A 57,671-nucleotide genomic window follows, 5' to 3' on the forward strand; every position below is an offset into this window, starting at 1 on the left:
CGCTGACGGACAACGGCCGCGCGCAGCGCGTCCATGTCGACGCCCGGGCCGTCGTCGATCACGCTGACGAGCAGCGAGCCGGCGCTGTGGCGCGCTTCGAGCGTCACGCTTGCCTCGGCCGGCTTGCCGCGCGCACGCCGCGCGTCGGGCGACTCGACGCCGTGGTCGAGCGCGTTGCGCAGCAGGTGGCCGAGCGGCGCGTCGAGCAGATCGAGAATGTCGCGGTCGACCTGCGTGCCTTCGCCGACGATCGAGAAGCGCACCTGCTTGCCGAGCGAGCGCGCGAGATCCCGGACGATGCGCGGATACGCGCGCGTTGCGTCGCCGAACGGCCGCATCCGGCACTGCAGCGCCTCGTCGTACAGTTGCTCGGCGATGTGCGTGCTGCGTCGCTCGAAGCGGTCGAATTCGTCCATCCGCTCGGCCAGCGAACGCTGCAGGTCGTTGAGCATGTGCCGCACTTCGTTCACCGACGCGAGCACGCCCGCGCCAAGCTCGTCCGCAAACTGTTCGTACACCAGATCGAGCGAACGGGCCGCGTCGCGCTGCGCGCGCTTCACGCGCAGCATCGATTCGGAGAACGGCTTGAGCCAGCGCGATTCGACGAGAGATTCGCCGGACAGGCTCAATAGCCGGTTCAGCGTATCGGCCCGCACGCGGCGCATCGCGCCCGCGCCGGCCGCACGGTCGGCCTGGACCGAATCCGGCACGGCCGCCGATACGGCCAGCGGCGGCACCTCGGCCCCCGCTCCCACCGGCTCGTTCGCGGCGCCGTCGTGCTCGCGAAGCGGTACGACGGACGGCGGCGCCGGCGGCGGTGCGAACGTCGGCGCCGGCATCGCCTGCACGCCGTCCGCGCCAATGAGCGCCAGCGCGAACGCATCGATCTCGGACGACGACACGGGCGGCGCGTGCGGATCCGCGACACGCACCAGCAGGTCGACGCCGGCGAGCAGCACGTCGACGTGCGCCGCCGTCAGCGCGATCGTGCCGGCTTGCGCGGCGACGAAGCATTCCTCCATGCGCCCCGCGATGTCGACGCCGAGCGGCACGCCGACGATGCGCGCCGCACCCTTCAGCGAATGCGCTGCGCGCATGCATGCTTCCAGCGCGACGGAATCGGGCTCGCCCGATTCGAGCGCGAGCAGGCGCTCGGACAGCGCCTGGGTCTGAGTGCGCGTCTCCTCGCGATACAGTTCGAGCAGCGACAGGTGGCTCAGATCGTCATCGCCGCTCATCGCATGCTCCGGGTCACGGCGTCGAACAGACGATCGTCGTCGAGCAGGCCCACCGACTTGCCGCGCCACGACAGCACGCCGCGCGACAGGCCGGCGCTCGCGCGTCCGACCGTCGCCGGCACGGGTACCCATTCGGATGCGCCGAAGTGCAGCACGCCCTCGACTTCGTCGACCGGAAACACTACCGGCTCGCCCTGGTGCGCGACGACCAGCAGACGCGTGAAGCGGCCGTCCTCGTCGCCAGTGACGTTCTTGCCGCCCTTGCCCGCATCGAGGCCGAGCAGCGCGCCGATCGAGATCGCGATGCGCAGCGTGCCGCGAATGTTGACCACGCCGCGCACGGCAGAGTGCCGTCGATGCGGCAGCGAATGGATCGGGCGCGTGCCGGCGATCTCGCGCAGCACGCCGATCGGCAACGCGAGCCATTCGTCGGCGACGCGAAATGCGAGCGCCGCCTGGCGCGTGTCGTCGTCGCCATGCGCGCGGGTTGCGTCGAACGCGCTCATCCGGCGTGTGGCCTCGGCCATCTCGGTCGCACCGAGCGGACGCTCGAGCAGTTTCGCCGCGTGATACGCGTAGACCGGACAGTTCAGGCAGCGCAGACAGTCGGCCAGCCGCTCGCACGAACGGTCGCCGCGCGTGCCGATCCGGTTCCAGCAATCGTCGACGCCGATCGTCGTGCCGTCAGTGACAACGGCGTCGCTGTTCATTCTTTCCTCGGTCATCCCGATCTCGGCTCCAAAACCGTATTCTCATATTCTCTTATCCGGCCGAGCGCCGCGCGCGCTCGAGCAGCCATTGCGCGCCGGCGCCATCGCCGCCGACGTCGAGCAAGGTCGCAAGATGCGTCAACGCTTCATGGTGCGTGGGCCGCAAGTACAGCGCCTTCCGGTAGAAGTCGCCGGCTTCCGCGGCACGCCCGCGTGCATCCGCGATCAACCCGTTCAGGTAGAACGCATCGGCGTGCGGCCCCACCCGCGCCGAAAACTGCGCGAGCACGCGCTCGGCCTCGTCGAACGCTCCTGCGTTCGCGAGCGCCTGTGCCTCCTCGAGCGTCGGCGCAACGTTATCGGCAGCCGGCGCCGCCGTGTCGGCCAGCAGATCGCCGCGCATGCCGGTCCGTATTTCAGTCCGTATTTCAGCCCCGACATCGGCACGCGGCTCGCCCGCTATCGGGCGCTCGGCCGCCGCGAACCCCGCGACCGGTTGCGGCGCGGCACCGACCCACGTCGGCGGCACGACGGCCAGCATCGGACGCGTGGCGGCCGCCGGCGCCACCGAGAAGCACTCCGCGCGCCGGTATGGCGCAACCGCGGGCATCGGTGCCGCATGCCGGGCCGCGTATCCGTCCGCCATGTCACCGCCGCGCGCGCGATGAAACGCAAATGCCAGCGGCACGCGCGCCGAGCGCATCCCGTGCCGCATCGCGACACCCGTCTCGGCCGGGCCGACGAACAAGGTGCCGTCGTCGGCAAGACAGCTTTCGAGCGAACCGATCACGCGATCCTGCACGTCGCGGTCGAAATAGATCAACACGTTGCGGCAGAACACGAAATCGTAGCGGATACCCGTGTCGGCGCCCGGTTCGACCAGGTTGGCCTGGCGAAACTGCACGCATGCGCGCACACGCTCGTCGAGCAGCCAGCCGTCCGCAGCCTGCGTGAAGTACCGGGCGCGAAACTCGGTCGCCGTACCGCGAAACGCATTGCGTCCGTAGCAGCCGAGCCGCGCCTGTTCGATCGCGCGGGCGCTCAGGTCGATCGCGTCGATCGTGAAGCTGGCCGGATCGAGGCCCGCGTCGAGCAGTGCCATCGCCGCCGAATACGGCTCTTCGCCGCTCGAGCAAGGCGCGCTCAGCACGCGGATCACGCGCCCGGGCGTCGCGGCAAGCCGCTCGGCCGCGAGCCGCGCGAGCGTCGCGAATGCCTCGCGGTCGCGGAAGAACCACGTCTCCGGCACGACGAACAGTTCGATCAGCGCGCGCCGCTCGTCGGCCGATGCGTTGAGCTGCTGCCAGTACGCGTCGAGCGCGTCTGCGGTCACAGGCGGCCGCGCCGTCGACGGCAGCCGCTCGCTGTCGCCCTGCAGCGCATGCACGCGCTCGGTCAGCGCGCGGATCAGGAAATCGTTGCCGAGCGAATCGGGGTCGATGCCGGTCTCGCGCAACAGCCAGCCGCGAAATCGCGAATCGGACGCTTTCATGCGGACTCCCCTTCATGGCCCGGCTGGCCGTCGAACAGATACAGGCGTGCAACTTCGTCGATCAGGTCGGCCACCGACACCTGCTGCACGATGCCGTCGGGCGTGTTCGCGACCCGCCCAAGCCAGCGCGTGCGCGCAGTCGATACGCCGCTCGCATGGAACGTCGTGCGGTCGATCCGCAGGGTCTGCGTCGCGTGCTCGACGATCAGGCCGATCGCGCGTCCGCGCCCGGTCGGCGCGGTGCGATAGCGAACCATCACGAGCCGAGTCGAACGCAGCGCGTGCGCGCGCCGCCCGAGCGCCAGCATCGGCACGTCGATCACGGGCACTGGCTGGCCGCTGCGCATCAGCAGCCCGGCGATCCATTCCGGCGCGCCCGGCACGGCCTTGGTGGCCGCGAGCGGCAGCACCTCTTCGATCTCGGCCGCGTCCAGCGCGTAGCGATCGCCGTCGAGCTCGAACATCAGGAACAGCGCGTGCATGCCGCCGTGCGGCTCGGCGCGCGTCACGCGTCGACCTTGAAGCGCGACACGCTGGTGCGCAACTGGTTCGCGACGAGCGTCAGGTCGTCGATCGCCTGCGACGACTGGCGCAGCGATTCGGCCGTCTGCTGCGCGGCTTCGGACAGTTGCGACAGCGCCTGCGTGATCTGCTCGGCGCCGTTCGCCTGCGTCTGCATCCCTTCGTTGACCATCTGGAAGCGCGGCGCGAGCGTCTGCACTTCGGCAATGATCTGCGACAGCTGCCCGCCGACCTGCTGCACGTCGAGCATCCCGCGGCGCACTTCCTCGGAGAACTTGTCCATCCCCATCACGCCCGCCGACACCGCGGACTGGATCTCCTTCACCGTCTGCTCGATGTCGTAGGTCGCCACGGCCGTCTGGTCGGCGAGGCGGCGGATCTCGGTCGCGACAACCGCGAAGCCGCGGCCGTATTCGCCGGCCTTTTCGGCCTCGATCGCCGCGTTCAGCGACAGCAGGTTGGTCTGGTCGGCCACCTTGGTGATGGTTGCGACGACCTGGTTGATGTTCAGCGCCTTTTCGTTGAGGATCGCGAGCTTCGCGTTCACCGAGCCGGCCGCGTCCATCACGCTGCGCATCGTCTCGCCCATCCGCGTGAGCCCGCTCTGGCTCACGCCCGCGAGCGTCGCCGACTGTTCGGCCACGCCGGCCACCTCGTTCATCGTGCGCAGCAGGTCGCGCGACGTCGCGAAGATCTCGCGGGACGTCGCGCCGATCTCGGTGGTCGTCGCCGCGGTTTCATTCGCGGTTGCCTGCTGCTCGCGCGACGTCGCCGCGATTTCGGCGACCGACGTCGTCACCTGCAGCGACGACTGCTGCGCGCGAGCGACGAGTTCGGTCAGTTCGTCGGCCATCCGGTTGAATCCCGTCTCGAGCGTGCCGAATTCGTCGTGCCGGCGCAGGTCCAGACGACGCGTCAGGTTGCCGGTGCGCATCACGTCGTGCACTTCGACAAGCCGCGCCATCGGTACGGTCACCGCGCGAAACAGCCCGTAGCCGAGCCCGAGCGCGGACAGCAACACGATGCCCAGCGCAAGCGCGAGCACGACCTCGGTGTCCTGCACCGACTGGCGGATCACCTTCGCGGAGTTGTCGGCGAACTTGCGGTTTTCCTGCACGAGCGTGTTCGCGTCGCGCACGGTCTCGGCCCAGACGGGCAACGCCTTCGCGTATGCCGCGGCGGCTTCCTCGTGCGACGTGCGGCTCTTCTGGATCGCATCGTTCAGCAGCGGCACGTAGCGGTCGTACGCACCGCGGAACGTCGCGAAACGCTGCCGGTCATCGTCGCGAAACGTCGCGTTCTGGTAGTCGACCGACAGCGATTCGACGTCCTTCAGCGAATCGGCGATCTTCGCGAGATCGTGCTGAACGGCGTCGGGATCGGTATCGACGAACGTCGCCTGCTGCAGCAGCGAGAACGAATCGCTGACCGACGCGCGCAGCGACGCCGCGAGATAGACGCCGGGCAGCGAATCCCGTTCGATGCTGACGGCTTCGCTGTCGATCGCGCGCAGGCGCTCGTAGGACACGCCGGCGGTCACCAGCATCAGCACGAACAGCACGCCGAAGCTGAGCAGGATGCGGTTGCCGAGCGTCAGCCGGGCGGCGCCGAAGGTCGGATGCAGGCTTTCATTGGTCGCACGGGGTGTGACGGTGGCCATGTTCGTTATGGGCTTTCTAAAATCAGCGTTGAAAAAAATTCGCGCCGCCTGCGCGCCGAACGGCGTGCCACGAGCGCATCTGGGCCAGCGGACGATGCGGCGCCGGCAGGCCGCGCCGCGATATTACCGCTCCGCCTGCGCCGGCAGTCGAAGCCCGACCATGAAGCCGCGCGGCGAATTGCGCATCAGGATCTGGCCGCGATGCCGAGCCGCCGTCGCGCGGACGAACGCCAGGCCGAGGCCGAAGCCGCTGCGCGCCGCGCCGTGCGCGGATTCGAGCCGCACGAACGACTCGGTCGCGGCCGTGCGCTGCTCGGGCGCAATGCCGGCGCCGGCGTCCTCGACGCCGATCAGCCACGCACCGCCATCGTCGCTCAGCGTGCAGTGCACGTCGGTGCCGGCCGGGCCGTACTTCAGTCCGTTGTCGATCAGGTTAGCGACCGCACGCGTGAGCATCATGCGGTCGCCCATCGTCACGCACGCGGTATCCGGCACATGGGCGACGACGCGGCTGCCGAATCCGGCCGCCTTTTCCCACAACTGGTCGACGGCGTCGAGCACGATTTCGTTGAGACTCACGACCTCGTGCGCGCGTCGCTCCGACTGCGCGCGGGTCAGGTGAATGAAGCCGTCCGCGAGCGCGAGCGCCCGGCGTGCGTGGCCGGCAATGCGCTCCATGATCGCCGGCATGTTGCCGTGTTCGGCCCGGTAGACCTCGAGCAGCGCGAGGATCGACGTCTGCGGCGAACGCATGTCGTGCGACAGGAAATCCAGCGCCTCGTCGCGCTGTCGCGACATCAGGTACGAATTCGAGTGATAGCGGATCCGCGCGGTCAGCTCCATCGCGTCCGGCAGCTTCACGAGATAGTCGTTCGCACCGGCGATGAACGCCTCGCGCTTGACGATCGGCTCCTCTTTCGCCGACAGCACGATGATCGGCACGCGCGCGGTATCGGCGTCCGCGCGCCACGCGCGAACGAGATCGAGGCCGTCGATTTCCGGCATCACGAGGTCCTGCAGGATCACCGTCGGCTTCACCTCGCGCGCGATTGCCATCGCCCTGTGTGCATCGGTGCACACATGCAGGTCGATATCGTGCTCGCTGCGCAACGCGCGCCGGATTACCTCGCCGACGAACGGCTGATCGTCGACGAGCAGCACCGACAGCCCCGATTCAAGACAATCCGGCGCATTTTCACCGCTCGATTCTTTCATAAATACCGTTTCAAACGCCAAATCTCCAATTGATTCTTTCATAGGAGTTGTTTATCTGACTTGGGCGCCATCTTAATTTGGCGGCTGAGAAATTCACCCGTTGTTGCCGATCTGGCCTGTCGGCATTGCCTCACGGGGATTCGAACGCCGATTTTTCCCCGTCGACGGTCGCATTACCCCCGCGTGCTTTCTCTCAATAAAGATAACCGGCTGATTCTAAATGAAATTAGAACACAGCATCTATCTCCTTCCGGTTTAGTTTTGCCAAATATAGTGAAAGAGCGGGATACAGATAAATCAGATCATTTCCGGATTCGAAAGACGAGAACGTTTGCGCGGGCGGTGCTGCGAGGTTTGCATGCGCAGCAAGGCCGGCACGCCGGCCATATCGGGGCCGGATCCAGATATGCCGAACCGGGGAAATGATGGGGAAATGGCGCCGCGACGGTGGACATGGACGCTAGATGCGGGCGCCAGGTGGCAGCGGCCACGGCGATGGCGGCGATGCGCCAACGCCCCGTCGCCGTGCAGTCGATCGTCAGCCGCGCGCGTGCTGCGCGGATACTTCCTGCAGATCGAGATCGCGCTCGAGCGCGTGCAGCATCTCGTCGTGGATATGGCCCGAACGGTGCAGGCGCAACAGTTCCGTGCGGCCCGCCGCGATCGCGGCCAGCACCACGTCGTAGTGGGCGGCACGGGCGCTGTCCGGAAATGCGGGCTCGTCCTTCAGGCGCTCCGTCAGTTCCGCGCGATAGGTGTACTGCTCCAGCAGGCGCGGGTGAATCACGTTGCCGCTGTCGTCGCGCACGAGCGGCTGGATCGCCGCGAGCTGCGCGGCCTCGATCTGCGCCCATGCCTGCGGCTCGGTCAGGTGATGCGCGGCGCGCTCGTGGCGTTGCGGCAGGCGCAGCAGCCGGATCAGCGGACCTATGGTCGTGCCCTGCAGCAGCACGGTAACGAGGATCACCGCGAACGACGCGACCAGGATCACGTCGCGCCCGGGCAGCGCCTGCGGCAGCGACAGCGCGATCGCGAGCGTCACGACGCCGCGCATGCCGGCCCAGCTCATGATCGTCGCAGCCTTCCAGTCGGGCGCGGCGCCGCGCCGCGCGATCCCGTGCACCGGCCACTTCAGCGCCTCGACCGCGTAAATCCACACGAAGCGCGACACGATCACCGCCGCCAGCACCGCGAGCACGGGCGGCACCATCGTGGCAAGCACCTGCTCGAAACCGCCGAGCCGATACATCGCACCGCGCAGCGACAGCCCGATCAGCACGAACACCATCGCTTCGAGCAGGAACACGATGACCTGCCAGAATGCGGTGCCGCGCGTGCGCACTGCGGCCGAGAACACTTCGTGCTGGTGCCAGCCGACGATCATGCCGGTCGTCACCGTCGCGATCACGCCCGACACCTCCACCATCTCGCCCGCGATGTACGCGATCCAGCCGGCGATCACCGCGACGGTGATCACCAGATAGTCGTCGTCGAGCAGCTTCAGAAACCACACGACGATCTTGCCGACCAGAAAGCCGACCAAGACGCCGCCAAGCCCGAGCTCCGCAAAGCGTACGACCGCGTGCTCGAGACTGAACGCGCCCGTCAGCGCGGCAGCGACCGCGAAGCGGAACAGCACGAGACCGGCCGCGTCGTTCAACAGGCTCTCACCTTCGAGCAGCACCATCAGCCGGCGCGGCAGCGCGACACGTTCGAGCACCGCCTTCGCGGCCACGGCGTCGGGCGGCGACACGATCGCGCCGAGCGCGAAGCACGCGGCCCACGGCAGCGATGGCACGACCCAGTGCACGGCGAAGCCGACCGCGAACGTCGTGAACACCACCGCGCCGATCGCGAGCATCAGGATGCCGCCGACGTTACGCTTGAACTCCTCCCACACCGAGAAATACGCGCCGTCCATCAGCAGCGGCGGCAGAAACACCAGCAGCACGAGATCGGGATCGAGATTGATCGGCGGCAGGCCGGGAATGAACGCGATGCCGATGCCGCCGATCAGCAGCGCGGCCGCGGGCGGCAGCCGCAGCCGCTTGGCGATGCATTCGAGCGCGACGATCGCGAGGAATGACAACAGAACCAGCTTGAATGCCGAGACGGGGGACATGAATCGATCTCGTGAAGAATGAATGCGCACGCCTTCGGGTGTCGTACCCCGACGGCCATTTCGCGCGATTACATCACGATGCGATGCGTGCAGTCGAGCGCGTTCGGCACGCGGTGTCGCCGCGACGGTGCGCAGCAGACGACCGTCGTACCCGGATTCGCATGCCGAAATGAAAAACGGCATGCGGGCCGGCGCGATCGCCCGCGCGCGCCGCCCGTGAACGCGCTAGCGGCGTCGCACGACCATCAGCCGCGGCTCGGTCATGTCCTCGATTGCGTAGCGGATCCCTTCGCGGCCGAGCCCCGAATCCTTCACGCCGCCGTACGGCATGTTGTCGACGCGGAACGACGGCACGTCGTTGATCACCACGCCGCCCACCTCCAGTTCGTCCCACGCGCGCTGCGCATGCGCGAGTGAATCGGTAAACACGCCGGCCTGCAGCCCGAAATCGCTGTCGTTCACGCGTGCGAGCGCATCGTCGAAGCGGTCGAACTTCTCGAGGATCGCGACCGGGCCGAACGCCTCCTTCCGGTACAAGTCCTGCTCGCGGCCGACGTTTTCCAGCAGCGTCGCCTCGAACATCGCGCCGTCGACCTTGCCGCCCGCGACGATCTTCGCGCCTGCCGCGACGGCCGCGTCCATCCAGCCCGACAGCCGGCGCGATTCGGATTCCGAGATCATCGGGCCGACGAACGTCGACGAATCCTTCGGGTCCCCCATCTTCAACGAGCGCGTCTTCGCGATCAGCTTGTCGCGCAGCGCGTCGTACAGGTCCGCATGCACGAGGATCCGCTGCACGCCGATGCAGCTCTGGCCGGACTGGTAATACGCGCCGAACGCGAGACGATCGACCACGTAGTCGAGCTGATCGCGCTGATCCGAGTCGACGATCGCCGCCGCGTTGCCGCCGAGTTCCAGCACGACTTTCTTCTTGCCGGCCTTCTCCTTCAGCGCCCAGCCGACGGCCGGCGAGCCGGTAAACGACAGCAGCTTGAAGCGCTCGTCGGTCGTGAACAGATCGGCGCCGTCGCGATGCGCGGGCAGCACCGAGAACGCGCCCTTCGGCAGGTCGGTTTCCGCGAGCACTTCGCCGATGATCAGCGCCCCGATCGGCGTGCGGCTTGCGGGCTTCAGCACGAACGGGCAGCCGGCGGCCAGCGCCGGCGCGACCTTGTGCGCGGCAAGGTTCAGCGGGAAGTTGAACGGCGAGATGAACGAGCACGGGCCGATCGGCACGCGCCGCGTATAGCCGGTGTAGCCTTGCGCGCGCGCCGAGATCTCGAGGTTGATCACTTCGCCGTCGATGCGCACCGACTCCTCGGACGCGACACGAAACGTGTCGATCAGCCGCGTGACTTCGCCCTTCGAATCGTTGATCGGCTTGCCGGCCTCGATGCACAGCGCTTCGGCCAGCTCATCGAAACGCTCGCGAAAACGCGCGACGCAATGGTCGAGCACCGCCTGCCGCCTGTAGGCCGGCAACTCGCGCATCGGCTTCTCGGCGGCCACCGCCGCGCCGATGGCCGCATCGATCGCCTTCGCGTCGGCCAGCGCGACGCGCGTCGCGACCTTGCCGCTGAACTTGTCGGTCACGTCGAGATCGGTGTTCGCGTAGACCGCCTCGTTGGCCAGATAGTACGGATAGGTATCCTTCAGCATGGAACGCTCCTTCCGGTGAACTGCGGATTCAGAGTTGCGCCGACAGACGCTTGATTTCGCGGTTGAGCACGCGCTCGTTGTCCGAATAGTCGATCGGCACGTCGATCACGTGCACGCCCGGCGTCGCGAAGCAATCGCGCAGCAGCGGCTCGAGATCGTCCGCCGATTCGACGCGATGCCCGTGCGCGCCGTAGCTCTGCGCATACGACACGAAATCGGGGTTCTTCAGCGTCATCGCGAAATCGGGGAAATTCATGTTTTCCTGCTTCCATCGGATCATCCCGAACGCATCGTCGCGCAGGATCATCACGACGATGTCGAGCTTCAGCCGCACGGCCGTTTCGAGTTCCTGCGAATTCATCATGAAGCCGCCGTCGCCGCACACTGCGATCACCTTGCGCTGCGGGTGCACGATCTTCGTCGCGATCGCCGACGGCAGGCCCGCGCCCATCGATGCCAGCGCGTTGTCGAGCAGCAGCGAGTTCGGTTCGTGCGCCCGCCAGTAACGCGCGAACCAGATCTTGTACATCCCGTTGTCGAGACAGACGATCCCGTCGACCGGCAGCGCGTTGTACAGATCGTTGACGATCCGCACCGGATACATCGGGAAGCGCGGGTCGTGCTGCCCCTTTTGCAGGTGCGCGTCGAAATGTTCCTTTATCATCGCGAAGCGTTCGAAATCCCAGTGCGACTGCGGCGTCACCGCCTCCTTCATCTGCCACACCGCGTTCGCGATGTCGCCGATCACCTCGATCTGCGGGAAGTAGACCGGATCGACCTGCGCGCCGAGGAAGTTCACGTGGATCACGGTCTTGTCGTCCGCGCGCATGAAGAACGGCGGCTTCTCGATCACGTCGTGACCGACGTTGATGATGCAGTCCGCATGCTCGATCGCGCGGTGCACGAAGTCGCCGTCGGACAGCGTCGCATTGCCGAGCCACAGCGGGTGCGTTTCGTCGATCACGCCCTTGCCCATCTGCGTCGTGAAGAACGGGATGCCCGTCTTGTCGACGAATTCGAGCAGCATCTTGCAGGTCGTCTTGCGGTTGCCGCCCGCACCGATCATCAACAGCGGATGACGTGCGGCCTGGATCGCGCCGATCGCGTGCGCGACCGCCTTCTCCTCCGCCACCGGCCGCCGGCTGTAGCTGCGCGGGATCGGCTTGCCGTCGCCCTCCTCGTGCGCGATGTCTTCCGGCAACTCGAGGTGCACCGCGCCCGGGCGCTCCTCCTCCGCGCGGCGGAATGCCTCGCGCACCGCCGACGGGATGTTGCCGATCGACACGATCTGACGCGTGAACTTCGTGAGCGGCTGCATCATGTCGACGACGTCGACGATCTGGAAGTGGCCCTGCTTGCTCGACTTGATCGGCTTCTGCCCGGTGATCATCAGCATCGGCATGCCGCCAAGTTGCGCATACGCGGCGGCCGTCACGAAGTTGGTCGCGCCCGGCCCGAGCGTGGCGAGACATACGCCGGTGCGGCCCGTCAGGCGGCCGTAGGTGGCGGCCATGAACCCGGCCGCCTGCTCGTGCCGGGTCAGCACGAGCTTGATCTTCGATCGCCGGAGCGATTCGAGCAGATCGAGGTTTTCCTCGCCGGGAATGCCGAATACATACTCGACGCCTTCGGCTTCCAGCGCCTTCACGAACAAATCCGATGCTTTCATGGGGGACCTCGGTTGATGCCGCCTGCCCGGCTTACGGACGCGCGGCGTTCAGAACGCGCGCCGGCCTACGGCACGCGGACGCCTTACCTACTGGACACAGACCACGGCACGACACGCCGCGCGAAGCAGGGTTGGCAACGCGCGACGGCACCTCCGGGAGACGGAGGGCAAACGGATCCACCCGCGCGACAAACACGCACGGGCGGCAAAGACGTTTTTGATTGTAGACGGATTCGGGACATTCCGACCTCGACCAGGTGGCCGGGTCCGACGGCCGGAAAAGGTCGGCCTGATGGCCATTCCTGCGTCAAACGACGCGCGCGGCCCTACTGTAGCGGCAAGCCCACACCCTCGACTGTGAACTATGGTTGACACGCTGCAAGCCATGCCCTACAGTGCCCCTACATTCAGCATCCGGACCACCGACGTCTTCGATGCGTGGTTCGCCGGCCTGTCCGACCGCGTCGCCCGGCGCCGCATCCAGGCGCGCATCGACCGCCTGTCGATGGGCAATCCAGGCGACTGGAAATCCGCCGGCTCGCCCATCGTCGAAATGCGTATCGACCACGGGCCCGGCTATCGCGTCTACTACGTGCGACGCGCAACGATATGGGTGATCCTGCTCTGCGGCGGCGGCAAGTCGACGCAACAGGCGGATATCCGCGCCGCGCACGCGATGCTCGCGCGGCTCGACCTGGAGTGATCGATGGACAAGATCAAGACCCGGCCGTGGGATTCGGCCGAACACCTGAAAACCGACGACGACATGGCCGAGTACTTCGACGCGTGTCTGCGGGAAGCCGGCGACGACCCGGCCTTCATCGCGCATGCGCTCGGCGTGATCGCCCGTGCTCGCGGCATGTCGCAGGTCGCACGCGATGCGGGCCTGTCGCGCGAAGGGCTGTACAAGGCGCTGTCGCACGACGGTAATCCGAGCTTCGGCACGATCCTGAAGGTCATCAAGGCGCTCGGCCTGCAACTGCACGGCACCAAGGCGCACGCGTGATCCGGCCGCATGCGGCGCCGCACCGCCGGCGCCATGCCCGCGGCCGCATCAATGCAGCCATCCGGCCGCCCAGCGCGGCACCAGCGACACCAGATACAGCCCGAGCCCGATCAGCCCGCCGACCAGCGTGCCGTTGATGCGGATGTACTGCAAATCCTTGCCGATGTTCAGTTCGATCTGCCGCGACATCTCGCGATCATCCCAGTTGCGCACCGTGTCGCGGATGTGACGCATCAGGAAATCGGCGAAATCCGGTGCCATCTCGTGCACGGCTTTCTCGATGTGCTCGTTCAGCGATGCGCGCAGAGCCGGACTTTCCGCGAGCCGCGCACCGAGCCAGCCGCCGAGCGTCGTGGCGCGCCGGTGCAGCGCCGAATCGGGGCGCGCGAGATCGGCCTTCAGCCATGCCCGCAACTGGTCCCACAGATCGCGCACATACTCGTTGAACGCGTCGCCGTCGCGAATGTAGCGCTTGATCTCGTCGCCTTTCGCGATGAATGCGGGATCGTGCTTCAGCCGCTCCGTCAGCCGCACGACAGTGCGGTCGAAGCGCTGCCGCAGTTCGTGCTCCGGATCGTCGGCCACGCCTTCGAGCACACGGCTCACCGCGCTCGCCAGCACGCGTGCGCCGTTCTCGCCGAACCACTGCGTCGGCACGATCTTCTCGATCTTCGGATATTGCGTCTTCAGCCATTCGACGATGAAGCCCGCGATCACCTCGCGGTTCTCCTCCTTGTCGAGCACGTCGACCACCTGTTCGATCGCATCGTCGAGCAGCGCCTGGTGGCGGCCGTCTTTCGTCAGCGTATCGAGGATTGCGCCGGCCGATTGCGACAGATCGATCCGGTCGATCACCGCGCGAAACGCATCGTGGACGAACGACTGGATCCGCGCGTCGTCGGTCATGTCGAGCGCGAAGCTCGTCAGCTTCGTCACGTAGCTGCCGAGCGCGTCGGTGTTCGCCGGCTCGCCGAGCCAGGCACCCAGCTTCCGGGCGGGATCGTGCTGGCGGATCTGCGCGGCGAGCGCATCGGGGCCGAGGAATTTCTCTCGTACGAACACTGCGAGATTGTCGGCGATCTTGTCCTTGTTCTTCGGGATGATTTCGGTGTGGCGCGACACGAACGGGATCGGCACGCGACGGAACAGCGCGACCACGGCGAACCAGTCGGCGAGCGCGCCGACCATCGCGGCCTCGGCCACCGCCTTGAAACCGTCCACCCACGGGCCGCGCGGCAGCAAGATCGTCGTGACGAACACCGCGACGGCGGCGAGCAGCAGCCACAGCGCGCGGCGCTTGCTTCGTTTCAGTTCGAGGGCTTTGTCTGGCGTCATGGGTGACCGGTAAGGCGAACGATGCCGCCAATATGCACCGAGTCGGCGGCGGCCGCCAAATACCCGGCCCGTCCGACGGGATGGCCGCCCGCGCCGCCAACCGACCGGTCGAGCCATTCCGGTTCGACGTTTCCGCACGCAGCCGGTCCGCCTTCACGCTCGCTCCCGTCCCGCCGCAAGCCCGTCCCGACACCTCGAATCGCCCGCTCGGCCGCGCCGGCCGGACTGTCTCTCAATATCGTGTTTACCCGGATAGCACGACGTCGTCGCGTCCGCTCAGACTGTATTCACATTTCGAGACAGCGTCTCTCATATAGAGACATAAATTATGCTCAAGACACTCAGCAGCGCACTGCAACTGATGCAGCACTTCACCGCCCGGCAGGCCGCATGGGGCGTCCGCGAACTCGCGAAGGAAAGCGGCGTGCATCACGCCATCGTCCACCGCGTGCTCGCGACGTTCGCGGCCGAGGGCTATCTCGTGCAGGACGAAGCGGGGCGCTACGCGCTCGGCCTGCGCTGGTTCGAGATGGGCGAGATCGTGCGGCGTTCGCTGTCGCCGTCGCAGATCGTCGAGCCCGCGCTGCACCGGCTCGCGCAGCAAAGCGGTGAAACCGTGTTCCTGTCACTGCTCGACGGCTGCGAAGGACTGTGCCTCGACATCGCGCACGGCGACCAGCAACTGCGCTTCTCGATCGAGGAAGGCCAGCGCTTCGCGCTGCATGCCGGCGCGCACGGCAAGGCGATCCTCGCGTTCCAGCCCGATTCGATGCGCAATGACGTCTTCGCGCGTGCGACGCAGGCCGGCCAGGCGGTCGACCGCGCGGCCATCGAGGCCCAGCTCGACGTGATCCGCGAGAACGGTTGGGCCTACACGCGCGAAGAAGCCGCCGCCGGCGTCGCGGGGCTAGCCGTGCCGCTCACGGCGAAGGGCAGCCGCTCGGTCGCTGGGTCGCTCGCGATCTCGGGGCCGATGCAGCGTCTCGACGAATCGGCCGTGCCGCGCCTGCTCGATGCCCTGAGCGACGCGCGCCGCAAGATCGAAAGCGTGCTCAGCCTGATGCGCTGAGCACCATGGCGGCCGGCGAATCCGGCGCCGCCCCGACACACCACAACAAGCTACCGGCATCAAGAGGAGATACCCATGAACGCCCTGCAAGACGCGCAAGCCGGCGACCCCGCCGCGCCCGCCGCTTCGTCCGGCGCCCCGCGCGTCCGTTTCGTCGAACCCGTGCTGCTGATCGTGTCGGTTCTGCTGTCCGTGCTCGGCGCGATCATCGGCATGCAGTTGATCGTGTCGCTCGGCATTTCGGCAAACACGTCGATCATCGGCGCGCTGATCGCGATCGTGTTCTCGCGCATCCCGCACGAACTCGCGCGGCGCTTCCGCGTGCTCGAACGCCAGAACCTCGTTCAAACGGCGATTTCGTCGGCCACGTTCGGCGCGGCGAACTCGCTGATGATCCCGATCGGCGTGCCGTACGCGATGGGCATGCCCGAACTCGCAACGCCGATGCTGATCGGCGCGCTCGCCGCGATGCTGGTCGACGGCACGATGCTGTACCTGCTGTTCGGCAGCCGGATCTTCCCGGCCACGGGCAGTTGGCCGTCGGGCGTCGCGACTGCCGAAGCGATCTGGGCCGGCGACCGCGGCGGCCGCAAGGCCGCGTTCCTCGGGATCGGCGTCGCGGTCGGCGTGGCCGGCGCGTGGCTCGGCATCCCGATGTCCGCATTCGGTGCCGCGTTCCTCGGCAACCTGGCCGCGCTGACGATGTTCGGCCTCGGCCTGCTGATCCGAGGCTACTCGGTCGCGCTGACGGGCGTCGACATCGCGAAGGCGTATATCCCGCACGGCGTGATGATCGGCGCGGGCATCGTCGCGATGCTGCAGGTGTCGTCCGAGATCCGCCGTGCGCGCCGCGCGCCGGTCGACGAGGCTGGCGCCGGCGACGTGTCGCCGCTGCGCGCGGGCCGCATTCTCGGCCTCGGCTATGTCGTCTACATGCTGATCGCGCTCGTGATCGTCGGCTGCACCGGCGGCTTCTCGGAGATGTCGATCGGCATGCTGATCGTGTTCGTGCTGTATGCGGCGTTCGCCGCGTACATCCACGAGTTGATCGTAGGCATCGCCGCAATGCACTCGGGCTGGTTCCCGGCGTTCGCGGTCGCGCTGATCACGCTGACGATCGGCATCCTGATCGGCTTCCCGGCGCCCGCGCTCGCGGTACTGGTCGGCTTCTCGGCCGCGACGGGCCCGGCGTTCGCGGACATGGGCTACGACCTGAAGACCGGTTTCCTCCTGCGCGGCTCGGGCCAGGACCAGGCGCTTGAAATGGCCGGCCGCCGCCAGCAGTTCCTCGCGGCCACGCTCGGCTTCGTCGTCGCCGGCGTCGTGGTCGTGCTGTTCCACCACGGCTTCTTCAGCCGCGACATGCTGCCGCCCGTCGATCGCGTCTATGCGGCGTCGATCGAGGCCGGCTCGTCGTGGGACATCGCACGCGACCTCGCGCTCTGGGCCGTGCCCGGTGCGTTGCTGCAATGGCTCGGCGGCGCGAAGCGCCAGCTCGGCGTGCTGCTGTCGACCGGCATGCTGCTCACCTCGCCGCTCGCGGGCTTCGCCGTGCTGATCGGTCTCGCGATCCGCTTCATCGTGCTGCGCACGCGCGGCGAACGCGACATCGCCGAGATGAGTGCGTTTGCGGGCGGCGTGATCGCCGGCGATGCGCTCTTCAGCTTCACGCGCTCGCTCATCAAGCTCAGGTAATTCGTTTCACCGACAGGACTTCAGATGGACATCACTGCAATTCGCGCCGACACGCCGCTGACGGCATCGACGATCTACCTCGACACGGCCGCCGCATCGCTGCCGCCCGAGCCCGTGCTCGATACCGTCAACGACTATCTTCGCGACACCGGCCGCGTCGGCATCTACCTGCCCGCGTTCCGCAAGGCCACGTATGCGCGCGTCGATGCCGTCCGCACGCAGCTCGCGGCGTTCCTCGGCGCACGGGCCGACGAGATCGCGTTCACGAAGAACGCGACCGAGGCGATCTCGCTCGTCGCACAAGGGCTGCGTTGGCGGCCGGGCGACGAAGTGCTCGTCGCCGATACCGAGATGCTCAGCAACCTGCTGCCGTGGAAGCGGCTCGAAGCGACGCACGGCATCGTCGTGAAGATGATCGCCGCCAACGACGAAGGACTGCTCGCGTCGGACGCGTTCGCGCAGGCCGTCACACCGCGCACGCGCCTGCTCACCTTTTCGCACGTGCCGAACTCGTCGGGCGCGCTGCAGGATGCCGCCGCGCTGTGCTCGGTCGCGCGCGCCAACGGCGTGCTGTCGCTCGTCAACGCATCGCAAAGCATCGGGATGGTCGAGACCGATGTGCGTACGCTCGACTGCGACTTCCTCGCGGGCTGCGGCCGCAAGGCGCTGCGCGCGACGGAAGGCTCGGGCTTCCTCTATGTGCGGCGCGAATGCATCGACGCGCTCGAACCGGTGCTCGCCGGCTGGTGGAACGGCGCATACGACCGCGCGACCGGCGCGTTGTCGTTCGTCGCCGGCGCGAAGCGTTTCGAGGCCGGCTGCCCCATCGTGCCGGCGATTCTCGGCCTCGGCGCCGCGCTCGACTATGCGCAGCGCATCGGCGTCGCACAGATCGAAGCGTGCGTGCGCGACCTGACCGCCTATGCGATTGCCGCCTTCGCGACACTGCCCGGTTTCGAGCTGTACGGCCCGCGCGACGTCGCGCAACGCATCGGCATCGTACCGTTCAACCTGCGCGGCATCGATCCCGCGACGATCGTCGCAGCGCTGGAGGCGCGGCACTGCATCATCGAGGCCGGCAACTTCATGGCCGACGCGATCCTCGCACGCTACGGCGTATCGACGATGGCGCGCGTATCGCTGCATTACTTCAATACCCGCGAAGAAATCGACCGCACCGCCGAGCTGATCCGCGCGGCAGCCCGCTAACCCCTACCCCACAACCGGCACAGGAGCCGCCATGAACCAACGATTTCTGCTGATGAGCAGTTCCCGCAAGGACGCACTCGGCTATCTCGAACACGCGACCGAACAGATCCACGCACTGTTCCGCCACGAAGCGCGCAAGATCGTGTTCGTGCCGTATGCCGGCGTGTCGTTCAGCTTCGACACCTACGAAGGCATCGTGAAACCGGTGTTCGAGAAGCTCGGCTATACGCTCGAATCGCTGCATCACAGTGCCGATCCGCGCAAGACGATCGAGCACGCCGACGCGATCACCGTGGGCGGCGGCAATACCTTCGCGCTGCTCAAGCGCATGTACGACGCGAACCTTGTCGACGCGATCCGCGCACGCGTGCAGGCAGGCGTGCCGTATGTCGGCTGGAGCGCGGGCAGCAACGTCGCGTGCCCAACGATCCGAACGACCAATGACATGCCGATCGTGCAGCCGCCGACGCTTCGCGCGCTCGGCCTCGTGCCGTTCCAGATCAACCCGCACTTCATCAGCGGCAAGCCGGCTGGCCACAACGGCGAGAGCCGCGAGGAGCGACTCGGCGAATTCCTCGACATCAACGCGCCCGAACAGGTGTTCGCGTTGCCCGAAGGATCGGCCCTGCTGTCCGACGGCACGACGGGCACCGTGCTCGGCGAGCGCGGCGCGCTGCATTTCGCGAGCAAGACCGACGTGCGCGCACTCGCGGAACACGCAACCTTCCCGCTCGCATCGATCACAGGTCCGGCCGGCATCGACCTGTGGCCCGCGTTCCGGCAATAAGCACCGGATACCACTTTTAAAAAACATTCCCGTATCGGTTAGGAGACCTTTTCATGAAGAAGCAGCTTGCCGGACTCGCGCTGTTGGCCGGCGCGACGGGCGTCGCGCATGCCCAGTCCACCGTGACGCTGTACGGCGTCGTCGACGTCGCGATCGGTTATCAGACGCATACCAACCCGTCCGGCGACCGGACGATCGGCCTGCAGCAGGGCAACGAGGGCTTCCTGTCCGGAAGCCGCTTCGGCCTGAAGGGCAACGAAGCGCTCGGCAACGGCTGGAAGGCCGGCTTCACGCTGGAGAACGGCTTTCTCGCGAACAACGGCAAGCTCGACCAGCAGGGCCAGCTGTTCGGCCGCCAGGCCTTCGTGAAGCTCGGCCACGAGCGTTGGGGCGAGCTCGCGCTGGGCCGACAGTACACAACCGGCAACACGATGCTGTACTACGTCGATCCGCTGGGCGTCGGAGCCGCGCCGACCAATTCGTGGCAGGTCTACCTGGTCGGCCAGCGCTACGACAACGCGCTCAGCTACACCGGCGCCTACGGGCCGCTGCAGGTGATCGCCGAGTACGCGTTCGGCGGGATCGCGGGCGATACGCGCGCGCGGTCGTCGATGTCGCTCGGCGTCAAGTACGAATCGGGGCCGGTGACGTTGATCGGCGATGCTCAGCAAACGCGCGACTCGCAAAGCCGCCGCGCACGGATCTATCTCGCCGGGGCGAAGACCGCAATCGGCAGCGTGAACCTGTTTGCGAATTACCTGCACAGCGACCGCGACGCCGGTTTCGACTCGTCGAACGGCGGGACAGACACCGCATCGATCACGAGCATGGCGTCCGGCGCGCCGAGCGCCGCCGTCGCGATCAACTCGGTCTTCGACTCGCATCGCCGCGACGATTTCTTCACGGTCGGCGCAAGCTGGCGTGCAACGCCCGTATGGAACTTCGTCGTCGCCGGGATGCACAACCGTACGCTCGCCGACGGCTTCAACGGCGCACGCAGCACCGTATACGGTGTCGCCGACTACAGCATCAGCAAGCGCACCGACGTGTATGTCGCGACGTCGTACGAATGGACGCGCGGCGGCTGGTCGGGCCTGTTCGGCAACACGACGACCAATGCGGCAGCCGCGCAAGGCACTGCACTCAACGGCCGCAACGAGCAGTTGTCCGTGCTGCTCGGCCTGCGGCATTTCTTCTGACCCACCGCGCATTCGACCGATGCGGCTCGCGGCGCGGCGCACGATCGCCGCATCGGCAACCTGAACCAAGAGGCATTCGATGGCATTGAAACAGACCCTCGTCATTTTTGACGCACTCGACGGCGCGGCCGTCAACGGACAGTACATCGCCGCGCTGTTCGCGCCGTACGCCGCGCACGGCGTGACGGTCGACGTCACCACGGTCAATAACGAACCGCCGGAAGACACGACGAAGACGACCGACTTCATCACGATCGTGATCCCCGGCTCGCGCGGCAAGCAGGCCGGCGGCGACGCGCGCACGCTCGGCATCGTCGGCCGCAACGGCGCGATCGGCGCCCGGCCCGCTAAGTTCGGGATGGTATCTGACGCGGACGGCCCGATCGGCTCGCTCGCGGCCGCACTGAAGCTCGCGCAGATGAAGGCGAACGGCGACGTGCTGCCCGGCGACGTGATCGTCACGACGCACCTGTCGACCGACGTGTCGATGAGCGAGAACAACGGCGTGCCGTTCATGGGGATGCCGGTTTCATCGGCAACGATGAACCGCTACGAAGTGACGCCTGACATGGACGCGATCCTGTCGCTCGACGCGTCGAAGGGCAACCGCATCGTCAAGCAGCGCGGCTTCGCACTGTCGCCGACCGCGATGCAGGGCTACATCCTGCGGATGGCGCCCGACCTCGTGTCGATCATGGAATCGACGACCGGCATGCCGGCCGTCACATTCCCGATCTCGCTGCAGGACATCACGCCGTACGACAACGGACTGTCGCACTTCAACAGCATCATGCAGCCGCACGTCGGCACCGACAAGCCGGTGGTCGGCGTCGCGATCACCGCGCGCGCGGTCGTCGGCGGCAGCGATTCGAGCGCGAGTCACGAAGTCGATCTGGCCGAAGCCGTGCGCTTCTCGGTCGAAGTCGCGAAGCGTTACACGGCCGGAGCTTGCGAGTTCTACGACGCGAACGAGTGGCGCAAGATCCGCGACGCATATCCGGACCTGAGCGTGTTCCAGGGGTACGGCAAGTCCGTTTGACGGCTTGACGCGGCGCGCGACCGGAAGATCGGGCCGCGCGCCGCGCTACAGAAACGTCTTCAGATTGACCGCCGGATCCGCGAGCTTCACCGGATCGGGCACAGCCCCGGCCGCGATCAGCCGGCGCGATGCGCCGATGTCGCGCCCCAGGTTCGCCGCGGCAACCGCCACGATTTTCCCGTCGCCGCCGAGCCCGAACACCGTGAATGGCCCGCTCGCCGGATCGCCGCGCACGACGATCGTCCGTTCGCTGCCGAACAGCCCGAGCATCTGCAGATTGCAGTCGTACTGATCGGACCACAACCACGGCAGTTCCGCATAGGTCTCGTCCGCACCCAGCAGGTTCGCGGCCGCGACGGCCGGCTGGTTTTCCGCGACCTGCCACGACTCGATCCGCACGTGCCGGCCGAGCAGCGGATTGAAGTGCATCGTCACCTCGCCCGCCGCGAAGATCGCGCGATCGGCCGTGCGGCAGCCCGCGTCGACACGAATCCCGTTGTCGACGTCGAGTCCCGCCGCCTGCGCGAGTTCGACGTTGGGCACGACACCGATACCGACCACGACGATGTCCGCCTGCACGTCGCCGCGATCGGTCTCGACGATCGCACCGCCGTCCGCTGCGCGACGAATCGCACGCGGCAGCGTCGCCATCTGAAAATTCACCCCGCGCGCGTCATGCAACTGACGCGCATACGCGCCGACGACTTCCGGCAACGCCCGCTGCAGCAATCGCACGGCCGGATCGATCACCGTCACGTCGCAACCGATCTGCCGCGCCGCGGCCGCCACTTCGAGGCCGATGAAGCCGCCGCCGAGCACCGCCACGCGCCGCCCCGGCGCAAGCTGCGCACGCAATGCACGCGCGTCGGCAACGGTGCGCACGTAATGCGGCACGACGCCTTCGTCGACCGGCCCGCCGAACGCCCGCACCCGCGAACCCGTCGCGAGCACGAGCCGCGCATACGGCAGCGTCGCGCCGTCGTCGAGTTGTACGCGCAGTGCAGCGCGATCGATCGCCTCGACGCGCGTGCCGAGCCGCAACTCGATGCGCTCGGCGTCGTACCACGCCGCGTCACGCACGAACGCGCGCTGCTCGCCGCCGTCGCCGAGCAGCGCATCCTTCGACAGCGCGGGCCGGTCGTACGGCAGCTCGCGTTCCGCGCCGATCATCACGATGCGCGCTTCGGCGTCGCGCGCGCGCAGCGCTTCTGCCGTGCGGCGGGCCGCGTGGCCCGCGCCGACGATCACGTACGGATCAGCCGACATTGACTTCCACCTGTCCGTCGACGATCCGGATCGGATAGGTCCGGACCGGCTCGGTGATCGGCGCGCATTTCGGCGCGCCGGTGCGGATGTCGATCAGCCCCTGATGCAGCGGACATTCGACGCAGCCGTCCTCCACGTAGCCTTCGGACAGTCGCGCGTGGCCGTGCGAGCAGAGGTCGTGCATCGCGAACAGTTCGTCGCCGATCCGGAACACCGCGATCGGCTTCTGACCCGCGACGCGCGCCGCCGGTTCGTCTTCGGAAAATTCGTCGAAAGCGCCGAGCGGATGCCACTCGGCCAGCGTTGCTTCGGTCATGTCGTTTCCTTGCGTTCGCATCAGATCGGGGTGGCGAGCAGCGTCTGCACGCGCGACGTGTCGTAGATCACGCGCTTGGTCTTGTAGCGCAGCCCGTCGGGCGTGCGCACGACCGTGTCGTAATACTTGCCGGCCTGGTACACGTTCGATTCGCCGTTGCTGCGCGTCTGCACGACCACGTAGTTGCTCTCGGTGTCGATCTCGCCGTCGCGCTCCGCGACGATCGTCAGGCCCGACGTCATGTGCCGGTATGTATGCTCTTCGAAGATGTTCGCGTGCCGCAGCGACACCACGCGGTCGCGCAGCATCCGCTGGTTCGTGCAGTGGACGATCCCGACCGGCAGGCCGAGATCCGCGTTCTCCTTCGGCACGATCTCGTACGTGCAGTCCTCGGTGAACATCTCCGGCCAGTGTTCGAGCCGGTCGTTGTCGAGATGGCCGATGTAGCGGTTCTGGAGCATGTAAATCTCGAACCACGTCTTCATGTCTTCCGTCAGGTTTTCCATCGTTGTGCGCTCCCGCTTCAATAGCCCATCAGCTTCTGGTAGCCGACCCAGAACTTGCGGATCAGGCTTTCGGTAATCACCGTGTCCTGCTGGTCCGGATTGCCGCGCGACATCTCGATCACCGACGTCGCGTCGGCATCGCGCACGGTGCCGCGCTGCACGAGCTCGGTCGCCTCCGTGTCCTCCATCGAGATATAGCCGGCCGGCCCGACGAGGTTCGCCTGCTTGATGCGCAGCGCGCGCAGTTCGGGCGTGTCGTCCGCGTAGCCGAAGAAGTGGAAGATCAACTCGAAGTTGTCGGGGCCTTTCGGCAGGATCTGGCGCGCGACCAGCGTGTTGTGGATCTGCTGCACGACCAGTTGCGGGAAGATCGGCTGGATGTGATTCGTGCAATCCTCGTCGTATTCGGACACGAGATCGAGGATCGATTCGTCCTCCAGATGAAAGCCTTCGTCGAACGAGCGGATGTTCTGCTGCTTGTACGCGGCCGACGTGTCGTCGTTCGTCTTGGTCACCGTGATGATGCTGTGCAGCCCGTGCGTCGCGTCCGGAATCGAACGCGCCTTCATGCCGACGCGGAAGATGTTGAAGGTCGTGTGGAACAGGTGCAGCATGCTCGCGTGATACGGGTCCTTCACGTTCTCCAGGTACAGCTTCCAGTTCGACTTCGAATACTGGCGCGTGCAGCCGAGATATTCGATCGGCTTGTGGAAGATCCGGTCGATCCACGGGCGCATCTGCTCGCCGATGTAATCGGGAAGCGGCCCCACCGTCTCGCTGAAGGTCGCGAACACGAGCCCGCGATAGCTGTCGACGCGCAGCTTGCGCAGCCCGTGCTGCTTCGGATCGAAGTCGGCCGGCATCCCGGTCATCCCCTTCTGGCCGCGCCGGAACGGCACGCCGAGCAGGTTGCCCTGGTTGTCGAAGCTCCACTGGTGATAGACGCACGTGTGCGAACTCGCGTTGCCGCGCGACTTGCGGCACACCTGCGCGCCGCGGTGCGCGCAGCGGTTCACCCATGCGGACAGCGTGCCGTCCTCGGTGCGCGTGACGACCACCGGCGTGTCACCGACGAACGTGCTCTTGAAGTCGCCGGCGTTCGGGATTTCCGCTTCCAGCGCGACGAAGTTCCAGGTCGGGCCGCGGAAGATAAGCTCCTGCTCGCGATCGTAGACCGCGCGCGAACTGAACACCTTGTATGGCACGCGCGAGCCGTCGTCGTGCGGAAAACGCACGTCGGACGCGTCGTCGCGCGCGGCGAATACGACCGGCGATTCTGTCTGCTCCATGTCGGACTCCTTGTGGTTCCGTTTCGTTGATTGCACGGAGCAGATTTTTGAAAAGCTAATATTCCGCGTCTATCCGGAAAGTGCGATTGCGGCGTTGCAATATCCACTTTCGGCGGATTTCTGCGCTAGCATGACGACACACACGCGCCGCCGCTCGATCGCGCCCCATTCGTCCGATCGAAACCCGCGCCCATATCAAGGCCGATGCCCATGTCCCCCACGTCGTTCGAGCCGCATGCGCTACGCGCGCACCGGCTGTTCGAATCCCGCGATCTCGACGAGACGCGCGAGCGAATCTCGCGCGTGATGCAGCCGCACGCGCTGCTGCCGAGCGGCCGCGTGCGAGGCGCTTCGCACATGGATTTCGTCCGGCTCGGCGGCCTCGGGATCGGCACCATCGCATTCGGCGACGCGATGCGCGTGCAGGTCGATGCCGTCGACGGCTATTACCTTCTGATGTTCTGCCTGTCCGGGCAGGCAGAAGTCCACGCGATGGGGCGCCGGCTCGGCGTCGACGGGCAGACCGGCGTGCTGTGCGCGCCCGGCGAGCGCTTCGACGCGGTGCTGTCCGCCGACTGCGAGCAGTTCGTGCTGCGCATAGACGCGGCGACCGTCGGCTCGCTGACCGGCGACCCGCGCGCGACGCTCGACCCCGTGCTGCACGTCAGCGACGCCGCGCTCGCCGCGTGGCGCCAGCAACTGATGCTCGTCGCCCGCTCGCCGGAACTGCTCGAACGCGCGAACGCGAACCCGCGCGTCGCGTCGCAGCTCGAGCACCTGCTGATCGACCTGCTGATCGAGGGCCACCCGCCATCGGCGCTGCATGCACGGCACGATCCGGCGCCGGGCTTCGTGCGGCGCGCGCAGGAGTTCGTGAACGCGCACTACGCGCAACCGCTGCAGCTCGCCGATATCGTCCAGGCCGCCAACGTGCCGGAACGGACGCTGCGGGATGCATTCCTGCAGTTCCGCGGGATGAGTCCGATGCAATATCTGCGCGCAACAAGGCTCGATCACGCGCGGGAGTTGATCCGTGGGGCGGCGTCGAATCGGCGAATCGCCGATATCGCGCTCGATTGCGGGTTTACGCACCTCGGGCGCTTCGCGATCGCGTACCGGGAGAAATTCGGTGAGTCGCCGTCGGAGACGCTCGACGGGAAGCGCTAAGCGCGTCCTGACTCGTCGCCCTGCGCGCGGCTTGCCGGCCGCTCACGTGAGCCGCCGACGCTTGTGGTTTCGCGACGCACCCATCCCGATTCGGTTGCGGACGTTAAAATTGACCGTTAGTTGCAATTGAGCGGATGGCGAGCGATCTTCACGCCGCCGGCACGATCATCTCCCGCGCAATCGCACAGAAAGCGGTCGTCGCCGCGCTTTCGCCATGCAGCCGGCGGCTCATGATGATCGGCGACGTCGCCATGGGTTCCGGCAGCCGCCGGTAGACGACGCCCTTCACGCGCACGCCCTCCACGCTTTCGGGCACCAGCGATACACCCATCTGCGCGGCAACGAGCCCGAGTGCCGTCTGCAGTTCACGCACCTCGTGAACGGCCGCTGGCACGAGGCCGCCGTCGCGCAGCGCGGAAAGCTGCTGGTCCGCGTAGCTCGGCCGCGGCGTGCTCGGATAAACGATCAGCGTCTCGTTCGCGATGTCCGCGAGCGTCAGCGGCCGGTCCGGATCCGCGAGCGGATGCCCTAGCGGCAGCACCGCGATCAGCTTTTCATCGATCAGCGCTTCACGCACGAGCTGGTCGTCGTCGAAGCGCAGACGGCCGAAACCGACGTCGATTCGCCCGCCCTTCAACGCGCCGAGCTGTTCGAGCGTGAACATTTCGATCAGCGACAGCTCGACGGCCGGCTGCGCCTCGCGAAACGCGCGAATCACGTCCGGCAGCGCGCCATAGAGCGTCGACGGCACGAAGCCGATCACGATCCGCTCCGACAACTGCGCGAGCCGACGCGTCAGCGGGCCGAGCTCGTCGGCCTGGTCGACGAGGCGCTTCGCCTGCGCATAGAACACGCGCCCCGCGTCGGTCAGCTTCAGCGGCCGCGCGCCGCGCTCGAACAGCGGCAAACCGACTTCGTCCTCGATCGCCTGGAGCTGGCGGCTCAGCGGCGGCTGCGTCATGTGCAGCCGCTCCGCCGCCCGCGTGATGTTCATTTCCTCCGCGACGGCGATGAAGTACCGCAGCTGGCGCAATTCCATTTCATGCCTCAAAGGTATGGAAGTAGTCGGAAAGAGTGTTGGACGACGCCGGGCGGGAATTCCTACCATGTGCACCAACAGGAGGAATCGCATGATAGCAACTGCCGCCACCATCGAACGCATCGAGACGCTGCTCGTCGACGTGCCGACGATCAGGCCCCACAAACTGTCGGTCGCCACGATGAATTGCCAGACCCTCGTGCTGGTCCGTGTTCGATGCACGGACGGTATCGAAGGCGTCGGCGAAGCGACCACGATCGGCGGTCTCGCGTACGGCGAGGAGAGCCCCGAGAGCATCAAGGTCAACATCGATACGTACTTCGCGCCGCTGCTGCAAGGCATGGACGCGACGCGCCCCGGCGCCGCGATGGCGCGTGCGCGCAAGCTGTTTCAGGGCAACCGGTTCGCGAAGTGCGCGATCGAAACCGCTCTGTTCGACGCACAGGCGCGCCGCCTCGGCGTGCCGCTGTCGGAGCTGTTCGGCGGCCGCACGACCGACGCGGTCGACGTGGCGTGGACGCTCGCGAGCGGCGACACGCAGCGCGACATCGCGGAAGCCGAGGCGATGCTGGAGGCGCGCCGGCATCGGGCATTCAAGCTGAAGATCGGTTCGAACGCGGTCGACGACGACGTTGCGCACGTGATCGCGATCAAGCGCGCGCTCGGCGATCGCGGCGACGTGCGTGTCGACGTGAACCAGGCATGGAACGAAACCGACGCGATCCGGGCAGGTGCGCGGCTCGCGGATGCCGGCGTCAGCCTCGTCGAGCAGCCGATCGCCGCGACCAACCGCGCGGGGCTGAAGCGCCTCACGCAGCTCGCGCGGATTCCGATCATGGCCGACGAAGCGCTGCACGGCCCCGTCGACGCGTTCGCGCTTGCGCAGGACCGCGCGGCCGACGTGTTCGCGGTGAAGATCGCGCAATCGGGCGGCCTGCTCGGTGCAGCGAGCGTCGCATCGATCGCGTCGGCCGCCGGCATCGACCTGTACGGCGGCACGATGCTCGAAGGCGCGGCCGGCACGATGGCGTCCGCGCAACTGTTCAGCACGTTCGGCTCGCTGAAATGGGGCACCGAACTGTTCGGCCCGCTGCTGCTCACCGAGGAAATCCTCGTCGAGCCGCTGCGCTACGAGGATTTCAAGCTGTACCTGCCGGCGACGCCCGGCCTCGGCATCACCTTCGACTGGGCCCGCATCGAACGGATGCGACGCGACGCCCGCTGACCCCACACGACACGACAACCGAAACCGGAGACACTGATGAACAAGCAAGCCATCGACGCCCTGCTGAAGACCTTCGACGACGCCGCGGAAAAACCCGGCAACCCGCGCGTGCGCGCGATCGTCAATCGGATCGTGAAGGACATCTGCTACACGATCGAGGATTTCGACGTGCAGCCGAGCGAGTTCTGGACCGCGCTCAACTACCTGAACGAAGCCGGCCGGGAATTCGGGCTGATCGCCGCGGGCCTCGGGCTCGAGCGCTTCCTCGACGTGCGCATGGACGAGGCCGAGGAGAAGGCCGGCATCCAGGGCGGCACGCCGCGCACGATCGAGGGGCCGCTGTATGTCGCAGGCGCACCGGAGTCGGTCGGCCATGCGCGCCTCGACGACGGCACCGATCCGGGCCAGACGCTGATCATGCGCGGCAAGGTGCTCGGCAACGACGGCGCGCCGATCGCGAATGCGCTCGTCGAGGTGTGGCACGCGAACCATCTGGGCAACTACTCTTACTTCGACCCGTCGCAGCCCGCGTTCAACCTGCGCCGCTCGATCCGCACCGATGCCGAAGGCCGCTACAGCTTCCGCAGCGTGCTGCCGGTCGGCTACAGCGTGCCGCCGGGCAGCAAGACCGAGCAGTTGCTCGACCAGCTCGGCCGTCACGGTCATCGTCCGGCGCACATTCACTTCTTCGTTTCCGCGGACGGATATCGTAAGCTGACGACGCAGATCAACATCGAAGGCGATCCGCACATCTGGGACGACTTCGCCTTCGCGACCCGCGAAGGGCTGATCCCGAAGATCAAGCAGGCCGAGGGTGCGGAAGGCAAGCCGTATGGCGTCGACGGGCAGTTCGCGCTGATCGACTTCGATTTCTCGCTGCTCAAGGACAAGCAGGACGTGCCGGCGAGCGACGTCGAGCGAGCGCGTGCACAAGCCTGAGCGGCCGTCCCGTTCGACGAATCGACAACGCAAGGAGTGCAGGATGCTGTTTCATGTGGAAATGACCGTCCGTCTGCCGACGGACATGGATCCGGTCAAGGCGGCCACGCTGAAGGCAGAAGAAAAGGCGATGTGCCAGCGGCTGATGAACGAAGGAGTCTGGCGGCATCTGTGGCGGATCGCGGGGCAGTATGCGAACGTCAGTATCTTCGATGTCGAGAGCGTGCAGCAGTTGCATGACCTGCTGAGCCAGTTGCCGTTGTTTCCGTATATGGAGATGGAAGTGCGGGCGCTGTGCCGGCATCCGTCGTCCATTCGCGACGACGATCGGTGATTTCCGTGCGACCCGTGCCGCCGGCTATCCGGCGCATGGGTCGCCGCTTCGCCACAATTTCCCGCCTCGGTTGTATCGAGAAGCTGACGTGGCCGCATTCACTTGGGGATGTCTCCCGTCATCTGAAGTCCATTCGGCATTAATCCGATACGTAGCGGCTTATCCGGATCAAGCTTCTTTTTCTCGACGACCCTTTTCCAGTTTTCGGCGACTCCGGGAACGCGGTACAACGCGACGACCGCCACATACTCCGTCTCGCGCTGCATCGGTTGAGACAAGCTGGAAGAAGCCCCGGGGCTCACGACAGTCGACATGTCGGCTCGCAGATCCTGGACCAGCACAGTACGATCGTTCTTCAACAGATCGTCATACGATGCCGCATCGAACCTCTTTCGATCCTTCAACTGGTAGACGCGAACGGCAACCGATGTCGGTCGTCCCGCATCGTCCGGATTCAGCGCCGCGCGTGCAGTCAGGTCGACATCAAGCACCTTGACCTGCTTGAAGAACACTGCGCGGTATGCATTCGACGACGCATCCGATACCGACTGCCAGGCGCCGCACCCCGACAGCAGCAATACGGCGGCAGCAATAGCCGCACTCATTCGATAGAACATGAAGACTCCGGAATCAGATCGTGCACGGCACGAGTTACGGGTTGGGTTGCGGCACGGGAAACGCCTCGTACACGCCGAGCGCGATGTCGATCAGGCGTTCATCGGCTGACGGCAACACCGTCGTCCAGCTGAGACGCGGTGCCGGGCCGGCATGTTCAATTCCGACGACCGGATGCGGAACGAACCGTGACGACACCACCATCCGCAAATGCACATCGGCCTTGATGCCGATATACAGCTGGATGAATGCCATCACCTCTCGATGCAGCCATGCACCCGGCAACAGGTCCTGAGACTGCCGCGCATCGACCGGCCACAACGTCACGCGCACCGCCCGGCTGCGATAGGCGAGACGCCTGCCGAGCACATAACCGCCGCCGAGCCCGGTGCACTTCGCATCCGACAGCACGTCCGCATCCGGCTTCGCCGACGTCAACGGCGTCGGTCGCCCGGTACTCGTCGTTACCGGCCAGAACTCGTCGACGCGCACATCGACCCCAGGCGCGGCCAGCGCCACCACCGCGGCCAATCCTTCCGACGTCCGCGTGCGCTGGGTCAGCAGTCCCAGCAACGCAAGCATCCGGGAATGAGGCAAACCCGCCCGCAACGGCTTGTCGCCCCATCCAAACCCCGCCAGAGACAACAGGCTCTGCGAATGATCGTCGACACCGCCGGCCCGAAAGCGCTCCGGATAGCGGTACTTCTTCCATGCGCGATACAGCAGCGTCGCGATGCGATGATTGAACGGGTCCAGAAACGCTTCGACCGCTTCGTGCCCCTCCTCCCGCAACACGATCTCGTCGATCATGTGCGACGGCATGGCCGCATCGACGCCGTAAAGCCCCATGAAGGTCGTGCGCACGGTCGGCGGCGCATCGATGTGCTCGTCGTCGAATTCGACAGCGGCCACCTCACCGGCCGGAAACCCCAACCGCGGACGCGGCCGGAACCGCACCGGTTCATGCTCCGGCGTATCGCGCGTGCCGAACCCGGGACGTTCGGGCGCACATGCCTCCAGCAGACGACAGAACTGCATGAAAGTCATCTTCTGTGCTCGCTCGAACAGCGTCGCGGCAAACGCCGGCAGTCCCTTCGACTCAGCGAATCCGCCGCCCGCCCGATCAATTGAAGCCGTCATAGGGGCGCCCGCTGAGCCTTGCTGCGCGGCCATTCCGTCTGCGACCGCGACGGCAGGCTGACGATCGCCAGCTTCGTGAACAGATTGATCTCCGCATACGCGCCGAAGAACCGGTGCAGCAACTCGCCGAACAGCATCACGTCACCTTCACCGGAAAACGCATGCGCATCGAGCGTGACCTCGATCAGCACGCCACGCTCGACCGCCCCGCCCGACACCTCCTCGATCAATTCCTGCGATACATGCAGGATGCCGGCAAGCCGCCTCCGGTTAAGTTCCTCGTTCGTCCAGTCGTACAGCGCCAAAGCGCCGCGCAACACCTCCGCGTTCATCATCGACAGGAAATTCGGCGCGAGATGCGACAGCACGCGCCACTGGAAACGATCTTCCGTCGGCGGATAAAGCGGCAACGTCGGCGACACGAGATTGCGCACGCCCGCGACGTTCGGCGTGCTGGCCGCCAGTTCGTCGAGGCTCGCTTCGCGCAGCCCCTTGAGCGGCAGCAGCCCGTTCGTGCCCGTCACGCGCAACGACAGGCTTTCCTCCGGCAACGTATCCATCGTTTCCCACGCGTGGCCGCCGAGAATCACCCACATTTCGTGGAGCCCCGATACGCCCGAGCGCACGCGCGTGTGGAAATACCGCTCGGGTGCCTCGTGCCGCAGCATGCCGCCGCGGTGCCGGAACGTCGCGAACGGCACATATTCGTATCGCTCGGCCGTATCGTGATCGAACGTCGCGACCGCATCGACCGAATACGTTTCAACATGCTCGCCCTGATGGCCGGCCGGCACGACCCGGTATTCGGTTTCGTGGTGGTCGATTTCGATCGGCTCGGCGTCCAGTTCGAACAGGTTGATCACCGGTGAACAGAACAGTCGCACGTTCCCGGCATTGAAATGCTGGTCTGGCGGATACGCGTCCTTCAGGAGGATTTCCAGTTCGAAGCGAGTCGATTTTTCGGGAAGCGTCGAGACATCCAGTCCGTACAAATCGACAAACAGAAACTTCTCACGAAACGAGAAGTATTCGAGCAGCAACTGATATCCGGAAAGCGCCGCATCCGACTTGGGCCATAGCCGCTCTTCCGTCGAAAATCCCGCCGGCTCGATCTTGACGCCCGTAAGCGGCACGGGCTCGCCATCACGTATTTCCGGAACGCGCCAGTGAATTGCATCGACCTGGCGCGTCAACGCAAGATGCATGGCGAACGCGGTCGGCAGATCGGCGTTCAGATGGAGCCGCAGCCGCGACAGATCCGTCTCCTTGCGCAGCGCCGAGCCCTGCAACGCGAAGCCGACGCGGATCACCGAGCGTCCGTCGTGTCGCACCGCCGGCCCGGCATGCGTGATCGAGACCGGCTGCAGCGCAACGGCCTGCGTCGTCCGGTACAGACATTGCACCGCCCGCGGCGCCACGCCTTCCGCGCCGTCCGGAGACGGCACATTGATCGGTGCGGAACGCACCGGCACGCCGGGTGGCACGACCACCGTCTTCTGCAGTTTCTCCGCAAACGGCGTCAATTCGACGATCGACAGCGACGGAATCATCCGCAGATAGTGCGGCCACAACAGGCTGACGAGCCCTTCGGTCAACTCGGGCAGTTCATCGTCGAGTTTTTGCCGAAGCCGGCCCGTCAGGAAAGCAAAGCCTTCGAAGAGGCGTTCGACGTACGGGTCGCGATCGCCGACGCGGTCGAGATTGAGCAAACGCGCCCGATCGGGATGCGCCCTCGCGAACTCCTTGCCGGATTCGCGCAAATAACGCATTTCCGCTTCGTAGTAGCGCAGGATGGGATCGTTGTTGTCCATGGGAATCCGTTACGAAAGGGTCAAGGCGCGAGCGGGATCGAGGACCGTGAGTTCCGCATGCAGTTGGCCGATACGGCGGACGAGTGCCGGCTTGTCGGCGTCCTTGCGGCTGCTCATCGCTTTCAATGCCTTGACCAGTTGCTGCTTGACTTCGAACGTCAGTGCCGGCTCCCAGCGCATCAGCGGTAGCGAACGGGACGTTTCGTCGAGTTCGGCAAGTAGCGCGAGCGCCGCATCATGACGGCCGGCATGATCGGCCAACCGGGCCATCACGAGCCGCTGCAAGTAGCGATGCCGATCGGTTTTCATGCCGGGCAGCGCTTCGAGCCAGGCGAAAGCCGCTTCGATACCCTCACGGGCCGCCAGTTCGCGGGCCTGGGTTTCGATCTCCGGCCAGCCGCCCGCCGCATCGTTCCCGCTATCGGCGGAAACAGGCAGCGGCGCAACGGCCTCGCCCGCTTCGAGGTCGCGCACGACCGCGTGTCGGGCAATCCATTCGAGTGTGGTGTCGTCGGCGAATGGCGTGCCGTCGCTGAATGCCAGCCGCTCGATGCCCGGCAATCGCTCGAGAAACAGCGCGAAGTCGGCGCGCAGCAATTCTCGGCACGCGCTGTACGGCGAACCGGCGTGGTCGAGTGCGACGTGCTGGAAATATTGCAGATCGAACCACAGGTGATTCACGCCTTCCAGAAACGCACCCTCGACACGCTCCAGCAACTCGTGCCAGTGCTTCTGCAAAACGAGGCGCTTCATCTGCTGACGCAACTCGCCGCGTGGCGGCGCCAGACGCGTATGCGACGCGGCATCCGCCGGTGGCACGTCGTGCAACGTATCCCACCGAACACTTCGCACGACGCGTACCGAAGGCAAGTAGCCGTTTTCCTGGTCGCGGAGCCACGCCGACATCGCGCGTGCCTGATCGAGCAGATCGCGTGCGGACGCAATCGAGCCCGCCGACGTTTTGCCCGGCGCAATCGCTGCCGGCATCGCCATGCCGGAATCGGCGCTGCGCGCCGGCGCCTCCTTTTTCTCGAAGCGGGAAACGAGCGGCTGCAGATTTGGACGGGCCGCATCGGGCCAAGCGGCCGTATGCGCCACGAGCACGTCGAGCGCGACCAACGTGCGTTCGAGATCGACCGGCGCGAAGTCGCCACGACTCTCCAGCATTTCGATCACGCGCGCCGTCGCCAGCATTTCGAGCGCGGCCTTCTTTGCTTCGTGACGGGCGGGCAAAGCCTCTTCGCCGAACCGGTCGACGAGCGCGGCGGCCAGCTCGAGTCCGTCGGCAAACCCGGCCGGGCCATCCTGTCGCAGGCGTGCGAACGCGTAGTAGCCGGCGAGCCGCAAATCCTTGCCGGTCTCCTTGAGCAGGTGTTCGCATGCGCTGGTGATCAACCCGTCATCGATTCCCGACAGCTTGCCGGCTTCGTCCTTCAGTTCGAAGAACGCGTCTTCGTAGCCGGGATCGCGTCCGTATGCATGCTCGCCTGGTATCGGTGCAACCCATGTGGCCCAGGTATCCGTCCGCACTTGCCGAAGCGAATCGATACGGGAACCACCGACGAGTGTCTTCACAAAATTGGCAAGCGTCATGGCAGGTATCAAAAAACGAATGCGTCGCCCAGCAACATCAGGGCGTGCCCGAAAGGGCTCGAGGGGAAATCGGAAAATCCCGAAGTGGCCGCCAATGGCGAACTCGCAGCCTTCGGCGCTGGCGTCCGGTTCGTTGCGCCGGGCTTGGCTGCTCGCGTTTTTGCCTGAGCGAGTTCGGGCGTGCTGCGTTGACTGACCGCATGCTCCGTCGTCGCTGGCTTAGCCGCATCCGGCAAGGGGCGCCCGCCCGGAAGCCCGGGCGGCAGCGCAACAGCCGCATGCTTCGCGGACGCAATCGCCGATGCCGGCAACGGCGGCGGGCCGATCGTCGAGACCCCCGGCCCCGCGCTCCGTGTTCCCGTCACGAAAATGCGGGACGGCAACGTGAAATTCCGCAACTGGAGAACGTCGAGAGGACCGCCGCCGGCTTCGCTGCGCAATTGCACCTTGAGCGGAATGCCCTGACTCGTGTCGGGTGTCCAGGTCAGCAGATAGCGCGCGTTGTCCTGCTGTGCGATCTTTGCGCGCTCCAGCAGCCGAACGAGACCGAAGCGTCCCTGCGAATCGAGCGCGGTGCGCAAACCACCCTGCTCCGTCTGCCATTCGATATGCGACAGGTTCTCGAGCGACTGCCCCGGCCATTCGAACGGTGTCCATTCCTGCTTCTGGTTGAAATAATGCAGTTCGCGGCCGGACAGCACGAATCGCATGTCGGTGACGCCCGGCGTCGGCTCGGCCCGCAGTTCGTAGCGCACGCGTGCGTCGCCGGACGGGAACAGCACGGTCGACGTGCGCATGAGCTTGTTCAGACCGTTGAGGAAAGCCGGATCGATCGTCAATGCGCCGGCATCGGCTCCCTGCGAAGCGACCCACCGATCGCCCTGCCGTTCGACGACACCGGCCAGTTGCGCTGTCACGAACTGCGCGATCACGCCGCTATCCGGACGCATGAAGCGCGCCATCTCGGGCAGCGACGCGTCGTTGTCGGAATCCGCAAACGGATAGCGGCCACCGAACGTCTTGTTCCAGTCGCCAAGGATCGCGGTGCGCCAGATCTCGTTCAGACTCGATGCGGCCGGCTGCACGATGACCTGCCACGCCTGATCGAACGGTGCGCGGAACAGTGCGCCGAAGCCCGACCATTGTTCGCCGAGGCTCGCGGCGACACGGCTTGCATAGTCGCGGCTGTCGGCTATGTCCGAGGTCTTGCCCTGCAACACGGCTTGCGCGGCCAGACGTGCGATAGCGTCCGGATCGGGGCTGGAGACGATCTGCGATGTCTTCAGGCGCATCGCCGTGATCCGCTCCAGATAGCGTGCCAGGCTCAGGTCGCCGGTCGCTGCGGGCGGGCTGTTCCCCTTGCCGCCGGATGGCCCCCCCGAAACGAGATCGCTACCGGTCAGACGCAGGATCGGGCCGAATGCAGCGGCAAGCGGTGCCAGTTGAGGCCTGGCTTGCTTGGACGGATCCTTTTCATCCGCGCCGACCAATTGCTGCGCCTTGCTGATCAGCGTGTCGGACAGCGACTGGGCGTTGGCGCCCGTACCCGCCTGATAGACGATCGCATTCATCAACGCGACGAGTGGCGAGCGTTGCGGATCACCCAGCAACGTCAGCTGGTCGGCAGTGGCCGACAGCGTCGGTGCCGGTTGCCAACGCACGCTGTTGAGGAAAAGCGCCCATGCCCGCGCGTAGTCGTCGAAGTAGCGCTGGCGGAGTTCGGCCTTCAATGTCGACGGCGATGCGTGGGCAACCTTGGTGTCGGAGAGCACCCAGTCGCTCGCTATATCGCGTTGCTCGCCGGCTTCGTCGATCGCCTTCGAGATCCGCTCTTCCCACGCGGCGCGCGTGAATACGCCCGGTACGGTCGCGGTCGTGCCGAACAGGCCGCGGCTCGTTGCACTGCCCGCGGAGGATTGCGAAGCCACGTCGCCGAGCAGCGTTACGAGCGATAGCGACGGGTACTTCGGTGTCGCTTCGTCGATGATCTGCCGGTAGATCGCATCGCCGGAGTTCTGGATGCCGCGCACGCCGATGATCGTCTGGCGGGTCGACGCGATCAGGTTGCCGTCCGGGACAATCGCGAGCGCGGTTCGGTTCGACGCGCCGCCGCGCCCGATGTGATTGGCAAAGAACGAGATCGCTTGCTGACGCAGGTCTTCCCAGCGGCCCTTCGGCAGTTGCGAACTGGTCGGGGGTTCGGGTGCGGACGTTGCGACGAGTTGCGGTATCAGGAAGGTGGCAACTGCCCGCTCGGGTTTGGCGAGCATCATGTAGGTCTTGAGCGTGTCGTAAGCAGCTTGTACCTGAGCATCGCCGCCGCTGGCGATTTCCGCGTCCGACAGCCAAGCGAGTTGATGCAGCCTCGCTTCGAGCTTCCGGCGGACCGGGGCGACGAGGGTACGGTTTGCGGCCTCGGCGTAGTAAGGCCAGAGGGCGTCGAGCAGCGCGTGGTCGTGGTTCAGGCCGAAACGGGCGGTCAAAGGCGCGCCGGCCCGCTGGTGGATTTCGAGCGTGTCGATTTGACGGTCTAGATCGGTCAGTGTTTGCAGCGATTGCGTCGGGTTCAGAGGCCCGGCGAGCTTTGCGACCGTCCCCGTTGCGCTCTGGATTGTCGCGAGGTTAGCAAAGCCGGACAGCAGCGTGCCGACCAACCAGCAGCCGATCAGGGTCGTCAGCATCCATGCTGCCGTGGTCGACAGCGAAAAGCCGACGCGTCGACCGCGAGCCTTACGGCTGTGGTCGGCGATGGTTTGCCAGATGGTTCGGTGTTGAGGGCCGCTCCGCTGCACATCGTCATTCACGTTATCCGATGCTGGCGATACCAGGTCTCGCTCTAGAAAGAGTGGGGCAAACAGCAAGCCATGGGCGGCGTGCTGCCAGTATCGAGACTGAGTGGTCTTCAGCATCAGACCCAGCAGGGCGTCACGTCGCTGTGAAATATGCTGCGCTAGCTCGGCTGGATAGCGATCACGTGCATCCTTCGCTAGCCGCGCGATCCCTGCATCCGAGAGGGTGTCCGACAGGTTCTGTAGCGACGCGCCGACTTCCTCGGCGTTCAAGCGCGCGCTTGTCCAGGTGAAACCAATTGCTTCGTCCAAACCTGACGACTCGCTGCCGAAATCAGTGACGTTCAACAAATACGTGGGCGCGACCCAGCGCAGCACGCGAGCATGATGCGCCAGCCGCTGGGAAAGATCATTCGCGTCGAATGGGGAATCGACTGAACTGCTGTTACCAGTCACTGCGACAATCGCGTCGACAGGGCGACGCCTGCGCATGCGACGTATGTGGTCGAGCCAGTCGATATCAAGCGTGTTGTTTATCTGCTTGGCATATAGGAGGACCGTATCACCGATGATCGCATACCCTGTCTCGGCAAGCCCCGGGGCAAGACGCTTGATGAGTGGTTCATCGCCGACCACAAGTACCCATCGCCCGCGATAGCGCCACCGCCAGCCATACCGGTCGCGAAGGCTGTTCCCCAACGCAGCGGGGCGTACCGTCTCTATTGAAGTTAAGGTCTCGTGCCGTTCAGATTGCGACTTGAACTGCCTCTCGATCCAATTCCTGACGCGTCGAACGGCTACCGCCGGGCGGGACGAGGAATCGAAGCTGAACCACAGGAACAGCACAACGAACAGGACACAAAGGACAACAATCCAAGCCGCCCTCTTTTCGGCGGAGTGCAAGCCGAACAAGATATCCCCCTTGAACCAGATCCCCAGTCCGGGCAGGACGACTGCTATGGCGATGCTCAGAATGTCGATCCGAAACTTGCTCGGCATACTCAATCAAGGTTGAAGCAGGCTGGGCAATACGAAAACTGCCACATGTCCTGCTGGTTAGTCGTCTCGTGACCGGAGCGCGCATGGCTCCGGCACCTCAGGGTTCGCTCAAACATCGACATAGGACGAATGCTGGGATGGGAGCAGACGGGGAGGCTCACTACACTTGCACACACACCGGTCGTCGCTAAGCGCGCCTTCTCTACCGTCCGGGCCTTTCATCGATAGCCGCGGCCCGGCGCACACAATGTGTCCCGTCGATTGACACGCCGGACACCAAATCTCGTCACGCTCGTAAGCCTGTTCGCGATCGCCGATCCTGTCGTTCGCATCGCCACCCAATACGGTTCCATCAGACGTTGTCTTGTCGCCTTTCAGAATGTCATAGCGCCTGACCATAATCTGCTTTCCTTATGTATGGATAAGTCATGATCTCGACATGCGGTTTTGCAAACATTCGGGATAGTCCAACCATGATTCAGTCCGTGCCGGCACTCCGTACGACAGAGAAGCACGGCCCTGTCTCGTTGGCCGTCACGACTAGTTCAACTGACCCATTCCGAGCAGCCGCTTTTGCCGCGCATGCCACGCCGAGCCATGGCGCGACCTCACCGGCATGACCGATCATGTAATCGAGATTCACCGGCTTCGGGGTGATGCCCGCCTTGACCAATGCGCTCGTTACGGCATTTCCCGTCGCGCCATCGAGCCCGCTTTTCCATCCCCTCTTAATTGCCGACTTCTCCGCTCGCCCCCATTGCAAAGCACGAGCAAGAGCAACGTTTACTGGACAGTCGTTCGTTCCGTTCGGGCGGTGCATCATAGCGACCGGTGCAAGATTGAACTTGCGGCGTACAGCCTCTGGTGCGAACAGAATCGCAACGACACTTTCCGCGCTTCCATCTGGCGGCTCTGCTTGAAGAACAGTGTTCACCCGGGCAACGACGAGAAGTCTGGCCTCCTGATCGACATTCCGTGTGACACGATCCAGCCACGCGTCGACGTACATCAGGTCGGGCAATTCCTGCAAAATCCTCGGCTGCAGCGTTCGGAGATTCGCCTTCTGCCACTGTTCGTTCCACGCGGCCGCAGCATCATCCGTGCTGGCCATATCCGGCAGCACCAGATGAATCACCAGTTTCAAACCCGCTGGTAACGAGCGGACCGTTTCAGCCACCTCATCGATAACTGCGCCGAACGCCCATGTCACGACATGGCTTCGTCGCTCATCATCGCTCTTGAACCGTATGCCATCCTTATCAGCGTCAGGCTTCTCGAACCAGCGTGCGTTCATCGGAGGCGTATCAGGCTTCGCGGCGACTCTTGGCTCAAGCTTTACCGATCCATCCAGCAATTTGGCGAACTCATCTTCCTTTGCATCGCTTGAGAACCTGTAGCTCGTGGCCAGAACCGCGAGCGGCTGACTTGCTTGCTCAAATACCTCATTCACATAGTCTTTGCGCGCCTCGTTCCATGCGATTGCGTCCAAACGTCGACCTTCGTAGACGCTATAGCGTCTCAAGACGACGAACGAAGCGACACCGGGCGGATATACGGCGACACAGACCCAGAACCACGGAGTTTGGGTCGGCTCCCCTTTAGGCCAGAAAAACAAGACCAGAAAGACACCGCCCAGCACGATCACGAAAAAAATCGTCGTCCAGGCGAGTCTCGACGGTGGGACATCCGGAACCGGCTCATCTTCTGGCAACTTGTCGAAGTCAACAGCCATGGCCCCTCCTCAAAAAGCATTCGGTCGAGGGCGGAGACTACGAGACACCGCGTCCCACAACGCAACCGACTCCCCTTCCGTGAGCGAGGATTGCGTGATCGTGTCAGCCTCAGCGAGAAAATTCGGACTCGCCGTTTCCATGTCCAGAACGATGTAAGGGGCTTGCGGGCTACCTTGGTAATTCGCCTCGAGCGAGCAATGATGACCCCGCACTTCTACCAATGTCAGCGCTGATACCAACACCTCGTCCGCCTTCATACCGTTACTCAATACGACGTTCCCGGATCGAATAATGTGGCCCTTTGCCGTCTTCAGCGCCTCCTGGACACTCCGGCTCCGGACGCGTGGCAGCAAGCTGCTGGTCGCTTGCAGATCGGCGAAGCTGTGCCAGCTGAACGACACATCTGTCTTGTCTGCGAGTACATAGCTCGTCGAAACCTCCTCTTTTTCTGAAATTGCTTTACCGGGCATGAACCCCCCGACGAAGCACGTGCCTGGCTCGGTTGGAATCATGTCCTCGGGACGACCTTGCAATTTGGCGATCAAGTCAAAGGCAAGTCTCGATTTTTGCGGCACATCATTTTTAGTTTCCTTCGCCTTGACCCACGATTTATCTCGGTCGACAGACTTGCTCCAATCCGTGCCTTCAATTCTCAGCGTAATCTGGTAACCGCGATCCCACTTGTGGACTTCGATATTTCGATGTGCGTCGCTTAATTCATTGTTATAAATTAGATACCTCGTATTCTCAACACCACGCACCTTGCCGCTTTCAAAGAAAAACTGATATCCAAGCGGGTTTCTAGCCGCCTTCAGTTCCGCCTCACGCGCATCCATATCATGCTGGAACTCTACCAATCTCTGGGCTTGTGCGTTGACCTTAATACCTTCAAATGTGGCCTCGCCGATTGGCATCGCATTGACAGGAAGATCAATCAAGTAACGCCCGACACATCGCGGAGTCGTATTTTTTGTCATTTCCATCACCGTCATCCTCTCCTGTTCCGTGAGTATCTGGTCCTTTACACGGCAACTTGCCAATAATGCTATACACAGCAACCACACTGCCTTCAGCATGACGTGTATTCCATGGATGTGCCCTTGATGTTACTCACCAAGCGCGTGATTGCACGCAGCGCGAAGAGTCGGCACGGTAGCGGATTGTATGCACCCTCGTGGTCGACCCCTTCGAAGGCGACGCAAGCCTTCGCATAGCGCGCAGGAGCGCGTCCAGACCGGATCGGAACGGTGCCGTCGCCATTTTCCTGCGCCGGCTGCAAGACGAACTCCTCGAACAATGGAAAAGGTCGCTTGGAAGGGTCAATGACACGCTGGATGCCCGTGCGAGAATCCCATTTGCCTTCGAGCTTTAGCGGCTCCGAAATAGGAGGCGGACTGTGTGAAAGCAGGTTACGCTTGGCCGGGGTATGCCGCCACACAACATCGCCCCAAGTCTTGTGCTTCTCGTCGCTTCCGTAAAAGACGTAGGTATCCGCATGGTAGCGACCGCTGATGGCGTCGTGAAACGTTCTAACCTGTTTATCCATCAAATCGGAGTATGCACTCCAGTCCCCGTCCAGATTTACCTTCTTCTTATCGAGCGGATTAATGAGCTTTTCGTCTATCAACCCCCACCACTTTCCACGCTGGGTATATATCTCTTCATAGGGATCGTCTCGTTCAGGCAAGGAGACAACCCGACTGCCATCCCGAATCTTCAACCAGCCGTTACCATAATTGCTATCTGGCAGAAGTTGCAACGGCCCCGGCGATTGTGAAAATATTGCTGTGATCTCTGCGGCAGTTTCTCCCAATACCTTCCGGCCGATTCCCTCTTCGATTGTGTTACCTGGCTCCCAACCGGCCTTGACCCGCTTGTAGGCCGTGGCTGAACCAATGGCGGGCATCACACTATGTACAATGCCCAATATCTTGTCACGATACCCTTCCACTTCTGAGCTATAGCGCGCCACCAATCCGCCCATTGAATGCGTTACAACGATGGATTTCTCACAACGGAAGCGCTTGCGATAGCCGCTCATGATTCGATCAATTTCGCGAGCAAGATACTCACCGGAATCTTTGTTCGATTTCAACCAGTTGTAGCCCACCGCATGCACGGGCAGTTTGTATTGATACGACAACTCGACCTCTTTGTCGGTCAACGTATCAAGGCCCGGCGCCACTACCTGCTTGATCAGACTGTTGCGCAAACCGCTGCGGCCATGATTGGTTCCCGCGTGAGCGTCGTCGAGCGCGTCCTGCAGCCATACCAGCCAGTCCCCATAGCTTTTCTTGGAAACCGTGCCCCAGCCTCGCGCCTTCTTTTCGGCATCGGTAAGCGACGTGCCTTTGGGGAGATCGCCTCCATCGAAGACCTTGGTATTGACTGGGTCCAGTGTCTGCTTGCGGTATGCTGCATCTTTCCAAGACCAAGGCAGCATGCCGGCGCCGCTATTGACGACCCACACTGACTGATTTTGGTTATTCATCAAATTGCTGCCCATGACTCCCGGCACGAAAATCACTGGAATCACCCGGTCAGGCACCATGTGGCAAACGGCATGACTGTCATCCGATGGAGACGAAACCGATGAATAGTGCACCGAGCCATCGTCGGCATGTTTGGCGGCAAGGATACGTTCAACAGGCATCGGGATAGCTCCGTCTAGTCGTGTAGCAACTGGTGAGTTGAGGAAATACAGGTAGACAACGATCACTCAGGGTCAATGCGCAACCGCATCCCTTCAGCGAAGAGAGTCCTTTGCAGCCCCGCCCGTCCTTCCGCGTCGGTGACGCCACGGATCACACTCCCATCATCCCGGATGATTGAATACCTGCGATTGGCCACCGGTTTTCCGCTGTAAGGCCACTTGACGACAAACTCCTCGTCGAAATTTGCGTGTTTCCAGGTATTCATCGACTCCGCAAGTGACGACGGCCCCTGGCGACTGAATGCCGCCGACTTGATAGTCCGGTTTCCTTGAGTCCCGTCTTCGATGCCGGTTGATGAGATTCGGATGTATGACCCACCGCATCGGAGGAGGAGTTCGCTTTTCGCTTCGATCGTGACCCTGCCGTTGGCGCTCGTCATCCTCATGTCCTTATCAGACATCAGATACATCTCATCGCTCTGCGCCTGAATCTCGACTTTCCCGCGGGCGGCAAAAAGCTTCATTCCCAGTTTCTGTGCGAAGAGCGATACCACCTCTCCAGCCGCGACTGTAAATCGCTTCATAACGCCGATGTCAGCATTTCCGCCCGCGGTAGCAATCAGGTTGTCGTTCGCGGTGAGTTGAAGATCGGTTCCGGAAATCAGTCCCATTCCTTCGGGTGCGCTCACGAGCACACCGGATTTTTTCAACTCCTTGAGCGTGCCATCGAGCAGTGCGCGCTGACGTTCGTAATCTGCGGCCACTGCTTGCGCCGCATTGGCCGCCTCACCAAGGCCGCGCATCTGTCGGAATGCCAGATCAAGCAATCCTTGAGCACCCTGCATCGCCAACTGGTGCCCAACGCCGCCGGCCTGCACCTCAGCTGTGACGAGAACGCCTTTTGCACCTCGGATTGCAACATGCCCGTCGGTACGTAGTTCGGCCCCCTGACCTCGTTCGTTGCGATCACCGTCGACCATATGCCCAAGATTCAGCTCACTGGCCTGAAACGGCGTCGTCAGGTGGACATGTTCGTTGCTCTCCTTGTCCTCCATCCGCAACTCATTCCGCGCAGCTGTCCGAATCAGGTTCCGCGTATGGTTCAGGTTGTTCACCAGATCCGGATGCACGCTGTCATGCATTGCCCCGATGATCACCGGCCGGTTCGGATCGCCGTCCGTATGGACGATCGCTACCTCCGCCCCGTCGATCAACGGAAAGTGATGCCCGTAGTTGTCGCCGCTATAGGGCTTCGCAAACCGCACCGGCCGGCTGGTCCCTCCCGGGCTCCATTCATCGAGATCGAACGGCAGCTTGATCACGTACCAGCCCTGCTCGGTCAGATACGCATACTTGTAGTTGCCCGGCGACGTAATCCGTGCCGGCAGAATCCCGTCGACCACCGGCCGAGAAACCCAAGCCATCGACGTGCGCCATACACGATCCGACGGAATCCCCTCGAACGCCACCCAGTACGACTCGTTCCGCCCGCCGTGCGACTCGACCGACGTCACGAAAACCCCGTGCTTCGCATCGGCCGGATTCGGCTCGATCCGCATCACTTCGCCGGCTTCGAGCCAGAACGGATTGCCCGTCCCCTTGAACGTAATCTGCCCGGCCAGATACGCTTCGTGCCGCAGCCGGGCAATCTGCTTACCCTCTTCCGGTGTCTCGTAATGCTCGCCCCAGCGATAATCGACCGCGTCCGTCGTCTTGTCGTCGCGTGCCGTGTTTTCCTCTACAAGCAACGACACCTCAGCCTGTCGATGGTTGTAGTCATGCAACCGCACCGCCTCCGGCACACGCTTCATCTCGCGCCCGAGCGTCTTGACCGCATCGGCACCGACACTCTCGAGCCCCGAGTCCCACCGATACGGCACCGTGCGCTGCTTGCGTGCATACGCATCCAGATCGTCGCCGAACACCACCACCGCGCGATCCTTCTTCTGCTCCCAGCGAAACCAGATGCCCTCTTCCGCGCAAATGCGCTGAATGAAGGCAAATGTCGTCTCGCGATACTGCGTCACGTACTCGCGACGCTTGTATTGCCCGCGCAACTGGAACTGGAAATCGACACCCGCTCGGTATCCGTAGTGCCGCAGCGTGTCGGTCACGATCTCCCCGACCGACTGCTTCTGAAACAGCCGACTGGTCACGCCACGGTCGAGATCCGCCAGCGTCGGCGCGAGCACGACCCGGTAGCGCGTCTCGTCCGCCGACGTCTCGAACTCGTCGAACTGCATGATCACGCCATGCACCGTATACGCCGCCGGCTTCGCACTGAACTGCGCCGCGTTGTCCCCGAACATCTTCCGCAGGTAATCCATGTCCGGATCGACCGGATCGGCAATGAACTTCGCCGGCCGCCCCAGCACCTGGTCCATCGGAATGCCCGCCGCCGGGCTCGTGAATTCGATCTCGTATCGATAAAGCTGGCTTACGCGGTCGAGCCCCTCGAACTTCAGGATCGAGAACGGCGCCGGATGCGGCGCCAGCTTCAATTCATAAGCTTGCGTCGGCAAAATCATCGACATGGATTCCCTCGCTTGCGCACAACGCGCCCCGCCGCCGGAACAACCATCGACGCCCCGACGGCCCACATGCAAACTTCAGATCAGTTCTTGGCCTTCGGCATCTGCGACACGAGCGACAGCCCGATATCCATCCCTTCGACCTGGAAGTGCGGGACGATGAACAGCTTGATCCTGAAGAAGCCCGGGTTGTCCTCGATATCCTCGACCATCACCCTCGCCTCGCGCAGCGGATGCGACGCCTGCAACTCGTCGCCCGGATCCTTCATCTCGGTCACGAGCCCCTTGATCCAGTTGTTCAGCTCGAGCTCGAGCAGACGACGATCCTTGGTCGTGCCGATGTTTTCGCGCTGAATCAGCTTCAGGTAGTGCGCGATGCGCGACAGCAGGAAGATGTATGGCAGCCGCGCGTTGATGCGGCTGTTCGCGGTCGCTTCCTTGGTCTCGTACAGCGCCGGCTTCTGCGCCGAGTTCGCCGAGAAGAAGCATGCGAAGTCGTGGTTCTTGTAGAACGACAGCGGGATGAAACCAAGATTCGCGAACTCGAACTCGCGCGTTTCCGGGATCAGCACTTCGGTCGGGATCTTCGGCTGGTAGCCGGTGCCGAGGTCGTACAGGTGAACCGGCAGGTCTTCGATCTTGCCGCCCGCCTGCGGCCCGCGAATCTGCACGCACCAGCCGTTGCTCATGAAACTGCGCACCATGTTCGCCGCGAACGCGAATGACGCATTCATCCACAGGTACTTGTCGTGATCGGGGCCCTTGACGGCCTCCTCGTAATTGAACGCCCGCACCGGCGCCGTGTCCTTGCCGTACGGCAGGCGGCCGAGCACGCGCGGCATCGTCAGGCCCACGTAACGAGCATCGTCGGTATCGCGGAAGCTCTTCCACTTGATGTACTCGGCGCGATCGAAATAGTTGCCGATGTCCTGGATCGCGGCGACTTCCTCCATCGACTGCTTGCCGAAAAACGCCGGCCCGACCGCGCCGATGAACGGCATGTGCGCGGCAGCCGCAACCTTCGAGATATTGCGCAGCAGCGCGACGTCCATCGGCGAATTCGCGAACTCGAAGTCGCTGATCATTGCGCTGATGGGCTGGCCGCCCGGCGTGTCGTATTCCTCGACGTACGTCAGGCGATACAGGCCGCTCTGGATCAGTTCCGGCGTATCCTCGAAGTCGCGCTGCAGCGCGTCCTTCGACACATCCAGCACTTCGATGCGCGCGTTCTTGCGGAAATCGGTGCGGCTCACGAGCATCTTCAGGCCGCGCCAGCGTGCCTCGAGCGCCTGGAATGCCGACGTATGCATCACGGCGTCGAGCTGGCGGCTGATCTGCCGGTCGAGCTGGCCGATATGGAAATCGAGCAGTGACTTGTCGAGACGGTCCACCGGCTGGCGCGCGTTCGCGACGAGTTCGAGGAATGCGCCCATCCCGCGCGCGATCCGCTCGTCGGCCGACGCGTCGGACAGCATGTCGTTGTCGCGGAACGCCTCGAGCGGGCGCGCTTCGCTGATGGGCTTCAGGTTGATCTTGCTGCATAGCGACGCATAGACGCTGTCGATATCCCCGTGCGGGGCGTCCAGCACGACGGCTTCGGTCGCACTGCTCTGCTGGGTTTCAGTGGATTTCATGTCGGATCCTGTCTGCGATCGAATCGTTACGATGTTGCGGAATGCGCTGAACGCGCGTTTTGCCCAGCGCCGCTCACGCATGCCCCTCCGGCTGCGTCGCGGCGGTCGCGATCTGCGCGAGTTCGCCGCGCAGCTTCGCGGACAGGCGGTCGTCCTTCAGCACCTTCTCGAACTCGCGGCGGAACGTGCCGTTGTCGAGCAGGTTCGATTTGAGGTCGCGCAGCAGATTGCGCATCGCGAGGAGCGCCTGCAACTCGGGAATCTGACGCGCGACCTGCTCGGGCTCGAAATCCTTGATCGACCGAAACGACAGGTTGACCGGCAGCGCCGAACCGTCGCCGGCCAGCGTGTTGTCCGCGGCGATCTTCAGATCCGGCGCGTAGTCGGCCAGCACGGCATCGAAGTTGTTCTTGTCGATGTTCACCTTCTTGCGCTCGGCGAGCGGCGCCTGCTCGCGGCCGGCACTAAAGTCACCTGCCACCAGCAGCTTCAGCGGCAATTCGACTTTCTTCTGCGCCCCGCCCGTATGCAGATCCAGGGTGATCGACACCCGGCTCTTCGGGATCTCTCGCTGAAAGCTGTCCAATTCGTTCTCCTTATCTCAGGAAGCTCGACGACTCCGCGACATGCACCCACGACCACGGATGCTCCGTCGTCCGCACCGCCCATGCCAAACCCGGCAACGGGCATCGACGAACGATCGAGTCGGATATTCGCGGCCCGATATTCGACTCAGACGGCAGAAAATATCACGCTCCCTGTCGGCGAGTAAACCTAAAACACGAATAATCGTAAATTGACGAAACCACGCCCATTTACAATAAGACCAGTCCGATTCCAACCATCTAATTTAGATACTCATATAGGCACCCGAACACCCCCATCAGTCGCTATCAAAAAAATCCATAAAAATACCGCAAGTCATTGATTTATATACATATCAATCCAAAAAATTAGAGCATAAATTCTCAATAAAAACCCGCACCATGACAGCCGCATCCAGAAAACAATTTCCACCCAATTAATCTCAAAATAAACACCTCATCCATCTCAATTTAACCGAAACACTTTCCAACAAATTCTAATAAAATTTGGTATACGGAATCAGGAAACGACGTATAGAATCGGCGCCTCATAATTCCTACATCGGTATTGACCACACCATGCGGATCGACAAACCGCTCTGGCATGAAGGGCTGATTCTTACGCAGCAGCATTTCCAGCAGCAGGAGCGCTGGAACGGGTTCGCGCTGCAGCAACTGGCTTCGGCGACCACCGTTGCGCCATGGGGAACGCTGAGCGTCGACGTCGACGAGGAAGCACTGGCTTCGCATCGCCTGAAGCTCACCCGGCTGCAATTGCGTTTCCCCGACGGTACGCCGATCGACACGACCGTCGCAGATGCGTTGCCACCCGCGCGCGATCTCGTCAGAGAAATTCCCGCCGATACCCAGCGCATCGACGTGCTGGCCGCACTTGCGCTACCCGATGCGAACGGCAGCAACTGCCGTTTCGATGAAACGGCGCTGGCCCGCCCACGCCGAACGTATCGCGAGTTCGTCCGGGTGACGGACCTGAACGGTGCAAGCGAGACCGAAATAGCCGCCGAACGCCATGCCGTCCGGTTGTTGTTCAGCTCCGAATCGCATGCGGACGACACCGTATGTGGGATCGCACGCCTGACGCGCACGACAAGCGGGCAGTTCCAGGTCGATCGCCAATATGTCCCGCCATGCCTGACGCTGTCCGGCCACACGCTGCATATCGAGCGCATCCAGCGGATGGCCGACATCCTCGCCGCCAAAAGCGCACACCTCGGTGCGCGCCGCAGCGAACGCATCGAACAGGTAGCCGAGTACGGTGTCGCCGACGTTCAGCTCTTCTGGCTCCTGCACTGCATTCACCAGGCCTGGCCGCACCTGCGCTTCCTCGCGTCGCACCCGGGGCAGTCGACCGATCGCCTGTACCAGGTACTCGCACAATTGGCCAGTTCGCTGACCACGTTCTCGACGCGCGTCTCGCTGACCGACATTCCGCCCTACGACCATGCGGGCGCCCATGACGTCTTCGCGACGCTCGAATCGCTGATCCGCGATCTACTCGACGCAATCATCCCGTCACGTGTCGTCTCGATCGGGCTCTCGCACACGACGCCGACCACCTGGATCGGCCAGTTCCGTGACGAGCGCATCGTCGAAGATGCCGCGGACTGGTATCTCTCCGTCAATGCCGCGTTGCCGGCGTTCGAGCTGATCGAGCAGTTTCCGCGTCTGTGCAAGATCGGCGCGCCGGATGACGTCGAGCACATCGTCAATTCCGCCGTGGCGGGAATTCCGCTCAAAGCCGTGCAGCGGGTACCCGGCGCCATACCGGTCCGGCTGGACAACCACTATTTCGCGCTTGACGCGCACGACGCCGCGCATGCGCGGATGCTCGCCGCGCGCGCTTGCCAGATCTATCTGCCTGCGTCGATTCCCGACGCGTCACTCGAACTGTATGCGGTGCTGCGATGATGAATGCCGCCGTCTCCATGCGTCACGAAACCGCGCTGCTTGCGCGCGATCCATCCCCCGGTCACGCCCATCGACCGTCGATGCGCGCGCTGCTGCGCGATACCGCATTGCTCGTCACTCACCTGTCGAACGGCGGCCAGGTCGACAACGCTGAAAGCTTGCGTCAGCAGTGCCGCCTGCTTGTCGCACAGTTCGAGACCGCGCTCGATGCGCAAGGCATCGCCGCGGACGTGCGGGACGACGCGATCATCGCCCAGTGCGGGCTGATCGACGAGGCCGCGCTGCGGCACTTGTCGGCTTCGGACAAGGCGAACTGGGAATCCACGCCGCTGCAGGTCGAGCGATTCGGCACGCACGACGCTGGCACGCGCGTCTACGAGCGGCTCGACTACCGGATGCGCGAACCCGCGCCGAACGTCGACCTGCTCGAATGCTATGCAGTCGTTCTCGGCCTGGGGTTCCGCGGCCGTTATGCCGCGCGCTCGGGTCCGGCCGCGGGCGCCCGCGATGGTGAAGCGAAACGTCAGGCATTGCTCGCCGCGCTGGTTGCGCAGATCGATCAATCGCGGCCGGCGATCTGCCCGGGGTTCGTCACCCATCGGTCCGACATGCGACTGATCGACCGGCTCAGGCATGTGTCTCCATGGGTGGTCGCCGGCGTGGCATGCGTCATCGCGATACTCACCTGGTTCGCATGGGATCGAATCCTCGATGCCGAACTGACCCAACTCGTTCAGAGAGCAAAACGGCCGTGAGTTCGGGCATCTCGCTCCCAATGGCAGCAACCCGCGCCGATTCCGATGCGGCACGCGCGGCCTTGTCGGGCCTTGGCTATCCGCTCGGTACGGTCGTGGCGCTGTCCGCGTCACTGGCACTGGCCGTCGTCGGGTGGGTTTTACCTGTCGATCGCGGCGTCATGTGGGGATGGATGGCGATCATCGTCGCGTTGTCCGCGCTGATCGTCTGGCTGCATAAGCGCAGCTTGGCGCACGCCCGCGAAAGAAACGTTCACGTGATTGCGCAACTGGGCGCGGCGACCGCCGACCTGCCGGTCACGCTGCGCACCAGAATGCCGCTCGCGCTCGTCGCGGGCGACGGCTTGCCCGCCCTGTTCGATCGCGATCCGGCCCGAGCGCGTTTCGTTCATGTCGGCGACGGGGCCGTCTGGTTGCGAGCCGATCGCCCTCAAGATCTTCCCCGGCTCGCCGTCGCGGTCCGCCAGTGGCGAGGCGGCCACGCGCCCGATTGTGTCGTGCTGTCGGTCGCGCCAGGCCTTCATGCGAACGACGACACGCTGTCGCAGTCACTGCGCGTGATCCGGCAGGCCGTGGCGGACGCGTCTCGCATGCTCGGCACGTCGCTGCCCGGCTATGTCGCCATCTATCAGCGGCTCTCGGACGCAAATGCCACGGCGGCGCCGACGGCTGGCGAATCGGCTGTCCGGTGGTATGGCATGTCGGCCAGATCGGCAATCGTCGACATGCAGTGCTTCGACACTGCCATCGACGCGGCCGAGTCGGATGCGCTCCATGCCGACGGGAGTCCGGTTGCCGCGGCACGCGCCGCCGGCGTCGCATCGATGACCGGGTGGGCCCGACGCGTCGTGTTCGACACGCTGACGGATCGACGCCAGCCCGCATCGCCCTGGCCATTGTTCGGCGCCGGTTGGGTCGACCATGGTCCGGCGACGGCTCCCGGCAAACCGTGGGAACGTGAAGTCCGCAGCCGGACAGGCATCGCACCCGCCGCACTGCCTGGGTCGCCGCTGCCCTGGCCGTTGCCGCAGCCGCTGCTCGACGCGATGCCGCGCCGATCGTGGCGGCCGCCCCGCCTCATCGCCGTCGCGCATATCGTTGCAATCGTTGCCTGCGCGGCAATCGCCGCCATCTGCGGAGCCGCGCGGAACAACGCTGCGTTGATGACACGCATCGGCGAGCATCTCGAACGCTACAACGGTATCCCGGCCACGCAGGACGCGGCCAAGCGCGACGCGCTCAGGTCTCTTGCGTCGGACCGCGATCAGCTCGACCGGTACGCGCGCGTCGGCGTTCCGCTTCGACTGTCGTTCGGCACCTACCGCGGCGCGGCGCTGCTGCCGGTCCTCAACGAGACGATCGCCTCGTACGAGCCGCCCGCGCCGCCGCCCGCCGTCATCACGCTGGACAGCATGTCGCTGTTCGACAGCGGCAAGGCACAACTCAAGGCCGGCACGACGCGCGCGATGGTCGATGCGCTCCAACTGATCAAGACCCATCCCGGCAAGCGCGTGCTGATCGCAGGCTACGCGGACGACAAGGGCCGACCCGATCGCAACCTGACACTGTCGATCGATCGCGCTTCGGCCGTACGCGACTGGCTTGTCGACGCATCCGGCATCCCGCCGACACAGTTCGCGATCCAGGGCTACGGCGATACGCGACCGGTCGCGGATAACGCTACCCCGGAAGGGCGGGCGAAGAATCGCCGGGTCGAAATCACGCTCGTGCCCGATACACCGGCGCCGGTCATCCCGACCCGCACCGTGAAGTAATACGCATTTGGGTTCCCGGGGCGACCGCCCCGGGCTTGTCAGCGCCGGAATCCGGTTCCGGCGATTCGCAGTACGAAGAAAAAGGAGAAGAAAAATGGCAGTTCCGGCCTACATGTGGCTCAAGGACGACGGTGGCGCGGACATCAAGGGTTCGGTGACCGTCCAGGATCGGGAAGGCAGCATCGAACTGGTTGCGTTCGATCACGGCGTGCACATCCCGACCGACGGCAATACGGGCAAGCTGACCGGCACGCGCGTGCACAAGCCGATCACGCTGACGAAGGAAACCGACGCATCGACGCCGTACCTGTACAAGGCCGTGACGAGCGGCCAGACGCTGAAGTCGGTCGAGATCAAGTGGTACCGCATCGACGACGCGGGCAAGGAGAAGGAGTACTTCAACACGAAGCTCGACAACGTGAAGATCGTCGCAGTGAGGCCGAAGATGCTCGACATCAAGAACCCCGACTACGAGAGACACAACCACCTCGAAGACGTGGAACTGCGTTACGAGACGATCACGTGGTCGTACAAGGACGGCAACATCATCCACAAGGACACCTGGAACGAACGTTCCTGAATGCCGACCCGCTGGCGGAATCCGTCGTGTTTGCGCGGCGGGATTCCGCCTCTCCCGGGCGCCCGCCCTCTTCCCTTCCTGATACACCACCGACATGACGCCGCCTCTCCGGGACGCTTCCCATCTCATTCGTCGCCTCAATCCCCACTGTACGCGCGCACTCGAGGCCGCCGCGAGTCTTTGTCAGACCCGGCTCGCGGATGAAATCGCGGTCGAGCACTGGATGCTTAAGCTGATCGAGGCGGACGACGGCGACATTCCCGCGCTTCTGCGCCACTACGACCTCGACATCGAGGCCGTCTCGGACGCCATGCTCGACGTGATCGACCGCATGCCCCGCACGCTGCGAGGCATGCCGGCGCTGTCGCGGCAACTCGCCACGGTGATCGAGGATGCGTGGACGCATGCGATGGCCGACGACCCCGACAGCACCATTCGCTCCGGGCATCTGCTGCAGGCCATCGTCGACGCGCCACATGTGCTGCGCACCCAGCGGGCCTGGCCGTTGCTGTCAATCCCCAGTGTGCAGATCCGGCGCGTGCTGCCCCGGCTCGGAAGACGATCTTGCGAAAACGGAGTTCACGAACCCGTATCGACGCGCGAAACCGCCGCGATCGATACGCTGCCGGGCGACGGAACGACGACGATGCCCTCCTCTGCGCCGCACGCGCCCGCGCGCGCGATCGAGCATGATGCACTCGTCCGCTTCGCGCTCGACCTCACCGACAAGGCGCGTCGCGGCGAAATCGATCCCGTCTTCGGACGCGATCGCGAGATCCGCCAGATGATCGACGTGCTCGCGCGCCGCCGCAAGAACAATCCGATCCTGGTCGGCGAGCCGGGCGTCGGCAAGACCGCGCTCGTCGAAGGGCTCGCGTTGCGGGTCGTCGACGGCAGTGTGCCGGAGACGATCCGCAACACCCGCATCCTGACGCTCGATCTCGGTTTGCTGCAGGCCGGTGCCGGTGTAAAGGGCGAATTCGAGCAACGGCTGAAGAACGTGATCGACGAGGTGCGGGCATCCGCGACGCCGATCCTGCTGTTCATCGACGAAGCACACACGTTGATCGGCGCGGGTAACGCAGCCGGCGGCGCCGACGCGGCCAACCTGCTCAAGCCGGCACTCGCGCGCGGCGAGTTGCGCACGATCGCGGCAACCACGTGGGCCGAGTACAACCAGTATTTCGCACGCGATGCCGCGCTCGAACGGCGCTTTCAGGTCATCAAGGTCGACGAACCTGACGATGAAACGGCCTGCCTGATGCTGCGCGGACTCTCGGGCCGCTACGCGAGCCATCACGAAGTCCACATTCGCGACGAAGCGATCGTCGCAGCCGTACGGCTGTCGCGCCGCTACATTCCGGCTCGCCAACTGCCGGACAAGGCCGTCGACCTGATCGATACGGCAGCCGCACGCGTGCGAATGGCACGCGATGTGCCGCCGGCGGAGCTGCAACAGGCACGTGCGACGCTGGCCGCGCTCGAACTGGAACGCGCCGCGCTCGGTTCGGACATCCGCGCCGGCATTATCGACGTAGCCGGGCGGCACATCGCGATCGACACGGAACACGCAGACGTGCGCGACACCGCCGATGCCTTGCTCAGCCAGTACACGCGAGAACGCGAACTCGTCGGCATCCTGCGTGCCCTCCGCGGCTCGGCCGATCAGGCGCCCGATCCGGTCGCTGTTTCCAACACGCTCGACGCGTTATCGACCGTTCAGGGTAAAACGCCGATGATCTCCCCCGACGTCGACGCGCAATCCATCGCGCGGGTCGTCGCCGAATGGACCGGCGTGCCGGTCGGCAATCTCGTCGAGGACGAACTGCGGAGCCTGCTCGCGCTCGAGTCGACGCTCGCAGCCCGCGTGATCGCGCAGGACGATGCGATCGCCGCCCTGGCGGAGAGCCTGCGCACCGCCAAGGCCGGCCTGAAGAGTGAACATGTGCCGCTCGGCGTGTTCCTGCTTGCAGGACCGTCCGGCGTCGGCAAGACCGAGACGGCGCTCGCGCTCGCCGACGTGTTGTTCGGCGGCTCGGCTGCGTTGACAACGATCAACCTGTCGGAGTACCAGGAAGCGCACACGGTATCGCAGCTCAAGGGCTCGCCGCCCGGCTACGTCGGGTACGGGCGCGGCGGCGTTCTCACCGAAGCCGTGCGTCAACGCCCATACAGCGTCGTGCTGCTGGACGAAGTGGAGAAAGCGCATCGCGACGTGCTCGACATCTTCTATCAAGTGTTCGATCGCGGCACGATGCGCGATGGCGAAGGGCGCGAGATCGATTTCCGCCATTGCGTGATCGTGATGACGTCCAATCTCGGCAGTACGCAAATCGACGGCGCAACCGCCGGGAATCCGTCTATCACGCAGAGCGCGTTGTGCGCAGCCATTCATCCGCAACTGGTCGCGCATTTTCAGCCGGCACTGCTTGCACGTTTCCAGACGCTCGTGTATCGGCCGCTCGATACCGCGGCGCTCGCGTCGATCGTGCGGCTCAAACTGGACAAGGTCGCGGATCGCCTGCATCGGCAACACGCAGTGACGCTTACCGGCGGCGACGACCTGATCGAATCGATCGCGCAGCACTGCGTGTCGCGGGAATCCGGCGCGCGCGGCGTCGATGCATTCCTGAACCAGCGCGTGCTGCCGGTCGTTTCCCGCGAACTGCTTGCACGGATGGCATCGGGTATCACGACATCGGCGATCTCACTGACAACCGGGGCGACAGGTGATCTGACAATCGAATTCGATGATCCGCAGACCCGACGATCACGACAAGAAAAACCGATCATGTCAGGAGCGATAGCAACACGATGACCGCAGGCCCCTCCCTCTACGACATGCTGCTCGGCCAGATCGGCGGCGAGCCGATCGGCGCTTACGACGACCGGACGCTCGAATGCCTGAGCGTGCAGCAGAACGTGCGCCGCATTCTCAATACGCGGGCCGGCGCGCTCAAGCACCTTCCCGGCTACGGACTGCCCGACCTCACGAACATCTACAAGGCATTGCCCGCGTCGGCGCATTTGCTCAAGCAGCAGATGGAAGCCACGCTACTGACGTATGAGCCGCGCATTCGTTCGATCGACGTCGGGATCGTCGACAATCGCGACCCCGGCATCCTGGTCAGCTTCGAGATGACATGCCATCTGAAGAACGCCGGGCTCGTGCGCTTCGGCACCTACTTTGAACCGCCGGGCCGCCTGCGCATCGAACGGTCGTGATCGCACCCCCTCACTGTCCGTGCGCCAGATGCGCGGCAAATCCCACCTTTTCCGGCGCGATCTCCGTCTTCAAGGTCAGCGCCGGAATCTCGTAGTCTCCCGCATTCTGCCGCCGGAACGGGATCGGTTGCACAGTCCACAGTTCGTCGAGACGCTTGCCGAGCGCCGCACGCGTTTCGTCGAAACGCACGTCGTCCATCCTTCCCGCCCGGTAGATCACGAACGGCGGCAGCACGTCGAATCCCGGGTAATACAAAATGCCGTGCTGGATCGGGAACAACACGTCGTCGATCGGCCCGTTGATGCCGCGCGCGCTGTAGTGCGATTCCCATCCGCCCGTCGTGACGATCATCATCGCGCGCTTGCCGGCGAACGAGCCTTCGCCGTAACGATCGCCCCAATGCCGGTCGGAATGCTCGCCGACGCCATATGCGAAACCGTACGCATACACACGCTCGACCCAGCCCTTCATGATCGCCGGCATCGAGAACCACCACAGCGGAAACTGCAGGATCACCGCGTCGGCCCACTTCAGCTTGTCCTGTTCGCGCGCGATGTCGTCGCGCTGCGTGCCCGTCTCGAACGCATGCTTCGAATCGAGCGCCGGATCGAAGCGCGCATCGGGCGCGCGGTCGGTCACGTCGTTCGCATCGAATGCGGCCTTCCAGTTCATCGCGTATAGATCGGTTACCTGCACGGCATGGCCCGCCGCTTCCAGATGTTCGACCGCAAAGTCCCGCAGCGCACCGTTCAGCGAGCGCGGTTCGGGATGGGCGTAGACGATCAGCACGTTCATGTTCACAGCTCCGTTGATTGATTGACTGCAGGATGCCGTCGCCGAAGGTATATTGGAAATGAATTCCAGATATTCCAGGTATAGCGATGAACAATCTCAGACGGCTGGACCTGAACCTGCTGGTCACGCTGGACGTGCTGCTCGCGGAGCACAACGTCACGCGCGCCGCCGAAAAACTGAACATATCGCAGCCGTCGGTCAGCGTGCAGTTGCAGAAGCTGCGCGACCTGTTCGGCGACCCGTTGCTGCTGCCTGGGCCGCGCGGCATGCGGCCGACCGCCCGCGCGGAAACGCTGCGCGAGCCGCTGCGGGTTGCGCTCGACGCGATCGAACACGCGGTGCTGACGGCTACGCCATTCGATCCGGCAACCGCGACGAATACCTGGCGTGTAGCCGCGACCGACTATGGCGAATCGACGATCGTCCTGCCCGCGCTGAATACGTTGCGTTCGGCTGCACCGGGGACGCGGCTCGCCGTCGTCGAACTCGTGCCGCCGCGCATCGAGCAGGAGGCGGAACGAAACGGGATCGACCTCGCGCTCCATACGACCGAAGGATCGCCGGAAGGAATGCGGCGCCTGCCGCTGTTCACGGAGCGATACGTGCTCGTCAGCCGCGCGGGGCATCCGAAGCTGAAGCGGCGTCCCACGCTCGCGCAGTTCGGCGCACTGGAACACGTGATCGTGTCGCCCGACGGCGGCGGCTTCTTCGGCGTCACGGACGAAGCGCTCGCGAAAGCGGGCGCTGCACGACGTGTCGTGCTGTCGGTTCCGCATTTCCTGTTCGTGCTGTCGGCCGTCGCCACCACCGACCTCGTCGCGA

General features: G+C 64.4%; 47 protein-coding genes (2 of these 47 running past the window's edge). 19 read left to right on the plus strand and 28 right to left on the minus strand.

Features of this window, described 5'->3' with window-relative positions; all coding sequences use genetic code 11:
* The 9 genes from DIE13_RS07445 to DIE13_RS07490 form a co-directional block, all read right to left on the minus strand.
* Nucleotides 1-1,238, minus strand: partial view of a hybrid sensor histidine kinase/response regulator gene (locus DIE13_RS07445; RefSeq protein ID WP_124826532.1) — the 5' portion only. 1,072 nt of this gene lie to the left of the window's left edge; only the first 1,238 of its 2,310 coding nucleotides appear in the window; its start codon is at nucleotides 1,236-1,238; its stop codon lies off the left edge, out of view.
* Nucleotides 1,235-1,948 carry a chemotaxis protein CheW gene (locus DIE13_RS07450; protein WP_124826597.1) on the minus strand — a complete coding sequence of 238 codons (714 nt, stop codon included), beginning with the start codon at nucleotides 1,946-1,948 and terminating at the stop codon, nucleotides 1,235-1,237. Before DIE13_RS07450 ends, DIE13_RS07445 begins: the two co-directional genes overlap by 4 nt.
* Before the next feature lie 52 nt (nucleotides 1,949-2,000).
* Nucleotides 2,001-3,440, minus strand: coding sequence for a protein-glutamate O-methyltransferase CheR (locus DIE13_RS07455; RefSeq protein ID WP_124826533.1), 1,440 nt, complete (start codon nucleotides 3,438-3,440; stop codon nucleotides 2,001-2,003).
* Complete coding sequence (locus DIE13_RS07460; protein ID WP_124826534.1) at nucleotides 3,437-3,949, minus strand: chemotaxis protein CheW; 513 nt, start codon at nucleotides 3,947-3,949, stop codon at nucleotides 3,437-3,439. Before DIE13_RS07460 ends, DIE13_RS07455 begins: the two co-directional genes overlap by 4 nt.
* Nucleotides 3,946-5,622, minus strand: coding sequence for a methyl-accepting chemotaxis protein (locus DIE13_RS07465; RefSeq protein WP_124826535.1), 1,677 nt, complete (start codon nucleotides 5,620-5,622; stop codon nucleotides 3,946-3,948). The genes DIE13_RS07460 and DIE13_RS07465 overlap by 4 nt, the downstream gene beginning before the upstream one ends.
* A gap of 123 nt (nucleotides 5,623-5,745) precedes the next feature.
* Entirely contained in the window at nucleotides 5,746-6,879 is a 1,134-nt protein-coding gene (locus DIE13_RS07475; RefSeq protein WP_124826536.1) for a hybrid sensor histidine kinase/response regulator, read from the minus strand.
* 496 nt (nucleotides 6,880-7,375) lie between these two features.
* A complete protein-coding gene (locus tag DIE13_RS07480; RefSeq protein ID WP_124826537.1) occupies nucleotides 7,376-8,959 on the minus strand; it encodes a Na+/H+ antiporter in 1,584 nt (527 codons plus the stop codon).
* Between the two features lie 225 nt (nucleotides 8,960-9,184).
* Nucleotides 9,185-10,618 carry an aldehyde dehydrogenase family protein gene (locus DIE13_RS07485; protein WP_124826538.1) on the minus strand — a complete coding sequence of 478 codons (1,434 nt, stop codon included), beginning with the start codon at nucleotides 10,616-10,618 and terminating at the stop codon, nucleotides 9,185-9,187.
* A gap of 28 nt (nucleotides 10,619-10,646) precedes the next feature.
* Complete coding sequence (locus DIE13_RS07490) at nucleotides 10,647-12,287, minus strand: acetolactate synthase large subunit (protein ID WP_124826539.1); 1,641 nt, start codon at nucleotides 12,285-12,287, stop codon at nucleotides 10,647-10,649.
* A gap of 385 nt (nucleotides 12,288-12,672) precedes the next feature.
* Between DIE13_RS07490 and DIE13_RS07500 the strand changes: the two genes are divergently transcribed.
* Together DIE13_RS07500 and DIE13_RS07505 are read left to right on the plus strand one after the other, a co-directional pair.
* Nucleotides 12,673-12,990 (plus strand): type II toxin-antitoxin system RelE/ParE family toxin, encoded by a 318-nt coding sequence (locus DIE13_RS07500; protein WP_124826598.1) that lies wholly within the window; start codon nucleotides 12,673-12,675, stop codon nucleotides 12,988-12,990.
* Nucleotides 12,991-12,993: 3 nt separating this feature from the next.
* On the plus strand, nucleotides 12,994-13,293 hold the full coding sequence (locus DIE13_RS07505) for an addiction module antidote protein (protein ID WP_096505596.1): 300 nt from the start codon (nucleotides 12,994-12,996) through the stop codon (nucleotides 13,291-13,293).
* Between the two features lie 48 nt (nucleotides 13,294-13,341).
* On the opposite strand, the gene DIE13_RS07510 is transcribed toward DIE13_RS07505, so the two are convergent.
* Complete coding sequence (locus tag DIE13_RS07510) at nucleotides 13,342-14,628, minus strand: DUF445 domain-containing protein (RefSeq protein ID WP_124826541.1); 1,287 nt, start codon at nucleotides 14,626-14,628, stop codon at nucleotides 13,342-13,344.
* Between the two features lie 328 nt (nucleotides 14,629-14,956).
* On the opposite strand from DIE13_RS07510, the gene DIE13_RS07515 reads away from it, so the two are divergent.
* The 6 genes from DIE13_RS07515 (at nucleotide 14,957) to DIE13_RS07540 (ending at nucleotide 21,626) form a co-directional block, all read left to right on the plus strand.
* Nucleotides 14,957-15,697, plus strand: a complete 741-nt coding sequence (locus DIE13_RS07515) for an IclR family transcriptional regulator (protein WP_124826542.1) — start codon at nucleotides 14,957-14,959, stop codon at nucleotides 15,695-15,697.
* Between the two features lie 75 nt (nucleotides 15,698-15,772).
* Nucleotides 15,773-17,392, plus strand: a complete 1,620-nt coding sequence (locus DIE13_RS07520; RefSeq protein ID WP_124826543.1) for an OPT/YSL family transporter — start codon at nucleotides 15,773-15,775, stop codon at nucleotides 17,390-17,392.
* A 24-nt stretch (nucleotides 17,393-17,416) separates the two neighbouring features.
* A complete protein-coding gene (locus DIE13_RS07525; protein WP_124826544.1) occupies nucleotides 17,417-18,601 on the plus strand; it encodes an aminotransferase class V-fold PLP-dependent enzyme in 1,185 nt (394 codons plus the stop codon).
* Nucleotides 18,602-18,632: 31 nt separating this feature from the next.
* On the plus strand, nucleotides 18,633-19,388 hold the full coding sequence (gene pepE / locus DIE13_RS07530) for a dipeptidase PepE (protein ID WP_124826545.1): 756 nt from the start codon (nucleotides 18,633-18,635) through the stop codon (nucleotides 19,386-19,388).
* 53 nt (nucleotides 19,389-19,441) lie between these two features.
* Nucleotides 19,442-20,587: a porin gene (locus tag DIE13_RS07535; protein ID WP_124826546.1), complete on the plus strand. Its 1,146-nt coding sequence runs from the start codon at nucleotides 19,442-19,444 to the stop codon at nucleotides 20,585-20,587.
* A 79-nt stretch (nucleotides 20,588-20,666) separates the two neighbouring features.
* Nucleotides 20,667-21,626, plus strand: a complete 960-nt coding sequence (locus tag DIE13_RS07540) for a DUF1177 domain-containing protein (RefSeq protein ID WP_124826547.1) — start codon at nucleotides 20,667-20,669, stop codon at nucleotides 21,624-21,626.
* Between the two features lie 45 nt (nucleotides 21,627-21,671).
* Here the strand turns inward: DIE13_RS07540 and andAa are convergent, their stop codons facing one another.
* From andAa to andAc, 4 genes are read right to left on the minus strand one after another with little or no spacing between them, the layout of a single operon-like run.
* Nucleotides 21,672-22,892 (minus strand): anthranilate 1,2-dioxygenase system ferredoxin--NAD(+) reductase, encoded by a 1,221-nt coding sequence (gene andAa / locus DIE13_RS07545; RefSeq protein WP_124826548.1) that lies wholly within the window; start codon nucleotides 22,890-22,892, stop codon nucleotides 21,672-21,674.
* Nucleotides 22,882-23,208 carry an anthranilate 1,2-dioxygenase ferredoxin subunit AndAb gene (gene andAb / locus DIE13_RS07550; RefSeq protein ID WP_039344765.1) on the minus strand — a complete coding sequence of 109 codons (327 nt, stop codon included), beginning with the start codon at nucleotides 23,206-23,208 and terminating at the stop codon, nucleotides 22,882-22,884. Before andAb ends, andAa begins: the two co-directional genes overlap by 11 nt.
* 20 nt (nucleotides 23,209-23,228) lie before the next feature.
* A complete protein-coding gene (andAd, locus tag DIE13_RS07555; RefSeq protein WP_059531699.1) occupies nucleotides 23,229-23,714 on the minus strand; it encodes an anthranilate 1,2-dioxygenase small subunit AndAd in 486 nt (161 codons plus the stop codon).
* A gap of 17 nt (nucleotides 23,715-23,731) precedes the next feature.
* A complete protein-coding gene (andAc, locus tag DIE13_RS07560) occupies nucleotides 23,732-25,003 on the minus strand; it encodes an anthranilate 1,2-dioxygenase large subunit AndAc (protein ID WP_124826549.1) in 1,272 nt (423 codons plus the stop codon).
* A gap of 210 nt (nucleotides 25,004-25,213) precedes the next feature.
* On the opposite strand from andAc, the gene andR reads away from it, so the two are divergent.
* Nucleotides 25,214-26,170: an anthranilate 1,2-dioxygenase regulatory protein AndR gene (gene andR, locus DIE13_RS07565; RefSeq protein WP_124826550.1), complete on the plus strand. Its 957-nt coding sequence runs from the start codon at nucleotides 25,214-25,216 to the stop codon at nucleotides 26,168-26,170.
* A gap of 148 nt (nucleotides 26,171-26,318) precedes the next feature.
* On the opposite strand, the gene DIE13_RS07570 is transcribed toward andR, so the two are convergent.
* A complete protein-coding gene (locus DIE13_RS07570) occupies nucleotides 26,319-27,209 on the minus strand; it encodes a LysR family transcriptional regulator (RefSeq protein ID WP_124826551.1) in 891 nt (296 codons plus the stop codon).
* Nucleotides 27,210-27,300: 91 nt separating this feature from the next.
* Between DIE13_RS07570 and DIE13_RS07575 the strand changes: the two genes are divergently transcribed.
* The 3 genes from DIE13_RS07575 to catC are packed head-to-tail and all read left to right on the plus strand — an operon-like array spanning nucleotide 27,301 to nucleotide 29,707.
* Nucleotides 27,301-28,434: a muconate/chloromuconate family cycloisomerase gene (locus DIE13_RS07575; protein WP_124826552.1), complete on the plus strand. Its 1,134-nt coding sequence runs from the start codon at nucleotides 27,301-27,303 to the stop codon at nucleotides 28,432-28,434.
* 36 nt (nucleotides 28,435-28,470) lie between these two features.
* Nucleotides 28,471-29,373 carry a catechol 1,2-dioxygenase gene (catA, locus tag DIE13_RS07580; RefSeq protein WP_124826553.1) on the plus strand — a complete coding sequence of 301 codons (903 nt, stop codon included), beginning with the start codon at nucleotides 28,471-28,473 and terminating at the stop codon, nucleotides 29,371-29,373.
* 43 nt (nucleotides 29,374-29,416) lie between these two features.
* Complete coding sequence (gene catC, locus DIE13_RS07585; RefSeq protein WP_124826554.1) at nucleotides 29,417-29,707, plus strand: muconolactone Delta-isomerase; 291 nt, start codon at nucleotides 29,417-29,419, stop codon at nucleotides 29,705-29,707.
* 98 nt (nucleotides 29,708-29,805) lie between these two features.
* Here the strand turns inward: catC and tssJ are convergent, their stop codons facing one another.
* The 12 genes from tssJ to tssB form a co-directional block, all read right to left on the minus strand.
* Nucleotides 29,806-30,324: a type VI secretion system lipoprotein TssJ gene (gene tssJ, locus DIE13_RS07590; RefSeq protein ID WP_124826555.1), complete on the minus strand. Its 519-nt coding sequence runs from the start codon at nucleotides 30,322-30,324 to the stop codon at nucleotides 29,806-29,808.
* 34 nt (nucleotides 30,325-30,358) lie between these two features.
* Nucleotides 30,359-31,495 (minus strand): type VI secretion system baseplate subunit TssG, encoded by a 1,137-nt coding sequence (tssG, locus tag DIE13_RS07595; protein WP_124826556.1) that lies wholly within the window; start codon nucleotides 31,493-31,495, stop codon nucleotides 30,359-30,361.
* Entirely contained in the window at nucleotides 31,459-33,273 is a 1,815-nt protein-coding gene (gene tssF, locus DIE13_RS07600; RefSeq protein ID WP_124826557.1) for a type VI secretion system baseplate subunit TssF, read from the minus strand. Before tssF ends, tssG begins: the two co-directional genes overlap by 37 nt.
* Before the next feature lie 9 nt (nucleotides 33,274-33,282).
* Complete coding sequence (tssA, locus tag DIE13_RS07605) at nucleotides 33,283-34,866, minus strand: type VI secretion system protein TssA (protein WP_124826558.1); 1,584 nt, start codon at nucleotides 34,864-34,866, stop codon at nucleotides 33,283-33,285.
* Nucleotides 34,867-34,874: 8 nt separating this feature from the next.
* Nucleotides 34,875-38,654: an ImcF-related family protein gene (locus DIE13_RS07610; RefSeq protein WP_175786884.1), complete on the minus strand. Its 3,780-nt coding sequence runs from the start codon at nucleotides 38,652-38,654 to the stop codon at nucleotides 34,875-34,877.
* Between the two features lie 108 nt (nucleotides 38,655-38,762).
* On the minus strand, nucleotides 38,763-39,053 hold the full coding sequence (locus DIE13_RS07615) for a PAAR domain-containing protein (RefSeq protein ID WP_124826559.1): 291 nt from the start codon (nucleotides 39,051-39,053) through the stop codon (nucleotides 38,763-38,765).
* A gap of 79 nt (nucleotides 39,054-39,132) precedes the next feature.
* The gene (locus DIE13_RS07620) at nucleotides 39,133-40,386 is read right to left on the minus strand and encodes a hypothetical protein (protein ID WP_124826560.1); all 1,254 of its coding nucleotides are present in this window, start codon (nucleotides 40,384-40,386) and stop codon (nucleotides 39,133-39,135) included.
* A 9-nt stretch (nucleotides 40,387-40,395) separates the two neighbouring features.
* Nucleotides 40,396-41,463 (minus strand): T6SS immunity protein Tli4 family protein, encoded by a 1,068-nt coding sequence (locus DIE13_RS07625; RefSeq protein ID WP_124826561.1) that lies wholly within the window; start codon nucleotides 41,461-41,463, stop codon nucleotides 40,396-40,398.
* On the minus strand, nucleotides 41,457-43,040 hold the full coding sequence (locus tag DIE13_RS07630; protein WP_124826562.1) for a lipase/acyltransferase domain-containing protein: 1,584 nt from the start codon (nucleotides 43,038-43,040) through the stop codon (nucleotides 41,457-41,459). Before DIE13_RS07630 ends, DIE13_RS07625 begins: the two co-directional genes overlap by 7 nt.
* Before the next feature lie 62 nt (nucleotides 43,041-43,102).
* Entirely contained in the window at nucleotides 43,103-45,574 is a 2,472-nt protein-coding gene (locus tag DIE13_RS07635) for a type VI secretion system Vgr family protein (RefSeq protein WP_124826563.1), read from the minus strand.
* 80 nt (nucleotides 45,575-45,654) lie between these two features.
* On the minus strand, nucleotides 45,655-47,205 hold the full coding sequence (tssC, locus tag DIE13_RS07640) for a type VI secretion system contractile sheath large subunit (RefSeq protein ID WP_124826564.1): 1,551 nt from the start codon (nucleotides 47,203-47,205) through the stop codon (nucleotides 45,655-45,657).
* Nucleotides 47,206-47,278: 73 nt separating this feature from the next.
* Nucleotides 47,279-47,791, minus strand: coding sequence for a type VI secretion system contractile sheath small subunit (gene tssB / locus DIE13_RS07645; RefSeq protein ID WP_124826565.1), 513 nt, complete (start codon nucleotides 47,789-47,791; stop codon nucleotides 47,279-47,281).
* A gap of 577 nt (nucleotides 47,792-48,368) precedes the next feature.
* Between tssB and tssK the strand changes: the two genes are divergently transcribed.
* The 6 genes from tssK (at nucleotide 48,369) to tssE (ending at nucleotide 56,053) form a co-directional block, all read left to right on the plus strand.
* Nucleotides 48,369-49,718: a type VI secretion system baseplate subunit TssK gene (gene tssK, locus DIE13_RS07650; protein WP_124826566.1), complete on the plus strand. Its 1,350-nt coding sequence runs from the start codon at nucleotides 48,369-48,371 to the stop codon at nucleotides 49,716-49,718.
* 80 nt (nucleotides 49,719-49,798) lie between these two features.
* Complete coding sequence (locus tag DIE13_RS07655; RefSeq protein WP_124826600.1) at nucleotides 49,799-50,473, plus strand: DotU family type IV/VI secretion system protein; 675 nt, start codon at nucleotides 49,799-49,801, stop codon at nucleotides 50,471-50,473.
* Between the two features lie 20 nt (nucleotides 50,474-50,493).
* Entirely contained in the window at nucleotides 50,494-52,248 is a 1,755-nt protein-coding gene (locus tag DIE13_RS07660) for an OmpA family protein (RefSeq protein ID WP_124826601.1), read from the plus strand.
* A 94-nt stretch (nucleotides 52,249-52,342) separates the two neighbouring features.
* Entirely contained in the window at nucleotides 52,343-52,828 is a 486-nt protein-coding gene (locus DIE13_RS07665) for an Hcp family type VI secretion system effector (RefSeq protein ID WP_124826567.1), read from the plus strand.
* Between the two features lie 94 nt (nucleotides 52,829-52,922).
* Nucleotides 52,923-55,646, plus strand: coding sequence for a type VI secretion system ATPase TssH (gene tssH / locus DIE13_RS07670; protein WP_124826568.1), 2,724 nt, complete (start codon nucleotides 52,923-52,925; stop codon nucleotides 55,644-55,646).
* Nucleotides 55,643-56,053 (plus strand): type VI secretion system baseplate subunit TssE, encoded by a 411-nt coding sequence (gene tssE, locus DIE13_RS07675; RefSeq protein WP_124826569.1) that lies wholly within the window; start codon nucleotides 55,643-55,645, stop codon nucleotides 56,051-56,053. Before tssH ends, tssE begins: the two co-directional genes overlap by 4 nt.
* A gap of 10 nt (nucleotides 56,054-56,063) precedes the next feature.
* Here tssE and DIE13_RS07680 read toward each other — a convergent pair whose 3' ends face one another.
* Entirely contained in the window at nucleotides 56,064-56,849 is a 786-nt protein-coding gene (locus DIE13_RS07680) for an NAD(P)H-dependent oxidoreductase (RefSeq protein ID WP_124826570.1), read from the minus strand.
* Between the two features lie 86 nt (nucleotides 56,850-56,935).
* Between DIE13_RS07680 and DIE13_RS07685 the strand changes: the two genes are divergently transcribed.
* Nucleotides 56,936-57,671: the 5' portion of a LysR family transcriptional regulator gene (locus DIE13_RS07685; RefSeq protein WP_124826571.1), read on the plus strand. It continues 158 nt past the right edge of the window; 736 of the gene's 894 nt are visible here — the first part of the coding sequence; the start codon lies at nucleotides 56,936-56,938; its stop codon lies off the right edge, out of view.

The sequence above is a fragment of the Burkholderia sp. Bp9016 genome (genome assembly GCF_003857765.1).
Classification (GTDB): domain Bacteria; phylum Pseudomonadota; class Gammaproteobacteria; order Burkholderiales; family Burkholderiaceae; genus Burkholderia.

Coding starts and splice junctions, on each gene's coding strand:
- DIE13_RS07450 (WP_124826597.1), bottom strand. CDS start 1,948: ATGAACAGCGACGCCGTTGTCACTGACGGCACGACGATCGGCGTCGAC.
- DIE13_RS07455 (WP_124826533.1), bottom strand. CDS start 3,440: ATGAAAGCGTCCGATTCGCGATTTCGCGGCTGGCTGTTGCGCGAGACC.
- DIE13_RS07465 (WP_124826535.1), bottom strand. CDS start 5,622: ATGGCCACCGTCACACCCCGTGCGACCAATGAAAGCCTGCATCCGACC.
- DIE13_RS07475 (WP_124826536.1), bottom strand. CDS start 6,879: ATGAAAGAATCAATTGGAGATTTGGCGTTTGAAACGGTATTTATGAAA.
- DIE13_RS07480 (WP_124826537.1), bottom strand. CDS start 8,959: ATGTCCCCCGTCTCGGCATTCAAGCTGGTTCTGTTGTCATTCCTCGCG.
- DIE13_RS07485 (WP_124826538.1), bottom strand. CDS start 10,618: ATGCTGAAGGATACCTATCCGTACTATCTGGCCAACGAGGCGGTCTAC.
- DIE13_RS07490 (WP_124826539.1), bottom strand. CDS start 12,287: ATGAAAGCATCGGATTTGTTCGTGAAGGCGCTGGAAGCCGAAGGCGTC.
- DIE13_RS07500 (WP_124826598.1), top strand. CDS start 12,673: ATGCCCTACAGTGCCCCTACATTCAGCATCCGGACCACCGACGTCTTC.
- DIE13_RS07505 (WP_096505596.1), top strand. CDS start 12,994: ATGGACAAGATCAAGACCCGGCCGTGGGATTCGGCCGAACACCTGAAA.
- DIE13_RS07510 (WP_124826541.1), bottom strand. CDS start 14,628: ATGACGCCAGACAAAGCCCTCGAACTGAAACGAAGCAAGCGCCGCGCG.
- DIE13_RS07515 (WP_124826542.1), top strand. CDS start 14,957: ATGCTCAAGACACTCAGCAGCGCACTGCAACTGATGCAGCACTTCACC.
- DIE13_RS07520 (WP_124826543.1), top strand. CDS start 15,773: ATGAACGCCCTGCAAGACGCGCAAGCCGGCGACCCCGCCGCGCCCGCC.
- DIE13_RS07525 (WP_124826544.1), top strand. CDS start 17,417: ATGGACATCACTGCAATTCGCGCCGACACGCCGCTGACGGCATCGACG.
- pepE (WP_124826545.1), top strand. CDS start 18,633: ATGAACCAACGATTTCTGCTGATGAGCAGTTCCCGCAAGGACGCACTC.
- DIE13_RS07535 (WP_124826546.1), top strand. CDS start 19,442: ATGAAGAAGCAGCTTGCCGGACTCGCGCTGTTGGCCGGCGCGACGGGC.
- DIE13_RS07540 (WP_124826547.1), top strand. CDS start 20,667: ATGGCATTGAAACAGACCCTCGTCATTTTTGACGCACTCGACGGCGCG.
- andAa (WP_124826548.1), bottom strand. CDS start 22,892: ATGTCGGCTGATCCGTACGTGATCGTCGGCGCGGGCCACGCGGCCCGC.
- andAb (WP_039344765.1), bottom strand. CDS start 23,208: ATGACCGAAGCAACGCTGGCCGAGTGGCATCCGCTCGGCGCTTTCGAC.
- andAd (WP_059531699.1), bottom strand. CDS start 23,714: ATGGAAAACCTGACGGAAGACATGAAGACGTGGTTCGAGATTTACATG.
- andAc (WP_124826549.1), bottom strand. CDS start 25,003: ATGGAGCAGACAGAATCGCCGGTCGTATTCGCCGCGCGCGACGACGCG.
- andR (WP_124826550.1), top strand. CDS start 25,214: ATGTCCCCCACGTCGTTCGAGCCGCATGCGCTACGCGCGCACCGGCTG.
- DIE13_RS07570 (WP_124826551.1), bottom strand. CDS start 27,209: ATGGAATTGCGCCAGCTGCGGTACTTCATCGCCGTCGCGGAGGAAATG.
- DIE13_RS07575 (WP_124826552.1), top strand. CDS start 27,301: ATGATAGCAACTGCCGCCACCATCGAACGCATCGAGACGCTGCTCGTC.
- catA (WP_124826553.1), top strand. CDS start 28,471: ATGAACAAGCAAGCCATCGACGCCCTGCTGAAGACCTTCGACGACGCC.
- catC (WP_124826554.1), top strand. CDS start 29,417: ATGCTGTTTCATGTGGAAATGACCGTCCGTCTGCCGACGGACATGGAT.
- tssJ (WP_124826555.1), bottom strand. CDS start 30,324: ATGTTCTATCGAATGAGTGCGGCTATTGCTGCCGCCGTATTGCTGCTG.
- tssG (WP_124826556.1), bottom strand. CDS start 31,495: ATGGCCGCGCAGCAAGGCTCAGCGGGCGCCCCTATGACGGCTTCAATT.
- tssF (WP_124826557.1), bottom strand. CDS start 33,273: ATGGACAACAACGATCCCATCCTGCGCTACTACGAAGCGGAAATGCGT.
- tssA (WP_124826558.1), bottom strand. CDS start 34,866: ATGACGCTTGCCAATTTTGTGAAGACACTCGTCGGTGGTTCCCGTATC.
- DIE13_RS07610 (WP_175786884.1), bottom strand. CDS start 38,654: ATGCCGAGCAAGTTTCGGATCGACATTCTGAGCATCGCCATAGCAGTC.
- DIE13_RS07615 (WP_124826559.1), bottom strand. CDS start 39,053: ATGGTCAGGCGCTATGACATTCTGAAAGGCGACAAGACAACGTCTGAT.
- DIE13_RS07620 (WP_124826560.1), bottom strand. CDS start 40,386: ATGGCTGTTGACTTCGACAAGTTGCCAGAAGATGAGCCGGTTCCGGAT.
- DIE13_RS07625 (WP_124826561.1), bottom strand. CDS start 41,463: ATGCTGAAGGCAGTGTGGTTGCTGTGTATAGCATTATTGGCAAGTTGC.
- DIE13_RS07630 (WP_124826562.1), bottom strand. CDS start 43,040: ATGCCTGTTGAACGTATCCTTGCCGCCAAACATGCCGACGATGGCTCG.
- DIE13_RS07635 (WP_124826563.1), bottom strand. CDS start 45,574: ATGTCGATGATTTTGCCGACGCAAGCTTATGAATTGAAGCTGGCGCCG.
- tssC (WP_124826564.1), bottom strand. CDS start 47,205: ATGAAATCCACTGAAACCCAGCAGAGCAGTGCGACCGAAGCCGTCGTG.
- tssK (WP_124826566.1), top strand. CDS start 48,369: ATGCGGATCGACAAACCGCTCTGGCATGAAGGGCTGATTCTTACGCAG.
- DIE13_RS07655 (WP_124826600.1), top strand. CDS start 49,799: ATGCGCGCGCTGCTGCGCGATACCGCATTGCTCGTCACTCACCTGTCG.
- DIE13_RS07660 (WP_124826601.1), top strand. CDS start 50,494: ATGGCAGCAACCCGCGCCGATTCCGATGCGGCACGCGCGGCCTTGTCG.
- DIE13_RS07665 (WP_124826567.1), top strand. CDS start 52,343: ATGGCAGTTCCGGCCTACATGTGGCTCAAGGACGACGGTGGCGCGGAC.
- tssH (WP_124826568.1), top strand. CDS start 52,923: ATGACGCCGCCTCTCCGGGACGCTTCCCATCTCATTCGTCGCCTCAAT.
- tssE (WP_124826569.1), top strand. CDS start 55,643: ATGACCGCAGGCCCCTCCCTCTACGACATGCTGCTCGGCCAGATCGGC.
- DIE13_RS07680 (WP_124826570.1), bottom strand. CDS start 56,849: ATGAACGTGCTGATCGTCTACGCCCATCCCGAACCGCGCTCGCTGAAC.